Raw genomic sequence first — 55,039 nt, forward strand, 5'->3', positions numbered from 1 at the left:
CCCCTGACCCCCCACCCCCCTTCAACGGGACCGACACAGCCCACCCCTCCAGCAGGCCAGACCCACCCGGCCGGCTCCCCCACCTCTCCGGCGGGGGCTGCGCGGCCCGCCGCTTCTGCCGCGCCTCCGGTGGATCAGGCGCGGCCCGGCAGCTCCACCACGCCTTCGGCGGGCACCGCGCGGCCCGCTGCCCCTCCGGTGGGCCAGGTGCACCCGGGCAGCTCCGCCCCGTCTTCGGCGGGGGTCGCAGGTTCCGACGCTCCCCGGGTGGAGTCCGAGCAGCCCGTCCCCTCCACCGCCCCTCCGGCGGAGGTGGAGCAGCCTGCCGTCTCCGTCGCGCCTCGGGAGCAGCGGTTGGGGGAGGGTGGGTCGTTGGCGCGGTGGGCGTTGGGGGCGGCTGAGGCTGTTGGGGATGCGGTGCTGGTGAGCGGGGCGATGGACGGGGTGGTGCTGGAGGCGGCCGGGGAGGGGCGGCTACGGGAGGCGTACGGGACGGCCAGGGAGCGGCTCGTGCTGCGGGCGGCGATGGACCCGTACGATCCGCGTTCGGGCATCGAGATCGTCGACTCCCTGCACACGGCCTCGGTCTACGCCGTGGCCGTGGGCGACCTGCCTGGGGCGTTGGAGATCGCGGGGGAGGCGATGCGGGATGACGTCACCGGCGGTCATCCGGCGTTGGCGAGGAGCCGGCTCATCGCGCCGCTGGTGTTGACCGGGGCGTTCCGGGAGGCGCTGGCCCTGGGCGTGGAGATGTGGGAGAGCCAGGCGCGGATGGAGACGCCGCCGGGCCGGTGGATGGCTCCGGCGTTGGCTTGGATGGGGTTGGCCTGCGATCTGCTGGGGGACTCGGCGGGGGCGCTGGGGTGGCGTGGCCGGGCGGAGGCGGTCGGCGGGACGAGGCTGGTGGCGTTGTTCGCGTTCAGCGACGCGCGTACGGCCACGGATCGGATCGCCGACGGCGAGGGCGCTGATCGGGTGGGTGGGGCGCTGGCTGAGGTGGATCTCGGCGGGCGGGCCGGGGGGATGTTCGCCGGGTACGCCGTGGCGGCGCGGGCGGAGCTGGCCGTGGTGGCGGGCCGGGCGGACGCGGCGGAGTGGCTGGCGGCCGCGGAGCCGGTGGGGCGGGAGAACGCCTGGGCGGCGGCCTGCCTGGCACGGGCCGAGGGCCGGCTGGCGGCCCGCTCGGCCGGAGCGTCCGGATCCGGGGGTCAGGGTGGGCCCGGTGGGTCTGGGGCGGGGGTGGAGGCGTTGGAGCGGGCGGTGGCTGGGTGGGAGAGTGTCGGGGCGCAGTACGAGCGGGCGCGGACGTTGCTTCTGGTGCCGGGCCGGGAGGCCGAGGGCAGGGACGAGCTGGCCGCAATGGGCGTTATGTTGACCGATCGTTCTCGAAAGGCATAGGGTCTGGGCATGGCGAGGGCGAAGGAGTTCGATCCGGAGGTCGCGTTGCGGCGCGCGCAGGAGCTGTTCTGGGAGCGCGGCTACGAGGCGACGTCGATGGCGGATCTGGTCGAGCACCTGGGTGTCGCGCGGGCGAGCATCTACGCCACGTTCGGCGGCAAGCACGAGCTCTACCTCAAGGCCCTGGGCCGCTATCTGCGGACGCAGGACCCGAACATCACCGACGCCCTGTCGCAGCCCGGCCCGGTGCTGCCGGCGCTGCGGGAGCTGATCTGGTCGTACGCGGAGGACTCGGCCGAGGGCCACCTGGGCTGCATGGTGGTCAACACGGCCGTGGAGCTGGCGGCGCGCGATCCGGAGGCGGGGCGGTTCGTGGAGTCGAGCTGGCGGCATCTGGAGTCGACGCTGACGTCGGCGCTGGTGCGGGCCAGGGCGCAGGGCGAGCTGCCGGCCGACCGGGACCCGCAGGCGCTGGCCAGGCTGCTGCTGGTGCTTCTGCAGGGGATGCGCGTGCTGGGCCGCACCGAGGGCAACGGTGACCGGTTGCGTGACGCGGCCCGCCAGGCTCTGGTCCTGCTTGGGTGATGAACCCATGCTCATTTTAAAAACCGATCATTCTGATAGGAATAGACATCATGACGCGATTCGACGGCAAGATCGTTCTCATCACCGGCGGCGCCGGGGCCATCGCCGGAGTCACGGCGCGGGCGTTCGCGGCGGAGGGCGCCACGGTGGTGCTCGCCGGGCGTGACGCGGCCAGGCTGACCGAGGCGGCCAAGCGCGTCCAGGCCGAGGGCGGCCGGGCCGACTGGGTGACCGCCGACGTGACCAGCGCCGACGACGCCGCCCGCATGGTCGCCACCACCGTCGAGCGCCACGGCGGCCTGGACGTGGCCTTCAACAACGCGGGAGTGCTCGGTGCGGTGGGCCCGCTCGCCGACGTGGACCCCGCCGCGTGGTCGTCGCTCATGGACGCCAACGTGACGGGGGTGTTCCTGTCGATGAAGGCCGAGATCGCGCACATGCGGGCGCACGGCGGCGGCGCGATCGTCAACATGGCCTCCAACATCGGCGCTCACCGCAGGCTGCCCGGCCTGGGCGCGTACGCCGTGTCGAAGGCCGCCGTGAGCGCGCTCAGCCGGGCCGCCGCGCTGGACCACGCCGCCGACGGCGTCCGGGTCAACGCGATCAGCCCCGGCCCGATCGACACCCCGATGAGCATGCGGCCGGGCGAGACCGCCGAGGACCGCGACGCCCGGATGGCCGCGCAGCTCCCGATCGGCCGGGTCGGCCGGACGGAGGAGATCGCCGCGGCGGTGCTGTGGCTGGCCGCGCCCGAGTCGGCCTTCGTGCTGGGCCACGACCTGGTCGCCGACGGCGGCGCGAGCGCCTGACCAGGAGAAGGACGCCTCGCCTAGGCGAAGAACAGCGGAACGGCGGCGTCCCTGGCCAGCAGGAAGCCGGCGATGGCCAGGGTCCAGCTCACCATCGAGGCCGAGTGCTTGGCCAGCCATGCCCGCAGCCGCTCCAGCTTCGGCTCCAGCCACTCCCCGGCCGCCGTGCGCAGGGCGAGCAGCACCAGCGTCGGCACGATCATGACCAGCACGTACGCGCCGAGCAGCGGCACCCACACGCCCGGCGGCAGCTCGGCGGTGGTCATGATCCCGACGGCGGCGAGGTAGGGCAGCATGGTGGCCACCTCCAGCAGCCCGGCGGTCAGCGCCAGCATCACCATCGTGCGCGGCCCGCCGGCCCGGGGCTCGAAGCGGCGCTCCGGCTTGCCGAGCTTGGCCCGGCGTTTCGGGTCGAACCGGAAGCTCAGCGCGAACAGCCCCACCCCGAGCGCGAACTGCACCCAGCGGGCCGCCTGGCTCTCCAGCGCCTGCCCGAAGTTGTCCACAACTGTGGACAGGCCGAGCATGAGCCCGACGCCCACCAGGAAGTAGAAGCCGACCACGGTCACCAGGTAGATCAGCAGCCGTGACGTCCGCGTGGTCAGCAGCAGGTAGACCGGGATGCCCAGGGTGCCGAAGCTGGTGCTGTCGACCAGTGCCAGCGCGGCCAGGGTGAGCATCAGTCCGATCGTCATCCCCCGATCCTCCCGCCTGGCGCGACCGGCCACATCCTGCGCCCGACCGACCCGGGCGTACATCCTTCGGCCGACCCGCGACGTACGGCGAAGCGGGACGGATACGTACAGACGCGTAGGCGAAAGGGGTCGCGAGACCGATGTCCCGGACCCCGCCCCGGACCTAGCCTCGAAGCCTCCTACCAGGAAGGATCCGGTCGAGATGAGTGCCAAGGGTCTGGGGCTTCCGCTGGTAGCCGTCGTCGGGCTGGCCGCGCTCGGCGTGCCCCGGGTGGTCGCGCACGACCTGCGGCTTGTCGGCCCGTCCGTCAACGCGCTGCTGGTGTTCGTGCCGATCGCCGTCTGGCTGGCGGTCGTGCTGTGGAAACGCGTGCCCAACGCGTTCATGACGCTGCTGGCGATCGGCGCGGCCTATGGTGTGCTGCTGGGACTCACCCACCAGGTGCTGTGGGCCGAGTCGTTCGGCGGTGACCCGCCCTCGCTCGGCGGCAACCTGGCGGGCGCGCTGTCACCGGCGGTCGAGGGGCTGCTGCTGCGGGCGTTCGCGTTCGGCAGCAGCCTGATGACCGGGCTGGCGGTGGGGGCCGCGGTGGGCGCGGTCGGCTGGGTGCTGTCGCGGCTGGTGCCGGGGCTGCGGCCGGGTGACGACTAGGGCGGAGGAGGCGGTGACGATCCGGGGCGAGCGACGGCAGCAGGCGGCCGACCTGGGGCTGGCCATGGTGGTGCTCGTCGTGGTCGGCACCGCGATCAGCGCCAACGTGGGCTCGGCGGGGGCGGAGCCGCCCGTGGCCGCCTACGGGTTCGGGCTGCTGCTGAGCGGGTTGATGTTCGTGCGCCGTCGCTGGCCGGTGGCGACGCTCGTCGTCACGGCCGCCGCCCTGCTGGTCTACTACCTGCTGTCCTATCCGCCCGTCGGGCTGGCCGTGCCGGTGGCGGCGGCCCTCTATTCGGCGGCCGAGCAGGGCAAGCTCCGGTGGGCCGTCGGCACGGCCGTCGCGCTGCTGGTCATCTCCACGACCGCGCGCACCGCCCACGGCGACGACCCCGCCTATCTGTACGGGTTCGAGCTCGCCACGTCGGTGGGCCTGATGGCCGCGGTGATCGCGCTGGGCGACACCGTGCGGTCACGGCGCGGCTGGCGGGCCGAGCTCGACAAGCAGGCCCGTGCGGCGCGGGCCGAACGCGAGCGGGAGGCCGCCCGCCGGGTCGGCGAGGAGCGGCTGCGGATCGCCCGCGACCTGCACGACCTGCTGGGCCACACGATCTCCGTCATCTCGCTGCACACCGACGTGGCCCGCGAGGCGCTGCGCGACGACCCCGACGCCGCCGAACGCTCGCTGGCGGTGGTCCGCGACGCCTGCGGCGACGTGGTCGCCGAGCTGCGCGCCTCGCTGCGGGCGCTGCGCGAGCCGCCGCTCGCCGACCAGGGCCGGCTGGCTCCGGTGCCGGGGCTCGGCCGGCTGGACGAGCTGGCGCGGCCGGCGCGCGAGGCCGGGCTGGAGGTCGGGGTCAGCGTGCGCGGCACGCCGGTGCCGCTGCCCGCCGTCGCCGACGCGACCGCCTACCGCGTGGTCCAGGAGGCGCTGGTCAACGTGCTCAAGCACGCCGAGGCCCACCGGGTGGAGATCGAGCTCGCGTACGGGGAGGAGGCCCTGGTCGTCAGGGTGGCCGACGACGGCAAGGGCGGCCCCGGCGAGGGCAAGGGGGGATTCGACGACGGCAAAGGGGCGCCAGGCGAGGGCGAAGGGCTGGACGGCGGGTGGGGGATCATGGGGATGCGCGAGCGGGTGGGGCTGCTGGGCGGCACCCTGCGGGTGAGCTCGCGGCCGTCGGAGGGGTTCGAGGTGGAGGCGCGCGTGCCTTACGGGGACCGGACGTGATCCGCGTCGTCCTGGTCGACGACCAGCACCTGGTGCGCGAGGGGCTGCGTGCCCTGCTCGACCGGGCGGGCGACATCACCGTGGTCGGTCACGCCAGCACCGGGCCCGAGGGCGTCGCGGTGACCGTCCGGGAGAAGCCGGACGTGGTGCTCATGGACATCCGCATGCCCGGCGGCGACGGGCTGGAGGCGACCAGGCGCATCATCACCGACCCTGAGCTGCGCCGGGTCCAGGTGATCGTGCTGACCACGTTCGACACCGACGAGAACGTGCTCGACGCCGTGCGCGCGGGCGCGGCCGGGTTCCTGCTGAAGGACAGCACGCCGGAGCAGTTGCGCGAGGCGGTGCGGGTGGTCGCGGCGGGTGAGGCGCTGCTGTCGCCGGGCGTGACCCGGAGGGTGATGCGCGCGGCGGCGGCCGGCAGCCCGCCGCTGGAGACCGGCCGCCTCGACGCGCTCACCGAGCGGGAGCGCGAGGTGCTGGCCGAGGTGGGCCGGGGCCGCTCCAACGACGACATCGCCCGGGTGCTGTCGATGAGCCCGGCCACCGCCCGGACGCACGTCAGCCGCCTGCTGGGCAAGCTCGCGGCCCGCGACCGGTCGCAGCTCGTGGTGATCGCGTACGAGACCGGGCTGGTCGTGCCCGGCCGGGATTAGCCCGTCGAGGTGGGCCGGGCGAAAGGTTATGATCACGCACATCGCCCCCTGGACCTCCGAAGGAGCCCGCCAGTGCCCGAGAACGAGCAGGAGCGCGCGCCACAAGGGATCGACATCAACAGACCGAGCGTCTCCCGCGTCTACGATTTCATGCTCGGCGGCAAGGACAACTACGAGATCGACCGCCACGTGGCGCAACTGGCGCTGAAGGTCGCGCCCGACGCCCCCGAGGCCGCCCGGTCCAACCGGCAGTTCCTGCGGCGCACGGTCCGCCATCTGGCGGGCGAGGCCGGCATCCGCCAGTTTCTCGACATCGGCTCCGGGCTGCCGACCCAGGGCAACGTGCACGAGGTCGCCCAGGCGATCACGCCCGGCGCCCGCATCGTCTACGTGGACCACGACCCGATCGTGCTCGTGCACGGCCGGGCGCTGCTGGCCGTGGACGCCAGCACGACCGTGATCGAGGCCGACATCCGTGAGCCCGAGGCCATCCTGGCGCACCCCGACGTCCGGGGGCTGATCGACTTCACCCGGCCGGTGGGGCTGCTGCTGTTCGGCATCCTGCACCATCTGGCCGACGACGAGGACCCGGGCGGCATCGTCGCCCGGCTGATGGCGGCCCTGGCGCCGGGCAGCCACCTCGCGATCTCCCACTTCCACAATCCGGGCCGGGCCCACCCCGAGGTGGCGGAGCAGGCGCGCTCGGCCGAGAAGATCTTCAACGAGACGCTCGGCACCGGCCGGTGGCGCACCAGGGAGGAGATCCTCGCCTACTTCGACGGCCTCGAACTGCTGGAGCCCGGCCTGGTCCCGCTGCCGGAATGGCGGCCCGACAGGCGGGACGAACAGGCCGAGCTCGGCATCACGTACCACACCTTCGTCGGCGCGGTGGCGCGCAAGCCGTGACCGCGGTCAGGGGCGCTTGCCCATCGCCTGGCGGATGACGTCGCGCGCCCGGTCCATCATCGCGACCGGCGTGCCCATGAGCAGGTTCTTGGTCGCCGACTCGGTGCCGGGGTGCGGGTGCGTCGGCGCCATCGCCTCGGCGGCCCGGAGCCCGGCGCCCAGCGCGCGCCGCTCGGCCTCGCTGGTGCGGGCGCGGAACTCGGCGAACTCGTAGCGCTCCTCGCTGCGCGCGTGCGCCTCGACGGCGGCGCGCAGCACCAGCAGGTTCTCCATGAAGTCGGGCGCGTCCGGCCCGGCCTTGTCCATCTGCTGGAGGAGCTTCTTGGCCTGGTTCTCCTCGGCCAGGCGATCGTCGACGATGCCGTCACCGCCGTCGATCTTGCGGCGGGCGTACGGGTGGACGATCTCCTCCTCGGCCGTCTCGTGCACGGCCAGCAGCCGCACCAGGCGGGTGAACGCCTCGCCACGCTGCCCGGCGGGGGCCTGCTCGACCTCGTCGAACAGGTTTCTGATCATCCCGTGCTGGGCCAGCAGCAGTTCGATGACGTCGGTCTCGGTATCGGTCGCCATGAGTGGATCTCCTCTCGAATACGGCGGCTGCCTACCCTCGGACGCGCTGGTCACGCCTCGCCTTGCCAACCGCAGGCCGTCCCCAGGCGTGGCGGGGAGATTGTCCGAAATGCCCCCGGGTAGGTCGCGCCCATGACCTTCGACCCACTCCAAGAGCGGGGCATCCCGCTCGACAAGCAGCTACGCAACTGGCGCGAGCTGAACGTCATGCCCATCGACCCCGACCACGCCGACCCGTACACCCGGTGCCGGATCATCGCGATGAACGGGATCGAGGTGGAGGCGATCCTCTTCAGCCACCAGCTCGCCCGGCACTGCCCCGACCTGGAGCTCAAGCAGCAGCTCGCCCGGGTCCGCTACATCGAGGCGCAGCAGCAGAAGGCGGTCAACTGGCTGCTGCCGGGAGTCTCCTCGGTCCTGGAGACCACGCTCGCCTACGAGCAGGTGGCCGTCGACCTGACGGCCTGGGTGGCCCGCATGGAGCCCGACCCGTATCTGAAGCAGGCCTACCAGTTCGGCGTCCTGGAGGACTTCGACCACCTCTACCGGTACGCCAACCTGTACGAGATGATCGAGCACCGCAAGGCGGAGAAGATCGTCGACGACCTCACCGAGGTGATGCCGGGCCGCCCGACGTACCTGCACCACCGCGACCCCGTCGACAACGTACGCGAGCCGTACGACAAGAGCAGCACCGAGCCGATCTCCAAGCTGCACGCGCTGACCATCATGGCCGCCGAGCAGCAGACCATGAACTTCTACATGAACGTCGGCCCCACCTACATGGAGCCGATCGCCCGCCAGCTCTACCAGGAGATCGGGCTCATCGAGGAGGAGCACGTCACCCACTACGAGTCGCTGGTCGACCCGGGCGAGAGCTGGTGGGAGATGCTGCTCAACCACGAGTACAACGAGTGCTACCTCTACCACTCGTTCATGGAGACCGAGTCCGACCCCAAGGTGAAGGCCATCTGGGAGCTGCACCTGAACATGGAGCTGGAGCACCTGCGGCTGGCCGCCGAGCTGTTCAAGAAGCACGACGGCCGCGACCCCGAGCAGGTGGTGGCCCCGGCGCTGCCGACGCCGGTCACGTTCGAGCCGAACAAGGCGTACCTGCGCGAGCTGATCGCCACGCAGATCGACTACACGACGCTGGGCACCGGCTACGTGCAGGAGGCCCACGAGCGGTTCGAGAAGATGCAGGACGCGATCATGGGCGGTGAGAAGCCGCCGTCGGAGCGGGTCATCGAGGAGAACCGCAGCAAGTCGGGCGAGGAGTACCGGCTGGAGACCGAGGGCCCGCACCCGGTGGAGAGCCTGCGCCTGGGCCGCTGAGGTTGGGCGGCCGGGGCCGGGGTAGTCCCGTTGCCATGGCTGCCGACGTCATCACCCTCATCACCGCTGATCACCGGCGGGTGGAAGCACTGCTCGACCGGCTCAAGGCGGAGCGGGGCGAGCGCCGGGACACCGTGGCCGAGCTGCACGTTCTTCTCACCGCGCACGCTCGCGCCGAGGAGGATCGGGTCTATCCCGGCATCGACGCCCATCACGGGCTGGAAGCACACAAGGAGGCCGAGGTCCTGCTCGACGCGCTGCGGCGCGCCGAGGCGGGCTCGGCCGGGTTCGTGGAGACGCTGGAGCTGCTGGCCGAGTCGATCGTCCCGCACATGCGGGAGGAGGAGACGACGATGCTGCCGCTGCTGGCCAGGACGGCAGGCGACAAGCGGTTGAAACGGATCGGCGCCGCCTTCGCCGAGCGCAGGCAGCAGCTCCTGCGCGCCCTGGCGGCGGCCAAACCTTTGGAACAGGCCGGTCAGTAGCCCCGGGTCACCCACACGGCGAGCTGAGTGCGGTCGCGCAGGGAGAGTTTGCGCAGGCAGCTGGAGATGTGGTTCCTGGCCGTGCCTTCGGAGATGTCCAGCCGCCGGGCGATCTCCCGGTTGGTCGCGCCGAGGCCGACCAGCCGGGCCACCTCCAGCTCGCGCCCGGTGAGCGGCCCGGTGAGTGGTCCGGTGAGTGGCCCGGTGAGCGGCCCGGTGAGCGGCCCGGTGAGTGGCGCCGCGGCGGGCGGCTCGTCCTGCCGCAGCGCGGCGACCAGCCGCGCGGCCGCGGGCCCGCCGAGCACGGTCTCCCCGGCGGCGACCCGTCGCACGGCGCCGACGAGCTCGTCAGGCGGCGTGTCCTTGAGCAGGTAGCCGCGGGCGCCGGCGCGCAGCCCGCCGAAGATGTACGCGTCGTCGTCGAACGTGGTCAGCATGATCGCCGCGATGCCGGGGAAATCCGTGCGCAGCCGCCCCACCAGCTCGACCCCGTCCATCACGGGCATCCGGGCGTCGACGAGCGCGACGTGCGGACGCTCGTCCGCGGCCGTCCCGGCGAGCAGTTCGAGGGCGTCGAGGCCGTTGCGGGCCGTTCCGGCGACGGCGATGCCGGGCTCGATCTCCAGCAGCTTGCGCAACCCTTCGCGCATGAGGATCTGGTCGTCGACCAGCAGGACGCGGATCACGCGGGCACCGTCGCGGTCAGCGCGAATCCGTCGCCGGGCCGGTTGTCGATCTGCAGGACGCCGCCGATCCCGGCCAGCCGCTCCTCCAGCCCGCGCAGGCCGAAGCCCTCCGCCACGCGCGCCGGGTCGGCGCCGTCGCCGTCGTCCGCGATCGTCACCGTGACCTCCCGGGGCGCGCAGCCGAGCGCGACCTCGACGCGGCGGGCCCGCGCGTGCCGCAGCACGTTCGTCAGCCCCTCCTGCAGCACCCGGTAGCAGACCAGCTCGTGCCCCTCGGCCACGGCGGGCCACTCGCCGTCCACGGTGAACGCCACCTCCAGGTCGGCCGACCGGAACGAGGCGGCCAGCAGCTCCATCGCCGCCGCGCCGGTGCGGCCCTCCATGCGCAGCGGCTTGAGCGCGCGGACCCATCGGCGGGTGTCGTTCAGCGCGTCGAGGGTCAGCTCCTGCGCCTGGCGCACCTCGTCCCACGCCGAGGCGGGCCGGGCGGTGCGGAACCGCAGGGCGTTGGCCAAGCTCATGTTGATGACCGTGAGGTGGTGGCCGACGCTGTCGTGCATGTCGCGGGCCATCCTGGCGCGCTCGTCGGCGACGGCCAGGTCACGCGCCTGCTCGGCGTGGCGGCGCAGCGCGGCGTGCGCCTCCTCCAGCTCCACCAGCAGGCGCCGGGTCCGTACGGCCTGCCGGTGCGCCTCCAGCAACGCCATCATGACCAGGACGATCACCAGGCAGAGGAACATCGCGAGCAGCCCGTTGACCACGGCCATGAACAGCGTCTGCGCCGGGTTGACCAGGCCGGCCCCGAAGTGCAGCAGCCCGGTCAGGACCGGGTAGAGCGCCGCGCCGCGCATGCCGAACACGACGAGCGCGTTGCCCACGGCCAGGCACGAGATGAGCAGCGTGGTGATGCTGCCCGCGGACATCATGAGCAGGCTCGCGCCCAGGAACAGCACGGTGACGGCCTTGCGCCGGGCGGGCGCCGAGGCCCGCCACGGCAGGAAGAACCACAGCACGCACGCGGCGAGCAGGGCGGCGCCGCCGATCCAGAACAGTGCCGAGATCAGCGGCTGTGCCGCCAGGCCGGGCCGGATGTCGGGGTGCAGGGTCGCCAGGTAGATGAGCGCGCTGAGCAGCGCGGCGCCCCAGAAGGTGATCTCCAGCGCCACCGGGGCCCGGTCGCCGTCGAACTCCGTCCAGCCCCGCATGCTCGCAGCATACGGCGGGCCGCGCGGGGCGGGCAGATGACATCCGGCACATGACAAAAAGCGGATGTTCCGACCGTAGGCCGCGGACCTACGGTCGGTGCCATGAACTTCCCCAGGACAGGAGCCGTCATCGCCACGCTCTCCTTGGCCGCCATGCTGGCCGTGAGCTGGGCGCTGTGGGACGCGCTGCCGGAGCTGATCACGACCAGGGAGGCCACGCCCGACCGGGCCGGGGTCCGGGTGCCGCGACTCCTGGCCGCCGGGGCGCTCCCGGCCGCGCTGGTGCTCGTCGTGGCAGCCCTGGGCGCGGGCGTCGTGGTGGGGCGGCGGGCCCCGGCGGTCCTGAACACGCTGTTCACGCTCACGCCGTCGCGGGCCGCGCTGAGCGTGGTGCTCGGCACGCTGCCGCCGTTCCTGCTGGTCCTTCACACGGGACTGCTCGTCTGGACCGCCGGGTACGCGGTCCCGATCGAGCAGATCATGGCCGCCTCCCTCGGCCTGCTGCTGGTCGCGCTGGGCCGGGCGCTGCCGAGGGTCACTCCGGACCTGCCGGAGGCGCCGGCCCGCGAGTGGAAGCGCGCGCAACGGCCGGGCGGGCTGGCGACGACGCTGGTCGGCGTCGCGTGTGCGGCGGCGGCCTGGGTCCTGCCGCCGCTGCCGGTCGCGGTCGCGGCCGTGCTCCTGGTGGCCGTGGTCCACCTGGTGATGGCCCTGGTCACGGTGGCCCGGCTGCGTTAGGCGGGCGCGCGGATGATCCCGTCGCGGATCAGCCGGTCGACGGCCTCGGCGACCGCCTCCAGCGGCGTGTAGCGGGGGCGGAAGCCGAGCAGGCGCTCGGCCTTGGCCATCGAGCAGTGCGGGCTGTGCGCGATGTGGTCGTAGGTGATCTCGGCGTCCGGCTCCGGCACGGTCTCCCGCCACCGCTCCCACGGCAGGAACGCCAGCCGCGCCTCCTGCCCGAACCAGCCGGCCACCGCCTCGGCGTAGCCGCGCAGCGTGAGCGCGGAGGAGGCCACGCAGTGGAAGCTCTCCCCGACGGCGGCCGAGCGGGCGGCCAGCGCGGCCGTGAACTGCCGGGCCACGTCGTCGGCGTGCACGTGCTGGACGGTCTCCAGCCCCAGGTTGGGCAGCGTCAGCACGTCGCCGTCGGCCAGCGTCTGGAACGCGGCGGGATCGACGTTGCCCGCCGGGGTGACCGGCACCCAGCCGGGCCCGGTGATGTGCCCGGGGTGCAGCACGGTGACCGGCAGCCCGCTCTCGTGCAGCAGGTAGGACTCGACGGCCGCCTTCTTGATCCCGTAGTCGCCGAACGGCCGCCGGGGCCGGTCCTCCGTCGTCGGCACCTGCTCGCTGGGCCCGTGCACCCAGATCGTGCCGCAGTGCAGGAAGTGCCGCACCCGCCCGGCCAGGGCCTCGGCGAGCTGCCGGGCGCTGGACTCCTCGAAGCAGATCAGGTCGATGACGGCGTCGCCGCCCAGGCCGGCGATCCGCGCGCCGAACGTCCCGGCCGCCTCCTCCGCCTCCCGGTCGGCGACCACCGTGGTGACCTTCCGCCAGGCGCCGTGCGGGGTGTAGGGGCCCCGCCGGCCGCGGCTGACGGCCACCACGTCATGTCCCGCCTCGACGAGCCGGGGGATCAGGTAGGTGCCGATGTGCCCGCTGGCGCCGATCACCACAGTGCGCATGGGGACCAGCCTAGATGCGCGGCTCGTCGGCCGCCTGGAGGTAGGTGAGCACCGCCAGGACCCGCCGGTTGCCGTCCTCCGCCTGGAGGCCGAGCTTGGCGAAGATGTTGCCGATGTGCTTGACCACCGCGCCCTCGGTGACGTGCAGCCCGGCGGCGATGTGGCTGTTGCTCTCCCCGGCGGCCATGCGGCCCAGCACCTCGCGCTCGCGCTCGCTCAGCGTGTCGATGGCGCGCGGGCGGTTGGCGGCCATCAGGTGGCCGATGACCTTGGGGTCGATGACGATCCCGCCGCCCGCGACGACGTCGAGCGAGTGCATGAAGTCGGTCACGCGCCCCACGCGGTCCTTCAGCAGATAGCCGACGCCGCCCCGGGGCTCGGCGATGAGCTTGGCCGCGTAGGCGTCGCCGAGATACTGCGACAGCACCAGGACGCCGATGCCCGGATGGGCGGCGCGGATCTCCAGGGCGGCGCGCAGCCCGTCGTCGAGGTTGCGCGGCGGCATCCGCACGTCGGTGATCACCACGTCGGGGCGGTGCTCGGCGACGGCCCGCAGCAGCTCGTCGGCGTCCTCGACGGCGCTGACGACCTCGTGGCCGAAGCGCTGGAGCAGGGCGACCAGCCCTTCCCTCATCAGGGCCGCGTCCTCGGCGATCACCACACGCATGATCCCATTGTCGCTCATCGAGGGCGGGGGATGTCGGCGACGATCCTCGTGGGGCCGCCGGGCGGGCTGTCCACGACGAGGTCGCCGGAGAGCATCGCGGCCCGCTCGTACATGCCGACGATCCCGGTCCCGCGCGCCGAGCTGGCGCCGCCGAGGCCGTCGTCGGTGACGGTCAGCACGATGCGGTCGCCGGGAGCGGCCAGCGTGACGTGGATCCGGTCGGGCATGGCGTGCTTGACGGCGTTGGCGACGGCCTCGCTGGCGATGTAGTAGAGCGACGACTCGACCGGCAGCGGGAGCCGTCCGACACCGTCGGCCTCGACCGTGGCGGGCACCGGCATGCGGTGCCCCAGCTCGCGCAGCGCGGCCCCGAGCCCGTCGTCGATCAGCGTGCGGGGGCGCAGCCCGTGCACGACGTCGCGCAGGGTGTCGAGGGCCAGCTCGTTCTCGCGCCTGACGGCCTCCAGCGACTCCAGCGCGGCGTCCTGCCTGGGCCCGGCGGGGATGGACTCGCGCAGCTCCAGTTCGAGCATGCCGAGGCGCATCGCGGCGGTGGCCAGGTGCTGCTGGGTGCCGTCGTGCAGGTCGCGCTCGATGCGCTGCCGCTCGCCCTCGAACCGCTCCAGCTCGGCGATGTTGGCCCTGGCCAGCGACGTCACCTGCGACTGAAGCTCGTCCATCCGGGGGGAGAGCAGCATTGTGGCCAGGAAGCTCTGCCCGCAGGCGAGCAGGGTCGAGACGTACGGCAGCGCCACGGTGGCGAGGAGGCTGGCGGCGAGCGCGAGCGTGAGCTCCAGCGGCTCGGGCCGCGTCTGCCATTCGATCGCGGTGAACACGACGAGCGCCACGACCACCCAGAGCACCGACAGGGCGGCCGCCACGGCGAGGAACACGACGGACAGCAGCCCGGTCGCGAGCTGCACCACCGCGAAGGCCACCTCCCGCCAGAACATCGGCTGCTGGAGCCTGGCGAGCCCGCCCGGGCCCGGCGGCCGGGGGATGGCCTCGAACCCGGCCAGCCGCACCATCCGGCGTTCGATCCTGGCCATGTACGCGGCCCAGAACGGGAACAGCAGCGGCAGGCTCACGGCCACGACCCCCGGCGCCCACAGCAGGGCGTGGACGAGGGTGTAGACCAGGCCACGCCACGGCCAGCGCGACGTCAGGAACCTGAAGGGGGAGCCGCGGAGCGCGGACCAGGCGTTGGACATGTCGTGCAGCCTATGGAGAACGGACATCTCCGGTCAGTGAGGGCATGAGGAGCGTTCAGGTGGACTTTCCCCTACCCCAAAACCCCACAAAGAGGATCATCCATATGCAAACATGATCTCGCTTCGTTCCCGATGAAAGGACGTACCACGTGCGTAAGAAGGCCCTCGCCCTGGCAGCCATGCTCGGCGCCGGCACGGTCCTCCTGCACCCGGCGCCGGCGATGGCCGCCGCCTACACCCCCGAGGCCGCGTGCGCCGAGCAGTCCGGACGGGGCGGCTGGACGCATGTGAGCGACAACAAGCGTGCGGTGAAGCACCGCGGCTCGACGTGGGGTCACGTCTATCTGATGTGGAACCGCGCCAGCCAGCAGAACTGCGTCGCCATGATCAAGACCAGGTACGCCGGCAAGTCCACCTACACCCAGGCGATCCTCAAGGTGCAGGGCGGCGGCGCGTACCGTGACCCGGGCACGCTGACGGCCAGGACGTACAAGTACTACGCCGCCGCCATCGGCTACGGCAAGGGCCAGTGCGTCGACTTCGAGGGCAAGACGACCAACGGCACGCGGAACTACGCCACCGCCGTCGGAAAGCGCGGCAGGCTCGCCAACTGCGGCTGACCTCCGCCGCGGGCATCCTGCGTGTACGCTGCGCGGATGCTGAAGCTGGACCGGTTGGTGAACGTGCTGGGAGGCTACGGCGCGCGGCTGCGGCTGGCGCCCGCCTCCCGGGGCGTCGAGCTGCGCAGCGTCGTCGTCCACGATCCGGCCGACGACCGGCCGGCCGGCGGTGACGTGTACCTGGCGGTGGGCGTGGAGTCGACCGCCGAGGCGATCCGGCTGGCCCGTGCCGCCAGAGCCGTCGTGGTGCTGGTCCGCGAGGGCGTCCCGGGCGACGACGAGGCGCTGACCGGCGCCCGCGACGCCGGGATGGCCGTGCTCGCCGTCGACCCCGAGGTGTCCTGGAGCCAGCTCCTCGGCGTGGTGTACGGCCTGGTCCTGGAGGGACGCGAGACCGAGGCGGGCCGCGGCCCGACCGACCTGTTCGCCTTCGCCGACACGCTGGCCGGCGAGCTGGGCAACCCGGTGACGATCGAGGACCAGATGTCGCGGGTGCTGGCCTACTCGGGCTCCCAGCAGAGCTCCGACCCCGTCCGGCTGGAGACGATCCTGGGCCGCCGGGTGCCCGACTCGATGCGGCGGCTGCTGGCGCGCAAAGGGGTCTTCCGCCACCTGGCGACCTCCGACGAGCCGGTGTTCGTGGCGCCGTCACCGGAGCACGGGCTGCGCGGCCGGATGGTGGTGGCCGTGCGGGCCGGGCGCGAGCTGCTGGGGTCGATCTGGGTGGAGTGCGAGCGTCCGCTGGAGGGCGTGCCGCTGACCGTGCTGGCCGACGGCGCCCGGGCCGTCGCGCTGCACCTGCTGCGCTCGCGGGTGAGCGCCGACCTGGAGCGGCAGGTGGAGTCCGACCTGGTCATCCAGTTGCTGGAGGGCACCGCCGACGCCCCGGCGCTGATCAGCCGGCTGGGGCTGCCCGGCGGCCAGTTCCGGGTGATCGCGTTGCAGGCGCACGTCGGCGACGAGGCGCACGCCGCGATCCTGATGGCGTTCGAGCGGGCCACGACCGGGTTCGGCTGGTCGCGGCCGGGGCGCAGCGCGCTGTTCGGCAACACGCTCTACACGGTGCTGCCCAGCGGCGGCGAGCCGACGCCCGCCCGCGACTGGGTGGCCGCGATCGCGCACGTGCTGCCGCGCCGGGTCACGCTGATGGCCGGGGTCGGCGGCCCGGCCGTGCCCGCGCAGCTGCCCGCCAGCAGGCAGGAGGCGGACGAGAGCCTGGCCCTGCGCGCCGCCCGGCCCGACGGCGACCTGGCCGTGGTCTACGACGAGTCGTGGGACGCGATCCTGCTCCAGCGGCTGCGCGCGGCGGCGTCGGCGGGCCGCACCCCGGCGCGCGGCCCCGTCGCCGAGCTGACCAGGCACGACGCCGAGCATGGCACCCGCTACATCGAGACGCTGCGCGCCTGGCTGGAGGCGCAGGGCGATCTGGCCGTGGCCGCCACCCGGCTCGGCGTGCACCCGAACACCGTGCGCTACCGGTTCAGGAAGATGACCGCGATCACCGATCTGGGCCTCGACCAGCCGGAGAAGCGACTGGCGATGATCATCGCGTTGGCCGCCGCGTCGCCCTAGCCGGGCCGCGTTGTCCTGGCCGGACAAACGACGGCCCCCCGGTTGTCGCACGCAGATGAACCGTTCTCGCGTCCTACGGGCGATCCTGCAGGTGTAACGCGACAGAGCGGAGAGGGTGGCAATGCGTATCGACGGCGGGCCGCGAACGGCAGTGGTGATCGGCGCCGGTGTGGTGGGCCTGTCCACCGCCTGGTTCCTGCAGGAGCGCGGCGTCGAGGTGACCGTGGTCGACCGTGACGGGGTCGCGGCCGGTTCCTCCTGGGGCAACGCGGGCTGGCTGTCGCCCGGCCTGGCCATCCCGCTCAACGAGCCCGGCGTGCTCCGCTACGGCCTGCGCTCCCTGCTCGACCGGGACGCGCCGCTGCACGTGCCGACGACGCCCGACGTGGGGCTGTGGGCGTTCCTGACCCGGTTCGCGCTGCACTGCAACTGGAAGGACTGGGGCCGAGCCGTCCGGGCCAACCTCCCGTTCAACGAGGAGTGCCTGGAGGCGTTCGACGTCCTCACCGCCAGCGGCGTCGAGGCCCCCACCGTCGAGGCGCCGATCATGGCCGCCTTCCGCACCCCGAAGCAGGCCGTCTCGCTGCTGCACGAGCTGCGCCGCATCAACGACTCCGGGCTGGAGATCCGCTACGCCGCCTTCGAGGGCGCCGAGCTGCGCAAGCAGGCTCCGCAGCTCTCCGTGCAGGCCGAGGCGGGCATCCGGCTCGACGGGCAGCGTTACGTCGACCCGGGCGCGTTCACCCACGCGCTGGCCGACGCCGTCACCGCGCGCGGCGGCGTCATCCGCGACGGCTTCACCGTGACCGGCGTGGACCAGGAGGGCGGCAAGCAGGTCGTGCGCGCCGCCAACGGCGACAGCGTCAAGGCCGACGCCGTCGTGCTCGCCACCGGCGCCTGGCTGAACCGGCTCGCCAAGGAGTGGGGCGTGCGGACCCAGGTACGCGCCGGGCGCGGCTACTCCTTCACCGTGCCGACGGACGAGCCGGTGCGCGGCCCGATCTACCTGCCCGCCGTGCGCGTCGCCTGCACCCCGTACCAGGGCAAGCTGCGCGTCGCGGGCACGATGGAGTTCCGCGACCCGGACGCCCCGCTCTTCCAGCGCCGCGTGGACGCGATCATCGCCTCCGCCAAGCCGCTGCTGACCGGCGTGCACTGGGAGGAGCGCACCGACACGTGGGTGGGCCCGCGTCCCGTCACCCCCGACGGCATGCCGCTGATCGGCGCCACCCGGGTGCCCGGCATCTACGTCGCGGGCGGCCACGGCATGTGGGGCCTGACCCACGGCCCGGCCACCGGCCGCATGCTCGCCGAGCAGATCACCACGGGCAAGCAGCCCGAGGCGCTGCGGGCGTTTGACCCGACTCGCTGACTTCCTGTCACATTGCGGGCCTCTTGCGTCTCTAATGGGAGTAGGCATTCCCGAGAGCGAGAGGCCCAACATGTTAGAGGTGATCGGCGCGGGGTTCCCGCGCACCGGGACGAGCTCGATGAAGGCCGCGCTGGAGCGGCTGGGGTTCGGGCCCTGCTTCCACATGTTCGACGTCATGACCAAGCCGGGCATCGCCGAGCGCTGGGCGCCGCTGGCCGGCGGCGGCGAGCCCGACTGGGCCCGGGTGTTCGACGGCTACCGCTCCTCCCAGGACTGGCCGGCCTCCCACTTCTACCGCTCCCAGGCCGAGGCGTTCCCCGACGCCAAGGTCGTCCTGACCGTACGCGACCCGCACGCCTGGTACGTGAGCATGGGCACGCTCATGGCCGAGGGCCCCGGCCGCGAGCTGCCGCCCGACCTGCCCGAGGCCGCCGCGGCGGTGTTCGGCAGGATGGACCTGATCACTCCGCTCCTCACCGAGATCGGGCGGGACGTGTTCGGCCTCGACGACTGGACCTTCACCGACGGCATGCCGGAGGAGAAGGTCGCGTTGGCCGCCTTCGAGCGGCACGTGGACAAGGTCCGGGCGAGCCTGCCGGCGGACCGGCTGCTGGTGTTCGACGTGCGCGAGGGCTGGGAGCCGCTGTGCCGCTTCCTCCGCCGTGACGTCCCCGACGAGCCGTTCCCGCACCTCAACGACGCCAAGGCGATGGCCGCCACGCTCGACAGGCTGGTGCGGGAGGGCGTCATCGAGCCGCGCTAGGCGGCCGGCCGGTCGCCGAGCGGGCGGCGGCGCAGAGCCGGGTCCGTGAGCGACGGAGGGCGCCACGCCCCGTCCGGCTGGTACAGGTTCACGCCGGGCGGGACGATCTCGTCGATGCGGTCCAGCGCCGCGTCGTCGAGGACGAGCGAGGCGCCCTTCAGGCTCGCTTCGAGCTGGGCCGGCGTGCGCGGCCCGATGATCACGGACGTGACGGCGGGATGCGCCAGCGGGAACGCCGTGGCCAGCTCCGGCAGCGTGCAGCCGAGGTCGTCGGCCAGCTCGATCAGCCGCTCGACGGCGTCCAGCTTGACCTGGTTCTCCGGGATCGCCGGGTCGAACCGGGCCGGGGTGATGCGGGCCCGGCCGCTGGACAGGTCGATCGGCCCGCCCTTGCGGATCCGGCCCGTCAGGAACCCCGACGCCAGCGGGCTCCACGTCAGCACGCCCATTCCGTACCTCTGGCACGTCGGCAGCACCGACGCCTCCACGCCGCGCGCCAGCAGCGAGTACGGCGGCTGCTCGGTGCGGAAGCGCGGCAGCCCGCGCCGCTCGGCCACGTGGTGCGACTCGGCGATCTGCTCCGCCGGGAACGTCGAGCAGCCGAACGCCCGGATCTTCCCCTCCCGCACCAGGTCGCCGAGCACGCCCAGCGTCTCCTCGACGTCGGTCGTGTGGTCCGGCCGGTGCACCTGGTACAGGTCTATCCAGTCGGTGCGCAGCCGCCGCAGGCTGTCCTCGACCGCCATGACGATCCACCGCCGCGAGTTGCCGCTCCGGTTGCGCCCCTCGCCCATCGGGAAGTGCACCTTCGTGGCCAGGACCACCTCGTCGCGCCGCCCGGCCAGCGCCTTGCCGACGATCTCCTCCGACTCGCCCGCCGAGTACATGTCGGCCGTGTCGACGAAGTTGACGCCCGCGTCGAGCGCCGTGTGGATGATCCTGGCGCACTCGTCGTGGTCCCGGTTGGCCACGAAGCCGAACATCATCGTCCCCAGGCAGTGCGTGCTCACCTCGATGCCGGTGCCGCCGAGAGCGCGGTAACGCATGGTCCCTCCAAGAGTCCGGTACGTGGTCCGCACGCTAGGAGTTAGAGTCGGCTCTAGGTCAAACTGGACACCATGCTGACCATCTCGCAGGTCGCCGAGCGCACCGGCCTGAGCGTGCACGCCCTGCGCTTCTACGAGCAAGAGGGCATCCTGGCCCACCCCGTCGAGCGTGACGCCGGAGGCCGCCGCGTCTACACCGAGGACCACGTCGACTGGCTCGGCATGTGCGTGCTCCTGCGCGCCTCCGGCATGCCGCTGCCCGACATCCGCCGCTACACCGAGCTGGTCCGCCAGGGCCCCGGCACCGAGGACGAGCGCCTGGAGCTGATGCGCGCCCACCAGGAGCGGGTGAGCGGCCAGATCGAGGAGCTCACCCGCTGCCTGGACCTCATCACGTTCAAGGTCGGCGTGTACGAGGACCGCGTCGCCGACTCGCCCGGCCGGGCGTGCGGCGTCTCACGGCTGTGATCACCAGTTGGCCGGCAGCTCCGGCGTCGTGGCGGGCAGCGCGCGGCCCGGCGGGTGGATGACGTACACCACGCCGCCGCTGCTGGAGCTGCGCAGCCACACGTTCTCGAAGTCGGCCCGCGGGTAGACCCGGCGCACCGCGTCGTTGCTGGGCGAGGCCGGGTCGTTGGCGATCACGTCGCCGTTCTCGGTGAAGCCGACGACCACCATGATGTGCCCGTCCGTCCCGTACCCGGCGCCGGGCAGCTCGCCCTTCTTGAACGACTGCGAGGTGATCACCGGGATGCCCGCGCCGACCAGCTTCTCCAGCTCCGTCAGCGTCCGCAGCCGCGTCACGAACCCGTCCACGCCGTAGCGGCCCGCGTAGGCGACGTTGAACGGCCAGTTGCCCGCGCCCTGGTAGGCGTGGTCGTAGGTGTAGCGCGCCGCGTGGTCGACCTCCGGGTTCGGGTCCGACGGGTCCACCCAGGCGGTGTCCTGCGCGCTCGGCCACCGGCCCCAGTAGCCCAGCACCATCGTGGTCGAGGACGGGCTGCACCACGCCTGGCCGCCGCCGTCCCACTCCGGGTAGTGGCCCGAGTGGATGCTCTGCGAGCGGCGCGGCACGTCCAGCTCCGTGCCCCACGCGCCGCCGCCGGGGCTCACCGGGACCCTCTTGCGCTCCGGGACGTGCGAGGCCATCGCGCCCAGCGTGCGCACCCGTGGCGTCACCGCCGAGCCCGGCGTCCGGTAGAGGGTGACGCGGAGCTGGTAGGCGTCGATCAGCCGGCCGTCGGCGGCCACCAGCGTGTCGACGGCCACGTTCGCGTCGGCGTCGCCCTGGCCGGGCACCGACGTGCGGCGGATGTCGCCCTCGCCGTAGGCCCAGCGGCCCAGCACGTACCACTTCGTCAGCCCGGCGGCGTGCCGGGCGCGTGCCTCGACCTGCATCCAGCTCCCGGCCGGGATGTCGGCCGTCCAGGAGGCGATCAGCTCGGTCGCGCCGAAGCCCGTCTGCCGTTCGGGCCCGGTCCAGCGGGCGTACTCCCAGGTCCGGGTGCCGAGGGCGTCGGTGTAGGAGGCGGTGCCCGCGACGCTCGCGAACGACAGCCCGTCGCCGGCGGTGGTGCCCTCCGCGGTGCCGCCGGCGAAGTCGGCCCGCTGGTAGACGACGTCGGCCTGGCCCGCCGCGGGCTTCGCCGCGGCGACGGCCTGGCCCGTGGGCGCGGTGAGCGCCGTGGCCAGCACGACGGTGGAGAGGAACGCGGTCAACGTACGCATGTACCCACCTTCACGGACGGCGTTCGAACCGGCAGACAGTAAGCACGGCGGGTATGGGAACGCATCGGCAAATGTACGTAACTAGCGCTTGGGGCCCTTGCCGTGGTCGGTCTTCTTCCTGGCCTGACCGGGGGGCTGGTCGGGCCGTTGCCGGTCGGACGAGTTCGCGGCCCGGCGGGGGCGCGCATGGGACGTCTCGCCGGCCTGGGTCGTTGTGTCCGGCTGCGTGGTCCTGCTCTGGGGCGTCGCTTCCGACGGGGTGGCCGGTTCCGATGGGCTCGCTTCCGACGGGGTCGGTTCCGAAGTGGTCGCTTCCGACCGGGTCGTCTGCGGGCGCGTTGTCTCCGGCGCCGGCTCGGCCGTGGCGGTGACCGTCGCGGTCGCCGTGGCCGTGGCTGTGGCGGTCGCGGTGGTGGTGGGGTGCGGGGCGGGCACGGGCGGGCCCGCCACGGGGGTGGCGCTCCACGACGTGGCGGCCACGACGATCCCGGCCAGCGCCAGCAGCCCCGCCGTCTCCCGCCGCCGCCCACCGGCGCACCAGCGCCGCCCGCGGCCGGTCCGCTGTGCGGCGGCCCCGCCCGTCGTCCGGTCGGGCGGCGCGGGCTCGGACTTGCCCAGCAGGGCGGTCAGCTGCGCGTGCGCCTCGGCGGCGCCGGTGCGGCGTTCGGGGTCCTTCTCCAGCAGCCCGCCGATCAGCGGCGCCAGCTCACCGGCCCGCTCGAACGGGTCCGGGCGGGTGCTCACGACCGCGCTCAGCGTGGCCAGCTCGCTGCTGTGCCGGTACGGCGCCCGGCCCTCCACCGCCGCGTACAGCGTCGCCCCCAGCGACCACAGGTCGCTCAGCGCCGTGGCCGGCCCGCCGCCGGCCCGCTCGGGCGCGATGTAGGCGGGCGTGCCCACGACCACGCCGGGCCGGCCCGACGGCTCGCCGTCCAGCGTCGTCGCCAGCCCGAAGTCCGTCAGGATCGCGTGGCCTTCGGAGGTGAGCAGGATGTTGCCCGGCTTCACGTCCCGGTGCAGCACCCCCGAGGCGTGGGCGTAGCGGAGCGCGGCCAGCACCTCCAGCCCGATGCGCGTCACGGTCGGCACGGCCAGCGGGCCCCGGTCGGCGATCATCCGGGCCAGGCTGCTCGACGGCACGTACTGCATGACGATCCACGGCCGCTCGCCGGCCAGCACCACGTCGTGGACGGCGGCGATGTTCGGGTGCGTCAGCTTGGCGGCGATGCGCGCCTCCCGCATCGTGTCGGCCGCCCGCTGCCCGGCGGCGGTCACCTCCTTGATCGCGACCTCACGGTCGAGGAGCTCGTCGCGGGCCCGCCACACGGCGCCCATGCCGCCCTCTCCCAGCTTCGAGAGCAACCGGTAGCGCCCGCCCAGTAACCACCCTTCCAAGGACATGTCACTGGCTTACCCGATCAACGGACATCACGCAACGCATTCGTACGAGTACTGGAAGGTCGTACGAAGCTGTGGAAAGGTAGGTGAAATGGCTCCAAGGATCGCGACGGCCAGCCGGGTGGAGCTGCCCGAGCTGCTCGACTTCCTCCGTCCCCGGCACCACGGCCTGCTGTCGACCACCCGCGCCGACGGCCGCCCGCAGCTCTCGCCCGTCACCTGCGGGGTCGACGGTGACGGCCGGATCGTGATCTCCACCTATCCGGATCGCGCCAAGGCCGTCAACGCGCGCCGCGACGACCGCGTGTCGATCTGCGTGCTGTCGGACGACTGGGACGGCCCGTACGTGCAGGTCGACGGCCGGGCCGAGGTGCTCGACATGCCGGAGGCGCTGGAGGGCCTGGTCGAGTACTTCAGGTGCATCTCTGGCGAGCATCCCGACTGGGACGAGTACCGCGAGGCCATGCGCCGCCAGGACAAGTCACTGATCCGCGTGCGCATCGAGCGCTGGGGCCCGATCGCGACCGGCGGCTTCCCGGCGCGGCTCAGCCCGCCCGCTCCCTGAGGTAGTCCCGCAGGACGACCGCCTGGTTGTGCTCGGTGTCCTTGGCGCCGTAGAGCAGCGTCACCCGGCCCTTCGCGGCGGCGTCGAGCAGCGGCCGGACGGCGTCGTCGCGCCCGGCCAGCTCCTCGCGGTAGCGCTCGGCGAACTCGGCGAACCGCTCGGGCCGGTGCCCGAACCACTTGCGCAGCTCGGTCGAGGGCGCCGCGTCCCGCGCCCAGCCGTCGAGCCGGAGGTCGTCCTTGCGCACCCCGCGCGGCCACATCCGGTCCACCAGGAACACCGCGCCCTCGGCCGGCTCGTGGTCGTAGACGCGCTGGATCTCGATCGGTCCCATGCTCTGGATGATGCCCCTGAGCCCGGGGACCGTACGTGTCCGCCATGCCGTGGGGAGGTTTTCCGGCACCGGGCTCGGATAGGAGGCAGGCCCGGATCAAGCGACAGACAGGGGGCCGACATGGGCGCCGACGACAAGATCTCGAACAAGGCCGAAGAGCTGAAGGGCAGGGCCAAGGAGGGCGTGGGCCGGGCGACCGACGACGAACGCCTCGAGGCCGAGGGCCGCGCCGACCGCAGCAAGGGCAAGGTCAAGCAGGCGGGCGAGAAGGCGAAGGACGCCGCCCGCAACGTCAAGGACGCCTTCAAGCACTGAGGCACAGCACCGCCTCAAGCGCTGGGGCACTGCTTCAAGCACGCGCGATGCACCTGGGGCCGGGGAGGGCCCGCCGTACCAAGGCGAAACACCTCCCCGGCCCCTTCCGTGTGCTTGACGTTCTTGACGGGTCCGCGGGCCGGGTTCCACGGTGACGCTCAGGCGCTCCACAAGGTCGCGCCGGCAGGCCGGACCGTTTCCCCGCAAAGGCTGGATTCACCGCATTTTCCTTCCGCGCATTTGATCACCTAGCCCATTTCCGCCCATTTACCGCAACAAAAAGGAACGGGTGGGACCGGTCAAGTCTTCTTTGGCCGAAGTGATTGGGGTGATTTACGGGTATATCAGGACTAGTGTCCCTTTAGGGCACTAGAAACAGGGGGAGGAGAAATGACTCTCATTCAGAGTGGTTACCGGTCCCACTGCTACCGTCGCCGCTGCTGTCGGCGCCGCCGTTACTACGGTGGCTGCCGTCGTAGGCGGTGGTGGTGGTAAGAGAACGCCGTGAGAGTCGGCGGGCCGACCGCCGTCTCTCATTCTCTTTTCCTAGGCGGGGAGACCGTCCGGCGCTCGCGCCGGCGGTCTCCCTCCGCCGCACCTTCCGTGAATTCTGGCCCAACACCCGCGGCCTGCGCTGGTTGCTCGCCGCGGGCGTCGTTTTCGCCGCGGTCGCCGCGCTCTGCGAAGTCGCGGCGATCGGCCTGTTCGGCCGGATCACCGATGAAGTGCTCACCACCCGCGACCTCGGCGCGTTCTGGGGGCCTGCGCTCACCTGGCTCGGCCTCGCCGCCGTCGCCGGCGTCGCCTCGCTCACCGGCACGTACGCCACCGCCGTCGGCGCCGAACGTTTCCTGCTGAGCCTGCGCGACCGGGTGTTCACCCACATCCAGACGCTCTCGCCCGACTACGGGGAGAACCGCCGCCTCGGCGACCTCATGGCCAGGCTCACGGACGACATCGAGGCCATCGAAGAGCTGATGGGATCGGGCCTGGTCAAGCTGTTCACCACGGCCGCCAGCGTTGTCTTCTTCGCCGGCGCCGCCTTCTACGTCCGCTGGGACCTGGCCCTGATCACGATGGCGCTGGTCCCCGCCTTCCTCGTGGTGTCGAAGATGTTCGCCTCCCGCTTCAGGGTGGCCTCGGCGCGCGAGCGCTCCAGCAACGGCGAGATGAACAGCGTCATCGAGGAGGGGCTGGCCAACCAGGCGCTCGTCCAGTCCTACAACCGCCAGTCCGCCGAGTCGGCCCGGCTGCACGCGACCGGCCGAGGCTGGCTGCGCGCCAACCTGTCGCAGGCGTGGCTCGCCGGCCTGTACGGTCCCGCCGTCCAGGTGCTGGAGACCGTCTGCCTCATCGTCATCCTGGGCGTCGGCGCGTGGGAGATCGCCGCCGGACGGCTCACGCTGGGCGGCCTGCTGGCCTTCGCCGCGTACCTGGCCATGCTCTACCCGGCCGTGCAGAGCCTCGGCGAGATCGCGCTCACCGTGTCGGAGGCTGCGGCCGGCTCCGACCGCGTCATGGAGGTGCTCAGGACCAGGCCCGCCGTCGAGGACGCCCCCGGCGCCCGGCCGCTGCCCGGCCGCGCCGCCGGCCGCGTCGGCTTCGAGCACGTCGGCTTCCGCTATCCCGGCCGCAGACGGCCCGCCCTCCAGAACCTGTCGTTCACCGCCGAACCAGGCGAGCTCGTCGTGCTCACCGGACCCAGCGGCGCGGGCAAGTCGACGCTGGCCAAGCTGCTGCTGCGGTTCTACGACCCCGACACCGGCCGCGTGCTGCTCGACGGCCACGACATCCGCGAGCTCACCAGGGCGTCTCTGCGCGACAACATCACGATCCTGCACCAGGAGACGCTGCTGTTCTCGGGGACCGTACGCGACAACATCGCCTACGGCCGGCCGGACGCCACCCACGACGAGGTCATCCGCGCCGCCGAGCTCGCCGGGGTGCACGACTTCGTCAGGACCCTGCCCCGGGGGTACGACTCCCAGGTCGGGCAGCGGGGCAGACTGCTGTCCGGGGGGCAGCGGCAGCGCGTGGCCATCGCCAGGGCGATCCTGCGCGACGCCCCCGTGCTCGTCCTCGACGAGCCGATGACCGGCCTCGACCAGGCCACGGCCACGCGCATCATGGAGCCGCTGCGGCGGCTCATGGCCGGACGGACCACCATCCTCATCACCCACGACCTGCGTCACCTGCCACAGGACGCACGCGTGATCGAGCTGGAGCCGGCCGGCCGGGAGAGCCGGATCCGCCTGAAGCGGCTCGGGGCTCAGCGGGAGAGCCCGAGGCTGTTGAGCAGCCCGGTGACGCCGATGTTGTCCAGCAGCGAGGACGAAGCTGACGGTGCCGACGGCGTCGACGGTGCCGCCGGTGCCGAGGACGAGCGCGGCGCGGTCGTCGTCGCCGACGAGGTCGGACGGTTCCACGGGCCGGTCCACGGGCCGGTCCACGGGCCGTAGGGCTGCTGCCACTGCGGACGGTAGGAGTGCGGCCAGTTCGAACGGTAGGAGTCGGCCCAGTGCGGGTGGTAGGCGCCGTACCGGCGGTTGTACTCCTCGCACCACGGCGCCGTGATCAGGCCCCGGACGTGCCCGTTCACGTTGACCGTGCCGACCGGGCCGTTGCGCCTGGCGGTGGCGTCCGCGTTCGAGTTCGAGTCGAAGACCTGGCCCATCAGCGCGTGGACGTAGCCGTTGATCTCGGCCCACTCCTCGGCGGTCGGCTGCCTGTCGTAGCTGATCCGTACGCCGTCACGGCCGTACTCGTCGTCGGTCAGGTACTGGACCAGCTCGTCGTCGCCGATCACGTCGCGCAGCGGCGAGTGCGGCAGGTACGTGGCGTTCGCGCACCACTCCCTGAGCCGGTCGTCGTAGTCGTCGGCCGCGGCCGGCGCGGCCATCAACGTGACGCCGGTGGCCGTCGCTGCGAGTGCGGTGATGACGTGCTTGTACATGGGTGCCCCCTGCGGGTGGTGATCTGATCATCCGCAGTGGTCAGTACCCATAGTGAGCTTTCAACTACTCCATGGTTGGATCTGGCCGTCTTTACCCGGACTGCCGTCGTCCGAGCGGAACGCGTACTCTGCTGCCCATGCGTGAACGGGTCATCGACGGCCGCTTCGAGCTGCGCGAACGGCTCGGCGGCGGCGGCATGGGTCTGGTGTGGCGGGCCTGGGACACCGCCCTGCACCGCGACGTCGCGCTCAAGGAAGTGCGGCCGCCCGACCCGGCCATGGACGAGCACGACCCGGCCCTGGCCCGCGAGCTGCGCGCCCGCGTGCTGCGCGAGGCCCGCGCCCTGGCTCGGCTCAACCACCCGCACGTCGCCACCATCCACCACATCGTCGACGAGGGCACGGACACGTACCCGTGGCTCGTCATGGAGCTCGTCACCGGCGGCTCGCTCCAGGACCGGCTCGTCCACGGCCCGATGCCCCCCGCGGAGGTCGCGCGGCTCGGCCGCGAGGTGCTGTCGGCGCTGCGCGCCGCCCACGCCGTCGGCATCCAGCACCGCGACGTCAAGCCCGCCAACGTCCTGCTCCGCTCCGACGGGCGCTCCGTCCTGACGGACTTCGGCATCGCCGCCGTACGCGAGGCGCCCAGCCTGACGGCCACCGGGTCGTTCATCGGCTCACCCGAATACATGGCGCCCGAGCGCATCAACGGGCACGAGGGCGACCCGGCCTCCGACCTGTGGTCGCTCGGCATGATGCTGTACGTGGCGGTCGAGGGGCGGCATCCGTTGCGCCGCGCCACCACGCTGGCGACGCTCGCGGCGGTGCTCAACCAGGAGGTGCCGCCGCCGGAACGGGCCGGGGCGCTCGGGCCCGCCCTGATGGCGCTGCTCAACCGCGACCCGTCGGCCCGCCCCGGCCCCGAGACCCTCGACCACCTCCTGACCGTCGCCACCGACGCCCCCTCGGCCCACGGGGGCGGGCCCTACGGCCACCAGCCCGCGGGCAGCTCGCCGACGCATCCGCCCGGGCCCTTCGGGGGCTCGCCGTACCCGCCTCCCCGGGGAGCGGTGACGCATCCCCCCGGCCGGCCCTACGGCGGCCCGCCGGCCCCCGCGCCCTACGGGATGCCGACCCAGGGACGGACCGCGGGGAAGCGGAAGACCGGCAGGATCGTCGGCGCGATCTCGGCCGCCGCCGTCGTGGCCGTCGCCGCCGTCGTCTGGACGCAGCTCCCCTCCTCGACCGGCAGCCCCCAGCAGCGGCCCGAAGACGCCGCCACCCTCGCCGCCCCCGCCCGCACCCCCACCGAGGACCCTACGCCGGAGGCGGAGACCACCACCCCCACTCCCCGCGCCGTCAACCTGCACACCGAGACGGGCATGCGTGACCTGATCAAGGCCATGAAGCCCGTCATCGGCGGTACCAAGGTCTACGGCCTCACCGTCTACCCCACCTACGCCTCCGCCGAGGCCCCCGCGAAGGCCCGCAAGGGCGCCTACGACCGCTACTTCTACCGCGACGGCGTCGTCACCAAGCAGGAGGGCTTCGGCCACACCACGAAGTCCCCCGCCGTGGACCTGGAATCGTTCGACTGGAGCGTCCTGCCCGCCCTGTTCCGCAAGGCGCCGAAGGCCCTGAACGTCCCCAAACCCACCTCCCGCTACCTCATCGTCGACACCGACTTCCCGTTCACCGGCGCCACCCGGCAGGTCCTGCTCGTCTACCTGAGCGACGAGTACGACGGCGGCTACCTGGTCGCCGACCGCAAGGGCAAGATCCTCAAGACGAACCCCGCAGGATAACCCCGTTTGACGGCTACGGGCTTGAGGGAAGTAACGCCATTTCTCTTTCCTCAAGCCCATGCCAAGCGAGTCTCATTCCCGAACAGTTAACCTCCGACTGATCGAGCGGCCACCGCGCGGGCCCGCTGACGCGACGTAATCCGGCGCTACAGGGAAGGGCTACCAGTCGCAGTTCGCTTCCGGCACTCTCAGACGCTGTCCTACGTGAAGATTGTTGAGGTCAACGCCCGGGTTCAGGGCGGCGAGCGTAGAGTAGGAGATCCCGAGTTTGCCGGCGATCCCTCTCGCCGTATCTCCGCGCTTGACGAAGTAGTAGCAGGCCAGAACCGTTGCCTCGGCCCCTTCCTGCGTGACGCTCGTGGCCGCCGCAGGTGTCGCCATGACAGCAGGAGTGGTGAGCAGGGCCGCCACGGTGGAAATGGCAAGCGCTGTCTTCCAGGTCATCTTGACTCCCTCGGATTGGAAAGATCTTGATGGCTTGTTGATTCTAGGAGGCGCCCATAACTGCAACAAGGGTTGATCTTCTGGTGGGACGCGGCTGGGAGAGCGGCCGAGCGTGAAACGTTCATGAGAAGTCGCTGGTTGTCGCCGAGGGAAGGGCTCATTCGTTGACGGTCGGCCGGGAGCGTGGGATCAATCAGGGAAAGCGCTTACCCGAAGGGAGCGGACGTGTTACGTCAACTCTTGCGCCGCCTGTCCGTGGCCGCCACCGCCGTGGTGACGGCACTGACGGGCGCCCTGGCCGTGCTGCCACCGCCGGCCCAGGCCGCCACCGTCGACACCGGCGCCTGGTACGTCCTGGTGAACCGGCACAGCGGCAAGGCCCTGGACCTGTACGACTTCGCCGCCGCCGACGGCGCCCCGATCGTGCAGTGGGCGCGCAACGACGGCAACCAGCAGCAGTGGCGGTTCGTCAGCTCCGGCGACGGCTACTACCGGCTCAAGTCCCGGCACAGCGGCAAGGTGCTCGACGTCTACGAGTGGAACGCCGAAGGCGGCGCGCAGATCGTCCAGTGGGCCGATCTGAACGGCTGGAACCAGCAGTTCCGCCTGGCCGACTCCGACGGCGGGCACGTACGCCTGATCAACCGCCACAGCGGCAAGGCCCTGGAGGCGTGGGAGTGGGCCACCAGCGACGGCGCCCGCGTCTCCCAGTGGGACGACCTGAACGGCGCCAACCAGCAGTGGCGGCTCGTCAAGCTCGGCTCCGGCGACAGCGGAGGCGGCGACGGCAGCGGCGCGTGGCCGTCCGACACCGGCAGCGTCCACCAGACGGAGACGCGCGAGGTCGGCACGTTCTTCGACGGCGGCATGAAGCGCTACTACGGCATCGGCGACGGCGGGCAGGGCGAGAGCCAGGACCCGATGTTCGTGGTGGCGAACGGCGGCACCATCCAGAACGTGATCATCGACGCCCCGGCCGGCGACGGCATCCACTGCGAGGGCTCGTGCACGATCCGCAACGTGTGGTGGAACGACGTGGGCGAGGACGCCGCCACGTTCAAGAGCTCCAGCTCCTCGGCGCGCTACCTGGTCGAGGGCGGCGGCGCGAAGTCGGGCTCCGACAAGGTGTTCCAGCACAACGGCGCGGGAACCGTGACGATCCGCGACTTCCAGGTGCACAGCTCGGGCAAGCTCTATCGGGCGTGCGGCAACTGCTCCAGCTCCTACCAGCGGCACGTGGTCATGGACGGCGTCACCGCCCGGTCCACGAAGGTGCTGGCCGGGATCAACACCAACTGGGGTGACACGGCCAGGTTCAGCCGGATCACGGTGTACGGGAGCGCGACGATCTGCGAGAAGTATCGGGGCGTTCCGAAGGGGAGCGAGCCCGAGAAGATCGGCTCCGGTGCGGACGGGGTCAGCTGCCTCTACTCCTCCTCCGACATCACCTACAGATAGCTCCCGGTACGCGCCGGGAGAGGCGTCCTTTCCCGGCGCGTTGCGTTAGCGGTAACACGTAGCGGAATTCCCTACTGTCTCTGTGGGATACTGAGCGCATGGGCTCGGACACGACCCGCGCGCGCACACCCCTCGACGCCGCCGTCGAGGCGGCACGGTGGATCCGGTCGGCCGCCGTCGACGACGGCCGGGGGCGGCGGCACTGGGCGGCCAACCCCGACCCGGGCGGCCGGGCGGCCGTCCCCGCCGAGCCCGCGTCCCTCTACGCGGGGGCGGCGGGCATCGTGCTCTTCTTCCTCGAGCTGGCCGACGCCACCGGTGACGAGACGTACCTGGAGGACGCCCGCGCCGGGGCCCGCTACCTGGCGGCCGGGTGGCGTGACCAGCCGGATCTGACCCTCTACCACGGCCTGGCGGGCACGGTGGTGGCGCTCGCCGAGGCCGGCTGGGCGCTGGGCGACGGCGGGTTCGAGGAGGAGGCCGCGGCTGCCGCCGCCCGCATCGCCGCCGCCGCCCGCCCGCTGCCGGGCGGGCCCGGCTGGACCGGCGACCCGGCGCAGCGGGGTGACGGCGGCATCGTGCTCGCCCTGCTCCGCGCGGCCACCGCGCTCGGCGTGCGCGCCTGCGAGGACGTGGCGCTGGAGGCGGGCGCCCGCATCGCCGGCCTCGCCGTCCCCGGCCACCGCTTCGGCGCCCCACCCTCTCCGCCCCCACCCTCTCCGCCCCCTCCACCTTCGCCCGCTCGCCCGCCGCACAATGAGCCGCCCCGCTCGCCGCAGTCCGCTGAAGGGACGCCGCCAGGGCGCCCCGGCGAGGCCCCCACGCCCCACGACGCCCACACTCCCGACGAGCCCTTGAGGCGCGCCGACCCCGGTGAACCGCCGGCCTCCTCCGAGCGCGCCGACCCCCGTGAGGCGCCCCCGCCCGCGGGGAGGCCCGTTGACGATCGGACGGGGGAGTCCGAGGGCGGGGATCGGGCGGCGTTGCCGGAGGACGCGGTGGCGCCCGGGTTCCTGGCGGGGACGGCGGGGACGGCGTTCTTGCTGGCCAGGCTGTACGGGGCCACCGGGGACATGCGGTTCCTGGAGGCGGCGCGGCGCGGGGCCGGGTTCGTGCGGGAGGTGAGCGTGGTGGCGGGGCGGTGCGCGGTGGTGCCGCATCACGTGCCGCAGGCGAGGGAGCTGCACTATCTGGGGTTCTGTTCGGGCTCGGCGGGGGTGGCCCGGATGTTCCACGAGCTTCACCGGGTGGGGGGCGATCCGGGGGATCTCGACTGGGTGGAGCGGCTGGCGCACGGCGTGGTCGAGAGCGAGGTGCCGCAGCGGCGTACGCCGGGGTTCTGGAACGCGGCATGCCAGTGCTGCGGCGCGGCCGGGCTGCTTGAGCTGTTCGTGGGGCTGTGGGCGGCTTCGGGGCGGCAGGCGTACCTGGATCACGCGCAGGCGCTCGCCGAGCATCTGATCGGGACCGCCGACGGGTCGGGTGGCCGGGGGCTGCGCTGGTATCAGGCGTACCGGCGGCTGCGGCCGGGCGAGCTGACGGCCGACACGGGCTACATGGTGGGCGCGGCGGGCATCGGCGCCGCCCTGCTGCACCTGGACGCGGCGCTGCGTCCGAGGGAGGGACGCCGGGTGATCCTGCTGCCCGACAACCCGTTCCCGCCTGCGCGTCTTCAATTCCTATAAAACGAGTAGGAAATGTTGACTTAACGGACGCCGCGACGTACGTTTCCGGTATGAGCCAGGGACTCAACCTGACCAGGCGCCCGCACGTGGACTTCGGTCACGTCGCCAGCGCGCAGTGTCGTTGATCACGACCCAGCCACGCCTTTCTCCCCGTGAGGACATTCTCGTGATCGATCTTGACCCTTTTCCCGGCGACATCCACTGGTACGACCTCCCCGACGACGAAGCGGACCCGGAGGAGGACCGATGACGGAAACGCTGCCCGGTCCCGTCGTCGACGCCGACCGCTTCCGCCAGGCCCTCGCCGTGCACGCCGCCGGCGTCGTGGTGATCACCGCGCAGAACGCGGGCGTTCCCGTCGGGCTGACGGCCACCTCCTTCTCCTCCGTCAGCCTCGAACCACCCCTCGTCTCCTTCTACGTGGACCGTTCCTCGACCACCTGGCCCGCCCTGCGCGCGGCCGGTCACTTCGCCGTCAACGTGCTGGCCGGTGACCAGGCCGACGTGGCGTCCCGGTTCGCCCGCAAGGGCGTCGACCGCTTCGCCGAGCCCACCCGCTGGCGGCCCGGCCCGCTGGGCGCGCCGCTGCTGCTCGACGTGTCCGCCCATCTGGTGTGCCTGCCGTACGAGATCCGCGACGTGGGGGATCACGTGCTGGTCGTGGGCCTGGTGGCGGAGGCCGGGGTGCGGTCCGCCGCCCGCCCCCTGCTCTACCACCAGGGCCGGTTTGGCCGCTTCACCGCCCACCCCTGAGGAAGCCCCCGTGACCACTGACACCGTGCCCACTCACACCGTGCCCACCGTTGTGCCCACCGCAGGAGCCACTGTGACCACGCAAGCGCCGGCCTTCGCGAGCCCCGCCGACCACGCCACCTACGGCCACTACGCCCGCACGCCCGCCTACCCCTTCCGCGGGCGCGTCACCGCCGACGGTTCGAGCGGCTTCCGCGCCGAACCCGGCCGCTACCACGTCTACGCCGCCTGGACCTGCCCGTACGCCCAGCGCGTCGCCATCGTCCGCAAGCTCAAGGGCCTGGAGGACGTCGTCACCCTGTCGTACGTGGACGACGAGCGCGACGGCCGGGGCTGGGCGTTCCGCGCCCACCGCGGCCCCGACCCGGTCAACGGGTTCACGCTGCTCGGGCAGGCGTACGAGGCGACGCGGCCCGGCTATGACGGCCACCTGTCGGTCCCGGTCCTGTGGGACCGCCTGACCGGCCGGATCGTGAGCAACCACTTCCCCGACATCACGATCGACCTCGGCACGCAGTTCGACGCCTGGGCCCGCGCCGGGGCCGACCTGTACCCGGTGCGCCTGCGTCCGCGCATCGACGAGCTGAACGCCTGGATCTACGCGGAGGTCAACACCGGCGCCTCCCGGGCCGCGCTGGAGCGGCTGGACGCGCTGCTGGGCGAGCACCGGTTCCTGACGGGCGACACGATCACCGAGGCCGACGTGCGGCTGTGGGTGTCGCTGGCCCGGCTGGAGGTGTTCGACCTGAGCGAGTTCGAGCACCTGTGGGGTTACGCCCGCGACCTGTACCGGCGTCCGGCGTTCGCGGAGACGATCGAGGGTCTGCCCGACTCCTGGCACCAGCCGCACCGGCGGGACCGGTGAGCCGGCCGCGCCGCCGCGTGCACCTGGCCGCGCACTTCCCCGGCGTCAACAACACCACGGTCTGGTCCGATCCGCGTTCGGGCAGCCAGATCGACTTCTCCTCCTTCACCCATCTGGCGGCGACGGCCGAGCGCGGCCTGTTCGACTTCTTCTTCCTCGCGGAGGGGTTACGGCTGCGCGAGCTCAAGGGCCGCATCCATGACCTGGACGTGGTCGGCAGGCCCGAATCGCTGACCGTGCTCAGCGCGCTGGCGGCGGCCACGTCCCGGCTCGGCCTGGCGGCCACCGTCAACACCACCTTCAACGAGCCGTACGAGCTGGCCAGGCGGCTGGCCACCCTCGACCACCTGAGCGAGGGCCGGGCCGGGTGGAACGTGGTGACCACGTCCGACGCGTTCACCGGCGAGAACTTCCGCCGCGGCGGCTACCTCGACCACGCCGACCGTTACGCGCGGGCCGCGGAGTTCGTCCGGCTGGCGCGGGCGCTGTGGGACTCCTGGCAGCCGGACGCGTTCGTCGCCGACCGGGAGTCGGGGCGGTTCGTCCGGCCGGGCGGCATCGGCACGGTCATCCACCGGGGCGAGCACTTCGACGTGGCGGGCCGGTTCACGCTGCCGCGCAGCCCGCAGGGCCATCCGGTGATCATCCAGGCGGGCGATTCGGAGCAGGGCCGGGAGTTCGCCGCGGCCACGGCGGACGTGATCTTCAGCAGGCACGGCACGCTGGACGACGGCAAGGCGTTCTACGCCGACGTCAAGGGCCGCCTGGCCCGCCACGGCCGGGCGCCGCACGAGCTGAAGATCATGCCGGCGGCCACGTACGCGCTCGGCGACACCGAGGAGGACGCCGCCGAGAACGCGGCGGTGATCCGCAGCCGGCAGGTGGGCCCGCAGACCGCGATCGCGTTCCTGGAGCAGGTGTGGGGGCGCGACATGTCGGCCTACGACCCGGACGGGCCGCTGCCGGACGTGGAGCCGGACCTGACGGGGGAGGTGGCGCAGGGCCGGGTGCGGCTCGCCGACCGCGCCGCAGTGGCCGCGAAGTGGCGGGCGCTCGCCCAGGAGAAGGGGCTGACCATCCGCGAGCTGGTCATCGAGGTGACCGGCCGCCAGACGTTCGTCGGCACCCCGGCGAGCGTGGCCAGGCAGATCGACGAACACGTGCAGGCGGGCGCGGCGGACGGGTTCATCCTGGTGCCGCACCTGACGCCCGGGGGCCTGGACGACTTCGTCGACCGGGTGGTGCCGCTGCTTCAGGAGCGCGGCGTCTTCCGTACCGAGTACACCGGCGCCACGCTGCGCGAACACCTGGAGCTGTCATGACGTTGCACCTGGCCGTCGCCCTGGACGGCGCGGGCTGGCATCCGGCCGCGTGGCGGGAGCCCACCGCCAGGCCGGAGACGATCTTCTCGGCCCGTTACTGGGCGGCGCAGGTCGCCGAGGCCGAGCGCGGGCTGCTCGACTTCGTCACCATCGAGGACTCGCTGGGCCTGCAGTCGCTGCTGGCCGACGGGGACGACGACGAGACCGGGCAGGTGCGGGGCAGGTTCGACGCCGTCCTGCTGGCGGCCCGGATCGCGCCGCTGACCAGGTGGATCGGGCTCGTCCCCACGGCCACGACCACGCACACCGAGCCGTTCCACGTGGCCACCGGCATCGCCACGCTGGATCACGTCAGCGGCGGCCGAGCCGGGTGGCAGGCGCGGATCTCGGCGCGCGGCAGCGACGCGCGGCACTTCGGCCGCCGCGCGTTCCCGCCGCTCGACGGGCTGGACGCGGACTCGCCCCACGTCCGGGACCTGTTCGCCGAGGCCGCCGACGCGGTGGAGGTGGCGCGCCGGCTGTGGGACAGCTGGGAGGACGACGCGGAGATCCGCGACGTGCCGACCGGCCGGTTCGTCGACCGCGACAAACTCCACCACATCGACTTCACCGGGCGCTTCTTCACCGTGAAGGGCCCGTCGATCACGCCGCGCCCGCCGCAGGGCCAGCCCGTGGTCACCGCGCTGGCACACGCGCGGCTGCCGTACGAGTTCGCGGCGCGGGCGGCCGACGTCGTGTACGTGACGCCGCGCTCGACCGAGCAGGCGCGGGACGTCGTCCGGGAGATCAGGGGCCTGTCGGGCGAGGTCAAGGTGTTCGCCGATCTGCTCGTGTTCGTCGGCGACGACGCCGCCGCGCGCAAGGCCCGGCTGGACGAGCTGGCCGGGGCCGAGCTGACCTCCGACGCGGCGATCTTCACCGGCACCGCGGGGGAGCTGGCCGACCTGCTGCTCGACTGGCGGCGGGCCGGGATCGAGGGGTTCCGGCTGCGCCCGGCGGTGGTGCCGGACGACCTGAAGCAGATCACCCGGCGGCTGACGGCCGAGCTGCGCGCGCGGGGCGCGTTCCGGTCCGGGTACGAGGCGGGCACACTGCGCGGCCTGCTGGGGCTGGCCCGCCCGGCCAGCCGATACGCGGAGGCATCATGAAATTTCTGGCTATCACATTGATTGCGCACCACGACGACCGCTCACCCACCGAGCGCCTCCGCGAGGTCGTCGAGAACGCGGTGCTGGCGGAGCAACTGGGCTTCGACGGGTTCGGCGTGGGCGAGCGGCACGAGCGGCCGTTCCTGTCGTCGTCGCCGCCCGTGGTGCTGGCCAACATCGCGGCCAGGACGGCCACGATCCGCCTGTTCACCGCCGTGACCACGCTCAGCCTGCTCGACCCCGTCCGCGCGTACGAGGACTACGCCACGCTCGACCACCTGTCGGACGGCAGGCTGGAGCTGATCATCGGCAAGGGCAACGGGACCGCGCAGGCGCAGCTCTTCCACGTCACCCCCGAGGACCAGTGGGAGCGCAACCGGGAGGGCTACGAGCTGTTCCGCCGCCTGTGGCGGGAGGACAAGGTCACCTGGGAGGGCCGGTTCCGGCCGCCGCTCACCGACGCCGAGGTGCTGCCCCGGCCGCTCCAGCGGCCGATCAGGGTGTGGCACGGCAGCGCCACCAGCAAGGAGTCCGTGGAGCTGGCCGCCCGTTACGGCGACCCGCTGTTCTCGGCCAACGTCACCAACCCCATCGAGCCGTACGCCGAGCTGATCGATCACTACCGCGAGCGGTGGGCGCACCACGGGCACGACCCGGCGGACGCGCTCGTCGGCGCGGGCACCGCGGGCTTCTACACGGCCCGCACCTCGCAGGAGGCGATCGCCACCTACCGGCCGATCTACGACGCGAGGATCGCCCTGCTGGCGGAGCTCGGCGTCCGGCCGGTGTTCCCGACGCTGGAGGACGCCATCGAGCGCGGCTCCATCCTGGTCGGCAGCCCGCAGCAGATCGTGGACAAGGTGCTGCGCTATCACAAGCGGTTCGGCCACGAGGTGATGCACCTGCACGCCGACGCCGACGGCCTCACCCCCCGCCGGCACCGGGACGCGCTGGAGCTGTTCCAGGCGGAGATCGCGCCCGCGCTGCGCGAGGCGGTCCCCAGCCGGCCGTTCCCCGGAAGGACGTCATGACCCTCTCCATCCTCGACCTCGCCCCCATCACGTCCGGCCACAGCGCCGCCGACGCGCTGGGCAACACGCTCGACCTGGCCCGCCGGGCCGAGGAGTTCGGCTACCGCCGCTACTGGGTGGCCGAGCACCACCTGGCCCCCGGCGTGGCCAGCTCCGCGCCTTCCGTGCTCATCGCGCTGATCGCCGCCGCCACCCGGACCATCCGGGTGGGCTCGGGGGCGGTCCAGCTCGGGCACCGCACGCCGCTGTCGGTCGTCGAGGAGTTCGGCCTCGTCGACGCCCTCCACCCGGGCCGCCTCGACCTGGGCCTCGGCCGCTCGGGCAGACCCGCCCCGGGCCAGGCGCCGGCTCGGGCGCCCGAGCCCCCGCCGGGCCCCCGGACGGTCGACGGGCTGCTGATCCCCGCGCCGTTCGACTGGTCGCGGCTCGCCGGGCATCCCCGGCTCGTCTTCCACGAGTCGCTGCTGCGCCAGCCCGGAGCCGAGACGCCGGACTTCGCCGAGCAGGTCGACGACGTGCTCGCCTTCCTCGGCGGCACCCACCAGGCTCGCGCGGTGCCCGGGGAGGGGGCCGACGTGGCCGTGTGGATCCTCGGCAGCAGCGGCGGCCAGAGCGCCAGGGTCGCCGGTGAGCGCGGCCTGCCGTTCGCCGCGAACTACCACGTCAGCCCGGCCAGCGTGCTGGAGGCCGTCCAGGCGTACCGGGAGGCGTTCAAGCCGTCGGCCACGCTGGCGGAGCCGTACGTGATCGTCTCCGCCGACGCCGTCGTGGCCTCGACCACGGAGAAGGCCCGCGAGCTGGCGGCCCCGTACGGGCTGTGGGTGCGCGGCATCAGGACCGGGGCCGGCGCGCAGCCGTACGCGACGCCGCGGGAGGCCGCCGCGTACGAGTGGAGCGAGGCCGACCGTGACCTGGTCCGCGACCGTACCGACACGCAGTTCACCGGCACGCCGGGCGAGGTCGCGGAGCGGCTGCGGGTGCTGCGGCGGGTGACCGGGGCCGACGAGCTGCTGGTCACCACCATCACCCACGACCACGCCGACCGGGTGCGCTCCTACGAGCTGCTCGCCGACGCCTGGGAGCGACAGTGAAGCGGCTGACGCCCCTGCTGCTCGCGCTGGCGCTGGCCGCCTGCGGCACACAGACGGCCCCGCAGGGCGAGCAGGCCGCCTCGCTGACGTGGGCGATCGAGACCCAGCCGATCACGCTCAACCCGCACCAGTGGTCGCAGAACAAGGCCAGGCTGCTGGTGTTCAACCAGTTCGACGCGCTCGTCTCGCGCGGGAAGGACGGCTCGTTCCAGCCTTGGCCGGCCAGGTCGTGGAAGGTGTCGGACGACGGCCTGACCTACACCTTCGAGCTGCGTGACGATGTGAAGTTCCACGACGGGACGGCGTTCGACGCGGCGGCCGTCAAGGCCAACCTGGACCAGTTCCGCGTGCCGGACTACAACCCGGCCGTGGCGTCCATCCAGCTCGGCGCGCTGGACGAGGTGGAGGCGGTGGCCTCGCACACGCTGAAGGTGAAGCTGAAGGAGCCGGACGGCCTCTTCCTGGACTTCCTCGCCTCGCCGTACGGCGGCCAGGTGTCGCCCAGGTCGCTGAAGACCGCCAAGGACCTGAAGTTCGGCGGCCCCGACCTGGTCGGGACCGGGCCGTTCATCCTGGAGCGGTACGTGCAGGGCCAGGAGATCCGCTACCGGCGCAACCCCGCCTACGCCTGGGCGCCTCCCGGAGCCGGGCACCAGGGGCCGGCGTACCTGTCGGAGGTCGTCTACCGGTTCCTGCCCGAGGCGGCGGTCCGGGTCGGCGCGCTCACCTCCGGCCAGGTGCAGGTCATCGAGGGGGTCCCGGCCACCGAGGTGAAGTTGATCAAGAGCGATCCCGGCCTGGCCCTCCAGACCGCGCTCAACTCCGGCACGTCGTTCTCCTACTACTTCAACGTCACCCACCCGCCCTTCGACGACCAGCGCGTCCGCGAGGCGTTCCGGGAGGCGGTGGACGTGGACGCCGTGCTCAAGGCCGTCTACCAGGGCACCGCCACGCGGGCGTGGAGCGTCGTCGGCGCGGCGAGCCCGTTCTACGACGCCTCGCTCGAACGCTCCTTCGGCGGCGACACGGCCAAGGCCAACGCGCTGCTCGACGCGGCGGGCTGGACGGAACGCGACGCCCAGGGCTACCGGGTCAAGGACGGGAAGCGGCTGAGCGTGCGCAGCGTGTCGTCGGCCCCGTTCGTCAGGGACCGCCGCGACGTCCTTGCGCAGGCGATCCAGGCCCAGGTCAAGCAGAGCGCCGGGATCGACTTCCAGGTGAAGATCGTCGACCAGGGCACCGCGCAGCAGGCGGTGGCGGACGGCGCGTACGAGATCTTCGAGAACTCGCGCGGCGACTCCGACGTGGGCGCGGCGCTCAACCTGATCCTGCCGCGTGACGGTGCGATCAACCGGTCCGGGTACGTCGATCCGCGCGTGGACGGCTGGCTCGACCGCGCGTCGGCCACGCTCGACCAGGCCGAGCGCAAGAAGCTCTACGCCCGGGTGCAGCGGGTCGTGGTGACGGACAAGGCCGTGGTGTTCCCGATCTACGTGCCCGCCGACCAGATCGCCTCCCGGGCGGGCGTGCGGGGGCTCGGGTTCGACCCCGGCTCGGGTACGCCGCGCAGCGCCTACGACGTGCGGATCGGCACATGATCAGGAGGCTGCTCGCCGGGGTCGCCGTGATGTGGGCGGCGGCCACGGCGGCCTATCTCGCGCTGCTGCTCGCGCCGGGAGACACCGTCGACATCCTGGTCGGCGACGGCCCCGACACGCCGGAGATCCGGGCCGGGATCATCGCCGAGTGGGGCCTGGACCGGCCGGAGGTCGTCCAGTACCTGGCGTACCTGGGCCGGCTGCTCCGAGGTGATCTGGGCCGTTCGTACCAGTCGCAGCGGGGCGTCGGCGAGATCCTGGCGGGCCAGGTGTGGCCGACCGCGCAGCTCACGCTCGCCGCCGCGGCGACGGGCGTGGCGCTGGCGGGCGTCATCGCGCTCGTCACCGCGGGCCGGGGCCGCTGGTCGCGGACCGCCGCCTCGGCCGCGGAGCTGGTGTCGGTGTCGGTGCCGCCGTTCCTCGTCGGGATCGTGCTGCTGTCGGTGTTCTCGTTCACGCTCGGCTGGTTCCCCGTGTCGGGCGCGGCCGGGCCGGAGGCGCTGGTGCTGCCGGCGCTGGCGCTCGGGCTGCCGATCGCGGGCGTGCTCGGCCAGGTGCTGCGCGACGGGCTGGAACGGGCGCTGGAGCAGCCGTTCGCGGTGACCGCGCGGGCTCGCGGGCTGACCGAGCGGGCGCTGGTCGCCCGGCACGCGCTCAGGCACGCGCTGCTCCCGGTGGTGACGCTGGCCGGCTGGTTCACCGGCACCCTGCTCGGCGGCGCGGTGATCACCGAGGTGCTGTTCGGCCGGCCGGGGCTCGGGCAGGTCGCCATGCAGGCCGTCACCGGCGGCGACCTGCCGGTGGTGATGGCCGTGGTGCTGCTGTCGGCGGTCGTGTACGTGACGATCAGCACGCTGCTCGACCTGGCCTACCGGGTCATCGATCCCAGGGTGCGGGCCTGACATGCGGGTCCTCGCGCCGCTGGCGTTCCTCGTGCTGCTCGCGGCCGCCGTGGCCGTGCCCGGCCTGTTCACCGCCGTGGACCCGCTCGCCGCCGACCCGGCCGCCGCGCTGGCCCCGCCCGGCGGCGCCCACTGGCTCGGCAGCGACCACCTCGGCCGCGACGTGCTGGCCAGGGTGGTGTACGGGGCCCGTCACTCGATCAGCATCGGCGTGGCGGCCACCGGCCTGGCGGTCACCGCCGGGGTGCTGCTCGGCCTGGCCGCCGGGCTCTCGCCCCGCTGGCTGGACGAGGCCCTGGCCCGCTCCTTCGACACGCTCTCGACGCTGCCGGAGCTGCTGCTGGCCCTGCTCGTGGTGGCGATCGCCGGACCGGGCACCGGCAGCGTGATCTTCGCGATCGCCGTGGCCCAGGTGCCCACGTACGCCCGGGTCGTCCGCGCCCAGACGTTCGTGGTGCGCCGGTCCGGCTACGTCGAGCAGGCCGTCACGTTCGGCCGCTCCCGGGCGGCCATCGTGGCCGGCCACGTGCTGCCGAACGTGCTCGGCGCGATCCCGGTGCTGGCCACGATCGGGCTCGGCACGGCGGTCATCGCCACCTCCGGGCTCAGCTTCCTCGGCATGGGGCCGCAGCCGCCCGCCGCCGAATGGGGCTCGATGCTCTCCGAGGCCCGCAACTACCTGCGGGTGGCCTGGTGGCAGGCGCTCTTCCCGGGCGCGGCCATCACGCTGACCGTGATCTGCCTGACCGTCACCGGCCGGCGCATGCAACGCCGCTTCGAAGGGAGGACGCCATGACCGTGAGCGCCGCGCCGCCGCTGCTCAGGACGCTGGTGGCGGTGGAGGACCTGCGGGTGCGCTTCGGCCGGGCCGAGGTGGTGCGCGGGGTCTCGCTGGCGGTGCGGGCGGGGGAGTGCGTGGCGGTGGTGGGCGAGTCCGGCTCGGGCAAGAGCGTGACGGCGCGGTCGCTGCTCGGCCTGGCCGGACCCGGCTCCACCGTCACGGCCGGCTCGTTCCGGATCGGCGGCCGGGACGCGCTCCGGTTCGGGCAGGCCGACTGGCGGCGGCTGCGCGGCAGGTTCGCCGGGCTGGTGCTGCAGGACGCGCTCGTCTCGCTCGACCCGCTGCGCACGGTGGCCGCCGAGATCGCCGAGGTGCTGGCCGTGCACGACGTGGTGCCGCGCGCCCGCCGCCGGGATCGGGTGCTGGAGCTGCTCGCCTCGGCCGGGGTGCCCGATCCGGAGGCCCGCGCCGGGCAGCGCCCGCACGAGCTGTCGGGCGGGCTGCGCCAGCGGGTGCTGATCGCCTCCGCCATCGCCGCCGACCCCGAGCTGATCATCGCCGACGAGCCCACCACCGCGCTCGACGTCACCGTGCAGGCCCAGATCCTGCGCCTGCTCGCCGAGCGCAAGGCCGCGGGCACCGCGCTGCTGCTGATCAGCCACGACCTGGCCGTCGTCGCCTCGATCGCCGACCGCATCCTCGTGATGAAGGACGGCCGGGTCGTCGAGGAGGGCCCGGCGGACGAGGTGCTGTCGGACCCCCGGCACCCCTACACGCGCACGCTGCTGGCCGCCGTCCCGTCCGCCGCCTCGCGCGGCACCCGCCTGTCGGCTCCCGGCACGCCGGTGCCGCCCAGGCCGGTCACGGACGTCCAGGTCCTCGCCGGCACCGGCCTGACCAGGGCGTACGGGACCCGTAAGGCCGTGGACGGCGTGTCGTTCAGCCTGCGCGAGGGCGAGACCCTGGGGGTGGTCGGCGAGTCGGGGTCCGGCAAGACCACGCTCGCCCGGCTGGCCCTCGGCCTGCTCGAACCGGACGACGGCCGGGTCACGCTGCTCGGGCGGCCGTGGAGCGGCATGCCGGAACGGGCCAGGAGGCCGCTGCGGTCACGCGTCCAGCTCGTCTCCCAGGACCCGCTCGGCTCGTTCGACCCGCGCCACACCGTGGGCCGGCTCGTCGCCGAACCGCTCGGCCTGCCCCGCCGCGAACGCCGGGACCGGGTGCTCGACCTGCTGGAACGCGTCGGCCTGCCGCCGGAGCTGGCCGCCCGCCACCCGAGGGAGCTGTCCGGCGGCCAGCGCCAGCGCGTCGCCATCGCCCGCGCCCTCGGCCCCCGCCCCGACGTGCTGATCTGCGACGAGCCGGTGTCGGCGCTCGACGTGTCGGTCCAGGCCCAGGTGCTCGACCTGCTCGCCGACCTTCAGGCCGAGTACGGCACCGCCATGCTGTTCATCTCGCACGACCTGGGCGTCGTTCACCATGTCAGCCACCGCGTCCTGGTCATGAAGGACGGCCGGGCGGTCGAGGAGGGCGAGGCCGGGCAGGTGCTCACCCGGCCCGCGCACCCGTACACGCGGGCGCTGGTGGCGGCGGTGCCGAAACTCGGCTCGGCTCAGCGGAACGCCAGCCCGTCGAAGTCGCCGGAGGAGCGCCACTCGTCGATGAACCGGAAGTAGGCCACGGCTCCCTGCGGATGGCCGACCATGAGCCGGCCGGCGCGGCCCGGGTCCACGCCCTCGTTGTTGTAGTAGCCGGGCGTGCAGTCGGGCGAGCCCAGCAGGGAGCCGGCCCCGGACAGCAGCAGCTCCACCCAGGCGTCCTCGGCCTCGGCCGTGGCCTCGACCTGGGTGTGGCCGTGGTCGAGGGCGTGCTTGACGATCGTGGCGATCGTGCGGCCGGCCTCGGTGAGGTTGTGCGGGATGTTGGAGATCAGGTTCGCGCCCTGGGTGGGCTGGACGATGAAGGCGTTGGGGAAGCCGTGCACGTGGATGCCGTGCAGGGTGCGCATGCCGTCGGCCCAGTGCTCCGACAGCCGGACGCCGTCGCGCCCGGTCAGGTCGTAGCCGGCGCGGCGGGAGAACTCGGTGCCGACCTCGAACCCGGAGGCGTAGATGACGCAGTCGACCTCGTACTCCCTGCCGTTGGCGACCACCCCGGTCTCGGTGATGCGCTCGACGCCCTTGCCGTCGGTGTCGACCAGGTGGGTGCCCGGCTCGTTGTAGGCCTGCAGGTACTCGTCGTGGAAGCACGGCCGTTTGCAGAGCTGGCGGTACCAGGCCTTCAGCCGGTCGGCGGTCTGCGGGTCGGCCACGATCGCGTCGACGCGGGCCCTGATCTCGGCCATCTTCTCGAAGTCGGAGTCCTCGAACGCCTCCAGCATTCGCTCCAGCGTGCGCTCCCCGGCGGGCAGTTCGGCGATCCTGGCGCGGACGCGGCGGGCGATGTCGGTCCAGCCGTCCATCACCAGGTCCTCCTCCGCCAGGGCGCCGGTCTGGTTGGCGGTGAAGTTCTCCAGCCAGCGCTGCTGCCAGCCGGGCGTGGCGATCGAGGCGAACCATTCGGGGTCCGTCGGCCGGTTGCCGCGCACGTCGACGGACGACGGCGTCCGCTGGAACACGTACAGCTCGCCGCACGCCCTGGCCAGGTGCGGCACGCACTGCACGGCGGTCGCGCCGGTGCCGATGATCGCCACCCGCTTGCCGGCCAGCCGGTCCATCGGCGTGCCGAGCGCGTCGCCGCCGGTGTAGGCGTAGTCCCAGCGGCTGGTGTGGAACGAGTGCCCGCGGAACGACTCGATGCCGGGGATGCCGGGCAGCTTCGGCACGTGCAGCGGCCCGACGCCCATCGCCACGAACTGGGCGGTGAACGCGTCGCCCCGGTTCGTCGAGACGATCCACCGCGTCCCGTCCCAGGTCAGGTCGGTGACCTCGGTGTGGAACAGCGCGTTGTCGTACAGCCCGTACTGCTTGCCGATGCGCCGGCAGTGCTCCAGGATCTCCGGCGCGTGCGCGTACTTCTCGGTGGGGACGTGGCCGGTCTCCTCCAGCAGCGGCATGTAGACGTAGGAGGCGGTGTCGCACTGCGCGCCGGGGTAGCGGTTCCAGTACCAGGTGCCGCCGAAGTCGCCGCCCTTCTCGACGATGCGGACGTCGTCGACGCCGGCCTCCTTCAGCCGCGCCCCGGTGACGAGCCCGGCGAACCCGCCGCCGATGAACGCGACCGTCACGTGGTCGCGCCGCGGCTCGCGCGCGGTCATCGGGGTGTACGGGTCGTCCAGGTAGTGGCTGAGCTGACCGGTGAGCCGTAGGTACTGGTCGTTGCCGTCGGGCCGGAGGCGTTTGTCGCGCTCCTCCAGATACCTACGGCGAATGGCCTCTTTGTCCATGAACGCTCCTTCGGCGGCGATTCCAGAATGGCATTCGGAAATCGCCTGGACAAGGGCCGCTCAGGCCAGCGCGTCGCGCGTCCACGAGCCGAGCACCAGGAGCGTCTTGGTGCCCGTCACGTCCCCCGCCCGGCGCAGCCGGTCGATGACCTGCTGCAGATGGCCGAGGTCGCGCACCCGGACGTGGATCAGCGCGTCGGGGTCGCCCGCGATCGTGAACACCGCCTGCACCTCCGGCACGTCCGTCGCCGTGCGGACGATCTCGCTGACCGGCGTCGTCCCCGGATACCGCAGCTCGGTGAACGCCTCGATGCCCCAGCCCAGCTTGGAGTAGTCGATCTGCACGCTGAACCCGGTGATCACGCCGAGCTCCCGCAGCCGGTCCACCCGCCGCTTCACCGCGGCCACCGACAGGCCGATCCGCTCGGCCATCTCCGAGAACGTCCGCCGGCCGTCCTCCCGCAGCAGCCGCAGCACCTGATGATCGATCTCGTCCACGACTGACATGCGCCAACCTCCTCCTGTGCGCAAAGAACATATGCATCCAGCGGCTTCCACTCCAACTATTTGCGTCTTCGGGCGGGTTTCTCCCCTGATACTTGCGCTCACCAGGGATGCGTTGCTGTGCTTGGGGTCCCCCACCGCACGACCGCCTGGAGGAACGCGTGAGTGTGTCCCTCGACGACAGATACGCCGCCGAGAGCGGCCGGGTGCTGATCTCCGGCATCCAGGCCCTGGTCCGCCTCACCCTGGAGCAGCGCCGCCTCGACACCGGACGCGGCCTCGACACCCGCGTCTTCGTCTCCGGCTACCAGGGCTCCCCGCTCGCCGGGGTCGACCTGGAGATGGCCCGCGCCCGGCGCTTCCTCGACGAGGCGGGCGTGGTGTTCCAGCCGGGCCTCAACGAGGAGCTGGCCGCCACCGCCGTCGCCGGCACCCAGCTCCTGCGCGAGCTCCCCGGCCGCCGCCACGCCGGGGTCACCGGCTTCTGGTACGGCAAGAACCCCGGCCTGGACCGGGCCGCCGACGCCATCCGGCACGGGAACGTGGCCGGCACCGCCGCGCTCGGCGGAGCCGTGGCCTGGATCGGCGACGACCCGGGCAGCAAGTCCTCCACCGTGCCCAGCTCGTGCGAGCCGATGTGCCAGAGCCTCGCCATGCCGCTGCTCGCCCCCGGCACCGTCGCCGAGATCATCGAGTTCGGCCTGCACGCCGTCGCGCTGTCGCGGGCCACCGGCCTGTGGACCGGCCTGAAGATCCTCGCCGACGTGGCCGACGCCTCCGCCACCGTGGACCTCGACAGCCTGCGCGCCGGCATCCCCGCCCCCGCACGCGCCGACGCCGGGCCGCCGCCGATCCTCGTCGGCCCCGCCTCGCTCGACGCCGAGCACGACATGCTCACCCGGCGGCTCGACCTGGCCCGCGCCTACGCCAAGGCGACCGGGCTGAACCGGGTCACCGCCTCCTCCTCGCGCGCCACGCTCGGCATCGTCGCCTCCGGCACCTCCTACCAGGTGGTGCTGCGCGCGCTGGCCGACCTCGGCGTGGGCGAGCAGGACCTCGAAGCGCTCGGCGTCCGGCTCGTCCGGCTCGGGATGCCGTACCCGCTGGAGGCCGCCGAGCTCGTCGCCATGACCGCCGACCTGGAGCGGGTGCTCGTGGTCGAGGACAAGGTGCCGTTCATCGAGGGCCAGCTCAAGCAGGCGCTGTACGGCGGCGAACGCACCCCGGTCGTCGTCGGGCGCACCGACGAGACCGGCCGCGAGCTGCTCACCGCGCGCGGCACCCTCGGCGCGGAGGCCGTCGCCTCGGCCGTCGCCGCGTGCCTCGGCCCCGACCGGCTGCCGCGGGCCACCGCGGCCCCCGCCGCGGCTCCTCCCAAGCGGCGGCCCCTGCTGCCCGTCGTGGCGGCGCGGACGCCGTACTTCTGCTCCGGCTGCCCGCACAACACCTCCACCCGCGCCTCCGACGACACGCTGGTCGGCGTCGGCATCGGCTGCCACGCGATGATCGCGCTGGACGGCAACGGGCGCGGCCACCAGGTCGGCATCACCCAGATGGGCGGCGAGGGCGCCCAGTGGATCGGCCTGGCGCCGTTCACCGAGGACCGCCACTTCGTCCAGAACCTCGGCGACGGCACCTTCCACCACTCCGGCTCCCTCGCCATCAGGGCCGCCGTCGCCGCCGGAGTGACGATCACGTACAAACTCCTCTACAACGACGCCGTCGCCATGACCGGCGGCCAGCGCGCCGAGGGCCGCCTGGACGTGCCCGCGCTGACGCGGGCGCTCGCCGTCGAAGGGGTACGGCGCGTCGTCGTCACCACCCCCGAGCCCGAGACGTACAGGAACATCACGCTCGACCCGATCGCCACCGTCAGGCACCGCGACGACCTACCGGACGTGGAACGGGAGCTCGCCGCGCTCGACGGGGTGACCGTGCTGATCCACGACGACCGGTGCGCGGCCGAGGAACGGCGGCTGCGCAAGCGCGGCAAACTGCCCGTCGCCGTCGAGAAGGTCGTCGTCAACGAGCGCGTCTGCGAAGGATGCGGCGACTGCGGGGAGGTGTCCACCTGCCTGTCGGTTCAGCCGGTGGAGACCGAGTTCGGGCGCAAGACGCGCATCCACCAGCCGTCCTGCAACTCCGACCTGAGCTGCCTCAAGGGCGACTGCCCGTCGTTCCTGCTGGTCAAGCCGGGAACCAAGCGCGCACGCCCGGTGCCGCAGCCACCCGCCACGCTGCCCGAGCCCGTGACGCGGTTCGCCGGCCGGTCCGTGCTGATCAGGATGCCCGGCATCGGCGGCACCGGCGTCGTCACCGTCTCGCAGATCCTGCAGATGGCCGCCCACCTCGACGGCCTGCACGCCGCCGGGCTGGAGCAGACCGGCCTCGCGCAGAAGGGCGGGCCGGTCGTCAGCGACGTCCGCATCTCCCCGCACCCGATCACCGGCTCCGTACGCGCCGCGAACGGCACCGCCGACGTGCTGATCGGCTTCGACCTGCTCGGCGCCGCCGCCGACGCCAACCTGGCCGTCGCCACGCCCGACCGCACCATCGCCGTGATCAACACCACCGTCGTGCCCACCGCCGCCATGGTCACCGGCCGAGACCGGCTCGGCTCCGCCGACGGCGCGCTCGCCCGCGTCGAATCCGCCACCCGGCAGGCCGACAACCTGTACGTGGACGCGCACGGCCTGTCCGAATCCCTCTTCGACGACCACATGCCCGCCAACATGGTGCTCATCGGCGCCGCCTACCAGCACGGCTGCATCCCCGTCTCGGCCGACGCCATCGAACAGGCCATCCGGCTCAACAAGGCCGCCGTCGAGCAGAACCTGGCCGCCTTCCGCTGGGGCCGCGCCACGGTCGTCGATCCCCCCACCGCCCCCGACGCCGCCGAACCGAGCCTCGACGAGGTGCTGGCCGTCCGCGTCGCCGACCTGACCGGCTACCAGAACGCCACCTACGCCCGCACGTACGCCGACGAGGTCCGCCGCCTGACCGCCCGCGCCGTCGAACGCGCCGGCGAGGAGGCCGGCGCCCGCATCGGCCTCGCCTACGCCCGCGGCCTGCACAAACTCATGGCCTACAAGGACGAGTACGAGGTCGCCCGCCTCCACCTCGACCCCGCCGAACGGGCCAGACGCGAACAGGAGTACGGCCCCGACGCCGTCGTCTCCGTGCTCCTCCACCCGCCGCTGCTGCGCGCCCTCGGCATGAAGCGCAAGATCCGCCTGACGCGCACCGCCGCCCCCGTCTTCCACGGCCTGCGCGCCGCCCGCCTGCTGCGCGGCACCGCCCTCGACGTCTTCGGCTACGCCCGCGTCCGCCGGGTCGAACGGGAGCTGGTCACCGAATACCGTGATCTCATGCGAGACGCGCTCACCCGGCTCACCCCCGCCACCGCCGACGCCGTCGCCGAACTGGCCGCGTTGCCGGAGGTCATCCGCGGGTACGAGGACATCAAGCTCGCCCGCGTCGCCGAGTTCCGCGAGCGGGCGGCCAAGGCACTCGCCCAGCTGCCCGCCCCGGCCGTCTCGTCCTCGCCGACCGCCTCCACCCGGGAGATGCCGTGACCGTTGACCGCCTGCTGCCGGACCAGGACGCCCGCGACCTCATCGACCTCACCCGCGACATCGCCGACAAGGAGCTCACCCGCCGCGTCGACGAACACGAGCGCGCCGAGACCTACCCCGAAGGGCTGTTCGCGACCCTCGGCGAGGCCGGGCTGCTCGGCCTGCCCTACCCCGAGGAGTACGGCGGCGGCGGCCAGCCGTACGAGGTCTACCTCCAGGTCATCGAGGAGCTCGCCGCCCGCTGGGCCGCCGTCGCCGTCGCCACCAGCGTCCACACGCTGGCCTGCTTCCCCGTCTTCACCTACGGCACGCCCGAACAGCGCGAACGCTGGCTCCCCGAGATGCTCGCCGGGCGGCTCATCGGCGGCTACAGCCTGTCGGAGCCCCAGGCCGGCTCCGACGCCGGCGCCCTCACCTGCCGCGCCGACCGCGTCGAAGGCGGCTACCGCGTCACCGGCAACAAAGCCTGGATCACCCACGGCGGCATCGCCGACTTCTACGCCCTCTTCGCCCGCACCAGCGACCGCAGCATCTCCTGCTTCCTCGCCCCCGGCGCCGCCGACGGACTCACGTTCGGCCGCCCCGAGGAGAAAATGGGCCTGCACGCCATCCCCACCACCAGCGCCCACTGGGACGGCGCCTTCCTGGAGGACGACCGCCTCCTCGGCGAGGAAGGACAGGGGCTGCAGATCGCCTTCAGCGCCCTCGACTCCGGCCGCCTCGGCATCGCCGCCTGCGCCACCGGCCTCGCCCAGGCCGCCCTCGACGAGGCCGTCGCCTACGCCAAGGAACGCCAGACCTTCGGCAAGAAGATCATCGACCACCAGGGGCTCGGCTTCCTGCTCGCCGACATGGCCGCCGGGGTCGACTGCGCCCGCGCCGCCTACCTGGACGCCGCCCGCCGCCGCGACGCCGGCCTCCCGTACAGCCGCCAGGCCTCGGTGGCCAAGCTGGTGGCCACCGACACGGCGATGAAGGTGACGACGGACGCGGTCCAGGTCTTCGGCGGGTACGGGTACACGCGTGAGTTCCGGGTCGAGCGATACATGCGCGAGGCCAAGATCATGCAAATCTTCGAGGGGACGAACCAGATCCAGCGGCTGGTGATCAGCAGGCACTTGGCCAAGTAGAGGGCTGACGTGCGAGAACTCCGCAGTCGGTCGTCGATGGCCTTGCGGGCTCGGTCGTGGGAGCCGGGCATCATGTGGGCGTAGACGCGGAGGGCCGGCGTGGCCGAGGTATTCGGCGAGTTCTCGGACTGAGACGCCGCCTGCCAGCATGACGCTGCCGTAGTAGTGGCAGAGCTGGTGTAGCGCCTGCGCTGTCGAGGGTCCTTGTCCGGAGGTGGGATGAAGGGCAGATTGTGCGTGCTTGGCCGGCCTCTACTTCGCGTGTACGGTCACCGCTGCTCGCGACGCGTGAAAGAGCAAGCGCAGTATGAAGGTGTCCAAGGTGAACATGTCGGTGCCGTCCCAGTCGAACTGCCCGACCTGCCCTGGTGGGACCTCAGGGTTGGCGGCAACACAGTCATGGCCCTCTTGGTCCTCGATCCATTCGACGAGGCGGACGTCTTCGAACCGGAAGAGCACGACAGGCGTCTTCGACAGTTCAGGTGGAGTCCACTCCGGGTCATAGACGAACTCCAGTTCCAACGTCGGCGGCCTGCCGGGCCTGTAGGTCAGGCGCCTGAAGTCGGTGTCGTGAAGGTAGACATGGGCACCGTCCTTGGTCCAGAACTCGTACGGTCCCCCTCGGGACGTGATGCCACGGTCCTTGTCCTTGGACACGCCGGCGAACTCGGTCACTGACATGAGGAACATAGTCCTACGGAACGGAACGATCGCGTAGGCCCCAGCAAAGTGGTGACAGCTACATCCCCTCACAGGGACTCACTACGACCACCGTTCACCACCCTCTGACCACGGTCTCCGCTGAAAGCGGACGGTCGGGCTGGATGCCGAGGAAGTCATCTCCGCATGAAGGGGGCGTCGTAGGCAGGCGGTCGGCCGTTCATCAACTCGGTCAGGTCTTCATCAGTGAGTTCAAGCTCGAAGGCGTTGCCTGCTTGCCGCGGATCCCAGCCGTGACCGAGCGCCGTGCGTATGGTCGCCGTCACGAGCGCCGGCCGTATGGCCATCGTGCGTTCTCCCCACCACGCGTCCGGCCGTGAGCAGGGCAGCGACACCAGGAGCACGCGACCCGAGCCGTCGACCAATTGCACCGCGAACGTCATCGGGCCCCAGCTGTTCCCCTGGCAGTACGTGGGCTTACGACGGACGCGCCATCGGAATGAAGTGCCGTCGACGCTGATGAGCCGCGAGCCCTTCTTCGGGATCGCCATGAAGCAATCTCCTGCCCTGTTCCGTGGGATGGCCAAGAACAGAGAGAAACGACGGAAGCCGGTCGCAACCGTAACTCCTGCTCAGGCCCTTGGTCGACAGGTTCCCACAGGTGGGTGGACGGAGCGTCGGAGATCACGGAAATCGTCGAAGGTGCGAGAACCAAGCCTGCCGGTGTTGAGAAATGCCGCTCTATTGTCGGGAGTAGGGCGCGACCCCACATAGGTAGACCGACTGCTCCAGCAGTTCTGGCGTCACCTTGACCCCGGGTCAGGTACTCGGCCATCGCGAAGAACGACTCACTGCTGTGGTCGTCGTCGAATCCGACGTGCCGCCCGATCTCGCTGAATTCCTCTTCCCATGTGTTGTAGGACTCGATGTCGGAGAAGCTTGGCTCCAAGGCCAGGCGCTCCTGGCCGTCTTCCATCCAGAGGAAGTCTTCCTGTCCGTTGACATTGCGGAAATGAGACACCAGCCGGGTGCCCGCTGACAATCGTCCGGCGACGCCGGGCATGACGCCCATGAAGCCGTTGGGTTCGACGACGAACGCCCAGTCGTCGACGAGTGTGACCCCGAAGAAGTGGCTATATCCGGTGCGGGGTCTACCGAGGTCGGAAAACGCTGCCTTGATCAGGCCCTTGAGCCCCACGGGCGGAAAGCGTTCGGCACCGGTCCGGGCCAGGACCTGCTCAGGTGTCAGCCCACGGACGAGGGTGAAACAGTATGCCTCCCGGAGGTCGGTGTACGCGTCGTACACGAATCGGTTGTAGGTGAACCAGGCATAGTCAGCGGCAGTCGCGATCACGCCGACATGCTGCCAGTCGGTAATGACAGAACCGGTCACCGGTGGCTACCCGTCGTGCCGTGGAGGATCAGAAAGTGAGCTCGCCGGTGCGGAGCAGCACCCATGCTTCTTCGTGCCATTCGGAGCGGTCGCCTGCCGGCGGCAATTCGACACCCGCGCATCCGGCAGGGGCGGCGAACTGCTGCCGGAGCTGTTCCATGAGCTGTTCAGCCAGCCTGAGCGTTTGCGGCAGGTCGTCCGGGGCGTCGACGCTGAGACCGAGGACGGTCGCTCCGTCACGGGTGAACGTGATGCTCGCCTGGTAGTGGTCACGGGCCTTGAGATAGAGCGTGGAAACGTCGTCCGCGCCGCCTTGGGTGTGAGCTCGGATGAGGGTGTGGAGCCGCTCGTCATCATCGGCCGCTTTGACGTAGCTCTCGATGCATCGCCCCTGGACCTCGGAGCTGCACTCTGGCAGCCAGACGTAGACGTCGAGACACGGCGGCATGAGCCCAGCGTAGAGGCCGGAAATTGGGGACTTATTGTCCCAATTGACCAATGCGGTAAGTAATGCTTGCCCCCTGTCGTGATCCACTGCAAGCTGACCAAGGCGTCACTTCCCATCGGACCTCCTCAGGCAGAAGGGGACCACCGCATGAAGTTACGGCACGTGATCATCGCCTCGACCCTCGCTCTCCCGACCGCTCTCACCCTCGCCCTGGCCACGGCCCCGGCGCAGGCCGTGACGTGTTCCCGGGGCTGGGGAACTGACCTGCACTCCGCCTGGATCGACTGTGACAACGGGAACACGACAGGAACCTTCCGGCTGAAGGTGCAGGTCTGCGCCAGCACCGGATGCGCCTGGCGCTACGGCCCGTGGAAGTACTACCAGGGCGGCGGCGCGTCGACCTACTCCGACATGGGCACGTGGGTGAACACGAGCAGCATCACCTACGAGCCCGGCCCGGCCGGCGGCTTCGCGCCCGTCGACTGACCGGCCGTGGTGATCCGACTCGGGGCTGCGTGCGGCGCGGGGAAGGGTCACCACGAGGCTTCGGCCAGGAACTCCGACAAACACGGCGGGCGGTGGGCGGGGTCGGGTCAGTATGATCGCGGCAGACTGTCTCGCATACCCCCCCCAGGTAGGACCTTCTGTGCGATACGTGCCGCCTCCTCCGCCTGTCATCGGGCCGCAGGACTGGTCGTTCATGTGTGGGCTGCTGGCTGTCAGGACGGCGGACGAGCTGGCGTCGCGGCCGTTCGTGCCGAGTCCGGCGCGGCTGGAGCCGGGGGAGCGGGCGCTGCTCGTGGCTCCGGCGCAGCGGCACCTGTGGAAGCCGCAGAGCCCGGTCGCGTACCGGCGGAGCAACATGTTCGCCTTCGGGTCGCTGTCGTTCGTGATCGCGGCGCATGCGGTCAACGAGGCGGCCAACGCGCTGCGGAAGAGCAAGGCGGTGGCGGAGGCGCAGGGGCAGTGGGCGGTCGACGGGGCGGGGCCGTTGACCGTTACCACGCAGGGCGCCCATTTCACGCATCCCGATATGTGGGCGCATTTCGCGTGGGGGCGGGCCGAGTTCTGCGACATGGACGCCGCCGACCTGTTCCAGATTCACATGGTCGACGACGTGACGGGGAACCGGATCGGGTTGCGGTTCCGGACCATCTGGGCGCCGTTGGTGTTCGTGCTCACGGCGTTGTCGTCCCAGCCCGGGCATCCGCGGCTGCATGACCGGTCGTGGGTGCCGCCGCATGTCGCGCACATCCATCCGGAGATCCCCGCGCTGGTGGCCGACGCGGCGCTCAGGCTGGCCACGGGGCAGGGGGCGTTCCTGGAGCGGAATCGGTATCGGGGGCTGCACGGGTAGAGGATGCCGGGGTCGCCGAGGGTTCGGCGGTGAGGTGGGAGTGCAGGGAGTCGAGCATGGCGTGCCAGCCGGTGCGGTAGTCGGCCGCCGGCTCGCGGCGCACCGGGCGGTGCAGCAGCACGAGGCGGGTGCCGTCGCCGTCGGGGGCGAGCTCCCAGCGCACCCGTGACTCGGGTTCGCCCGGCCAGAGCCAGGTGTGCTCGACGAGCCGGCCTGGCTCGACCGCGAGGACCGCGCCCTCCGCCCGGCCCTCGTCGCCGAAGTC

At 72.2% G+C, this 55,039-nt stretch carries 54 protein-coding genes (1 of these 54 cut by a window edge); 35 read left to right on the forward strand and 19 right to left on the reverse strand.

Features of this window, described 5'->3' with window-relative positions:
• The first annotated feature begins 423 nt into the window (after nucleotides 1–423).
• From KME80_RS24525 to KME80_RS24535, 3 genes are read left to right on the forward strand one after another with little or no spacing between them, the layout of a single operon-like run.
• The gene (locus KME80_RS24525; protein ID WP_219508481.1) at nucleotides 424–1,398 is read left to right on the forward strand and encodes a hypothetical protein; all 975 of its coding nucleotides are present in this window, start codon (nucleotides 424–426) and stop codon (nucleotides 1,396–1,398) included.
• 9 nt (nucleotides 1,399–1,407) lie between these two features.
• Entirely contained in the window at nucleotides 1,408–1,983 is a 576-nt protein-coding gene (locus KME80_RS24530; RefSeq protein WP_219508482.1) for a TetR/AcrR family transcriptional regulator, read from the forward strand.
• Nucleotides 1,984–2,033: 50 nt separating this feature from the next.
• Nucleotides 2,034–2,792 carry an SDR family NAD(P)-dependent oxidoreductase gene (locus KME80_RS24535; RefSeq protein WP_219508483.1) on the forward strand — a complete coding sequence of 253 codons (759 nt, stop codon included), beginning with the start codon at nucleotides 2,034–2,036 and terminating at the stop codon, nucleotides 2,790–2,792.
• Nucleotides 2,793–2,812: 20 nt separating this feature from the next.
• On the opposite strand, the gene KME80_RS24540 is transcribed toward KME80_RS24535, so the two are convergent.
• On the reverse strand, nucleotides 2,813–3,487 hold the full coding sequence (locus tag KME80_RS24540) for a GAP family protein (protein ID WP_219508484.1): 675 nt from the start codon (nucleotides 3,485–3,487) through the stop codon (nucleotides 2,813–2,815).
• 202 nt (nucleotides 3,488–3,689) lie between these two features.
• Here KME80_RS24540 and KME80_RS24545 point away from each other — a divergent pair, with 202 nt between their 5' ends.
• From KME80_RS24545 to KME80_RS24560, 4 genes are all read left to right on the forward strand, one after another.
• Entirely contained in the window at nucleotides 3,690–4,139 is a 450-nt protein-coding gene (locus KME80_RS24545) for a hypothetical protein (RefSeq protein ID WP_219508485.1), read from the forward strand.
• Nucleotides 4,129–5,367 carry a sensor histidine kinase gene (locus KME80_RS52820; protein ID WP_219508486.1) on the forward strand — a complete coding sequence of 413 codons (1,239 nt, stop codon included), beginning with the start codon at nucleotides 4,129–4,131 and terminating at the stop codon, nucleotides 5,365–5,367. Before KME80_RS24545 ends, KME80_RS52820 begins: the two co-directional genes overlap by 11 nt.
• Entirely contained in the window at nucleotides 5,364–6,023 is a 660-nt protein-coding gene (locus KME80_RS24555) for a response regulator (RefSeq protein WP_219508487.1), read from the forward strand. Before KME80_RS52820 ends, KME80_RS24555 begins: the two co-directional genes overlap by 4 nt.
• A gap of 72 nt (nucleotides 6,024–6,095) precedes the next feature.
• Nucleotides 6,096–6,929, forward strand: coding sequence for an SAM-dependent methyltransferase (locus KME80_RS24560; protein ID WP_219508488.1), 834 nt, complete (start codon nucleotides 6,096–6,098; stop codon nucleotides 6,927–6,929).
• Between the two features lie 6 nt (nucleotides 6,930–6,935).
• On the opposite strand, the gene KME80_RS24565 is transcribed toward KME80_RS24560, so the two are convergent.
• Nucleotides 6,936–7,499: a hemerythrin domain-containing protein gene (locus KME80_RS24565; RefSeq protein WP_219508489.1), complete on the reverse strand. Its 564-nt coding sequence runs from the start codon at nucleotides 7,497–7,499 to the stop codon at nucleotides 6,936–6,938.
• Between the two features lie 132 nt (nucleotides 7,500–7,631).
• Here KME80_RS24565 and KME80_RS24570 point away from each other — a divergent pair, with 132 nt between their 5' ends.
• A complete protein-coding gene (locus KME80_RS24570; protein ID WP_219508490.1) occupies nucleotides 7,632–8,834 on the forward strand; it encodes a hypothetical protein in 1,203 nt (400 codons plus the stop codon).
• 35 nt (nucleotides 8,835–8,869) lie between these two features.
• Nucleotides 8,870–9,319, forward strand: a complete 450-nt coding sequence (locus KME80_RS24575) for a hemerythrin domain-containing protein (protein ID WP_219508491.1) — start codon at nucleotides 8,870–8,872, stop codon at nucleotides 9,317–9,319.
• On the opposite strand, the gene KME80_RS50630 is transcribed toward KME80_RS24575, so the two are convergent.
• The gene (locus tag KME80_RS50630; protein ID WP_246645742.1) at nucleotides 9,313–9,969 is read right to left on the reverse strand and encodes a response regulator; all 657 of its coding nucleotides are present in this window, start codon (nucleotides 9,967–9,969) and stop codon (nucleotides 9,313–9,315) included. The two genes, KME80_RS24575 and KME80_RS50630, sit on opposite strands and share 7 nt — an antisense overlap.
• Before the next feature lie 32 nt (nucleotides 9,970–10,001).
• Nucleotides 10,002–11,210 carry a sensor histidine kinase gene (locus KME80_RS50635; protein ID WP_246645723.1) on the reverse strand — a complete coding sequence of 403 codons (1,209 nt, stop codon included), beginning with the start codon at nucleotides 11,208–11,210 and terminating at the stop codon, nucleotides 10,002–10,004.
• 102 nt (nucleotides 11,211–11,312) lie between these two features.
• Between KME80_RS50635 and KME80_RS24585 the strand changes: the two genes are divergently transcribed.
• Nucleotides 11,313–11,948, forward strand: a complete 636-nt coding sequence (locus tag KME80_RS24585) for a hypothetical protein (protein ID WP_219508493.1) — start codon at nucleotides 11,313–11,315, stop codon at nucleotides 11,946–11,948.
• On the opposite strand, the gene KME80_RS24590 is transcribed toward KME80_RS24585, so the two are convergent.
• From KME80_RS24590 to KME80_RS24600, 3 genes are read right to left on the reverse strand one after another with little or no spacing between them, the layout of a single operon-like run.
• Nucleotides 11,945–12,895 (reverse strand): NAD-dependent epimerase/dehydratase family protein, encoded by a 951-nt coding sequence (locus KME80_RS24590; protein ID WP_246645726.1) that lies wholly within the window; start codon nucleotides 12,893–12,895, stop codon nucleotides 11,945–11,947. The two genes, KME80_RS24585 and KME80_RS24590, sit on opposite strands and share 4 nt — an antisense overlap.
• A gap of 10 nt (nucleotides 12,896–12,905) precedes the next feature.
• A complete protein-coding gene (locus tag KME80_RS24595; protein WP_219508494.1) occupies nucleotides 12,906–13,562 on the reverse strand; it encodes a response regulator transcription factor in 657 nt (218 codons plus the stop codon).
• A gap of 14 nt (nucleotides 13,563–13,576) precedes the next feature.
• The gene (locus KME80_RS24600; RefSeq protein ID WP_219508495.1) at nucleotides 13,577–14,773 is read right to left on the reverse strand and encodes a sensor histidine kinase; all 1,197 of its coding nucleotides are present in this window, start codon (nucleotides 14,771–14,773) and stop codon (nucleotides 13,577–13,579) included.
• Nucleotides 14,774–14,922: 149 nt separating this feature from the next.
• Between KME80_RS24600 and KME80_RS24605 the strand changes: the two genes are divergently transcribed.
• From KME80_RS24605 to KME80_RS24620, 4 genes are all read left to right on the forward strand, one after another.
• Nucleotides 14,923–15,393 carry a hypothetical protein gene (locus KME80_RS24605; protein WP_219508496.1) on the forward strand — a complete coding sequence of 157 codons (471 nt, stop codon included), beginning with the start codon at nucleotides 14,923–14,925 and terminating at the stop codon, nucleotides 15,391–15,393.
• A 36-nt stretch (nucleotides 15,394–15,429) separates the two neighbouring features.
• On the forward strand, nucleotides 15,430–16,965 hold the full coding sequence (locus KME80_RS24610; protein ID WP_219508497.1) for a PucR family transcriptional regulator: 1,536 nt from the start codon (nucleotides 15,430–15,432) through the stop codon (nucleotides 16,963–16,965).
• A gap of 121 nt (nucleotides 16,966–17,086) precedes the next feature.
• Nucleotides 17,087–18,337: an NAD(P)/FAD-dependent oxidoreductase gene (locus tag KME80_RS24615; protein WP_219508498.1), complete on the forward strand. Its 1,251-nt coding sequence runs from the start codon at nucleotides 17,087–17,089 to the stop codon at nucleotides 18,335–18,337.
• Nucleotides 18,338–18,407: 70 nt separating this feature from the next.
• Nucleotides 18,408–19,100 carry a sulfotransferase family protein gene (locus KME80_RS24620; RefSeq protein WP_219508499.1) on the forward strand — a complete coding sequence of 231 codons (693 nt, stop codon included), beginning with the start codon at nucleotides 18,408–18,410 and terminating at the stop codon, nucleotides 19,098–19,100.
• On the opposite strand, the gene KME80_RS24625 is transcribed toward KME80_RS24620, so the two are convergent.
• Nucleotides 19,097–20,146 (reverse strand): aldo/keto reductase, encoded by a 1,050-nt coding sequence (locus KME80_RS24625; RefSeq protein WP_219508500.1) that lies wholly within the window; start codon nucleotides 20,144–20,146, stop codon nucleotides 19,097–19,099. The genes KME80_RS24620 and KME80_RS24625 overlap by 4 nt on opposite strands.
• A 72-nt stretch (nucleotides 20,147–20,218) precedes the next feature.
• Here KME80_RS24625 and KME80_RS24630 point away from each other — a divergent pair, with 72 nt between their 5' ends.
• Entirely contained in the window at nucleotides 20,219–20,614 is a 396-nt protein-coding gene (locus KME80_RS24630; RefSeq protein ID WP_219508501.1) for a MerR family transcriptional regulator, read from the forward strand.
• Here KME80_RS24630 and KME80_RS24635 read toward each other — a convergent pair whose 3' ends face one another.
• The gene (locus tag KME80_RS24635) at nucleotides 20,615–21,874 is read right to left on the reverse strand and encodes a C39 family peptidase (protein ID WP_219508502.1); all 1,260 of its coding nucleotides are present in this window, start codon (nucleotides 21,872–21,874) and stop codon (nucleotides 20,615–20,617) included.
• Nucleotides 21,875–21,955: 81 nt separating this feature from the next.
• Entirely contained in the window at nucleotides 21,956–23,275 is a 1,320-nt protein-coding gene (locus KME80_RS24640) for a serine/threonine-protein kinase (protein WP_219508503.1), read from the reverse strand.
• Nucleotides 23,276–23,363: 88 nt separating this feature from the next.
• On the opposite strand from KME80_RS24640, the gene KME80_RS24645 reads away from it, so the two are divergent.
• Nucleotides 23,364–23,837, forward strand: a complete 474-nt coding sequence (locus KME80_RS24645) for a PPOX class F420-dependent oxidoreductase (protein ID WP_219508504.1) — start codon at nucleotides 23,364–23,366, stop codon at nucleotides 23,835–23,837.
• On the opposite strand, the gene KME80_RS24650 is transcribed toward KME80_RS24645, so the two are convergent.
• On the reverse strand, nucleotides 23,818–24,171 hold the full coding sequence (locus KME80_RS24650) for a DUF488 domain-containing protein (RefSeq protein WP_219508505.1): 354 nt from the start codon (nucleotides 24,169–24,171) through the stop codon (nucleotides 23,818–23,820). The two genes, KME80_RS24645 and KME80_RS24650, sit on opposite strands and share 20 nt — an antisense overlap.
• Before the next feature lie 120 nt (nucleotides 24,172–24,291).
• On the opposite strand from KME80_RS24650, the gene KME80_RS24655 reads away from it, so the two are divergent.
• From KME80_RS24655 to KME80_RS24665, 3 genes are all read left to right on the forward strand, one after another.
• On the forward strand, nucleotides 24,292–24,486 hold the full coding sequence (locus KME80_RS24655) for a CsbD family protein (RefSeq protein ID WP_219508506.1): 195 nt from the start codon (nucleotides 24,292–24,294) through the stop codon (nucleotides 24,484–24,486).
• A gap of 638 nt (nucleotides 24,487–25,124) precedes the next feature.
• Entirely contained in the window at nucleotides 25,125–26,945 is a 1,821-nt protein-coding gene (locus KME80_RS24660) for an ABC transporter transmembrane domain-containing protein (RefSeq protein ID WP_246645727.1), read from the forward strand.
• A 631-nt stretch (nucleotides 26,946–27,576) separates the two neighbouring features.
• Nucleotides 27,577–29,244: a serine/threonine-protein kinase gene (locus KME80_RS24665; protein WP_219508508.1), complete on the forward strand. Its 1,668-nt coding sequence runs from the start codon at nucleotides 27,577–27,579 to the stop codon at nucleotides 29,242–29,244.
• 159 nt (nucleotides 29,245–29,403) lie between these two features.
• Here KME80_RS24665 and KME80_RS24670 read toward each other — a convergent pair whose 3' ends face one another.
• On the reverse strand, nucleotides 29,404–29,688 hold the full coding sequence (locus KME80_RS24670; protein ID WP_219508509.1) for a LysM peptidoglycan-binding domain-containing protein: 285 nt from the start codon (nucleotides 29,686–29,688) through the stop codon (nucleotides 29,404–29,406).
• 225 nt (nucleotides 29,689–29,913) lie between these two features.
• On the opposite strand from KME80_RS24670, the gene KME80_RS24675 reads away from it, so the two are divergent.
• The 12 genes from KME80_RS24675 to KME80_RS24735 all read left to right on the forward strand — a co-directional run bounded on the left by KME80_RS24675 (nucleotide 29,914) and on the right by KME80_RS24735 (nucleotide 43,998).
• On the forward strand, nucleotides 29,914–31,146 hold the full coding sequence (locus tag KME80_RS24675) for a pectate lyase (RefSeq protein ID WP_308125914.1): 1,233 nt from the start codon (nucleotides 29,914–29,916) through the stop codon (nucleotides 31,144–31,146).
• A gap of 98 nt (nucleotides 31,147–31,244) precedes the next feature.
• Nucleotides 31,245–32,831, forward strand: a complete 1,587-nt coding sequence (locus KME80_RS50640; protein WP_246645729.1) for a lanthionine synthetase LanC family protein — start codon at nucleotides 31,245–31,247, stop codon at nucleotides 32,829–32,831.
• Between the two features lie 246 nt (nucleotides 32,832–33,077).
• Entirely contained in the window at nucleotides 33,078–33,584 is a 507-nt protein-coding gene (locus tag KME80_RS24690) for a flavin reductase family protein (RefSeq protein WP_219508510.1), read from the forward strand.
• 73 nt (nucleotides 33,585–33,657) lie between these two features.
• On the forward strand, nucleotides 33,658–34,449 hold the full coding sequence (locus KME80_RS24695; RefSeq protein WP_219508511.1) for a glutathione S-transferase C-terminal domain-containing protein: 792 nt from the start codon (nucleotides 33,658–33,660) through the stop codon (nucleotides 34,447–34,449).
• On the forward strand, nucleotides 34,446–35,771 hold the full coding sequence (locus KME80_RS24700; RefSeq protein WP_308125915.1) for an NtaA/DmoA family FMN-dependent monooxygenase: 1,326 nt from the start codon (nucleotides 34,446–34,448) through the stop codon (nucleotides 35,769–35,771). Before KME80_RS24695 ends, KME80_RS24700 begins: the two co-directional genes overlap by 4 nt.
• Nucleotides 35,768–36,919 carry an LLM class flavin-dependent oxidoreductase gene (locus KME80_RS24705; RefSeq protein ID WP_219508512.1) on the forward strand — a complete coding sequence of 384 codons (1,152 nt, stop codon included), beginning with the start codon at nucleotides 35,768–35,770 and terminating at the stop codon, nucleotides 36,917–36,919. Before KME80_RS24700 ends, KME80_RS24705 begins: the two co-directional genes overlap by 4 nt.
• Nucleotides 36,916–37,950: an LLM class flavin-dependent oxidoreductase gene (locus KME80_RS24710; RefSeq protein ID WP_219508513.1), complete on the forward strand. Its 1,035-nt coding sequence runs from the start codon at nucleotides 36,916–36,918 to the stop codon at nucleotides 37,948–37,950. The genes KME80_RS24705 and KME80_RS24710 overlap by 4 nt, the downstream gene beginning before the upstream one ends.
• Entirely contained in the window at nucleotides 37,947–39,041 is a 1,095-nt protein-coding gene (locus KME80_RS24715) for an LLM class flavin-dependent oxidoreductase (protein WP_219508514.1), read from the forward strand. Before KME80_RS24710 ends, KME80_RS24715 begins: the two co-directional genes overlap by 4 nt.
• Nucleotides 39,038–40,639, forward strand: coding sequence for an ABC transporter substrate-binding protein (locus tag KME80_RS24720; RefSeq protein ID WP_308125916.1), 1,602 nt, complete (start codon nucleotides 39,038–39,040; stop codon nucleotides 40,637–40,639). Before KME80_RS24715 ends, KME80_RS24720 begins: the two co-directional genes overlap by 4 nt.
• The gene (locus KME80_RS24725; protein ID WP_219508515.1) at nucleotides 40,636–41,541 is read left to right on the forward strand and encodes an ABC transporter permease; all 906 of its coding nucleotides are present in this window, start codon (nucleotides 40,636–40,638) and stop codon (nucleotides 41,539–41,541) included. Before KME80_RS24720 ends, KME80_RS24725 begins: the two co-directional genes overlap by 4 nt.
• A 1-nt stretch (nucleotide 41,542) precedes the next feature.
• On the forward strand, nucleotides 41,543–42,337 hold the full coding sequence (locus KME80_RS24730; protein ID WP_219508516.1) for an ABC transporter permease: 795 nt from the start codon (nucleotides 41,543–41,545) through the stop codon (nucleotides 42,335–42,337).
• Nucleotides 42,334–43,998, forward strand: a complete 1,665-nt coding sequence (locus KME80_RS24735) for a dipeptide ABC transporter ATP-binding protein (protein ID WP_219508517.1) — start codon at nucleotides 42,334–42,336, stop codon at nucleotides 43,996–43,998. Before KME80_RS24730 ends, KME80_RS24735 begins: the two co-directional genes overlap by 4 nt.
• Here KME80_RS24735 and KME80_RS24740 read toward each other — a convergent pair.
• The gene (locus KME80_RS24740) at nucleotides 43,935–45,707 is read right to left on the reverse strand and encodes a flavin-containing monooxygenase (RefSeq protein ID WP_219508518.1); all 1,773 of its coding nucleotides are present in this window, start codon (nucleotides 45,705–45,707) and stop codon (nucleotides 43,935–43,937) included. The two genes, KME80_RS24735 and KME80_RS24740, sit on opposite strands and share 64 nt — an antisense overlap.
• A gap of 60 nt (nucleotides 45,708–45,767) precedes the next feature.
• Nucleotides 45,768–46,214, reverse strand: coding sequence for an Lrp/AsnC family transcriptional regulator (locus KME80_RS24745; protein WP_219508519.1), 447 nt, complete (start codon nucleotides 46,212–46,214; stop codon nucleotides 45,768–45,770).
• A 107-nt stretch (nucleotides 46,215–46,321) separates the two neighbouring features.
• Here KME80_RS24745 and KME80_RS24750 point away from each other — a divergent pair, with 107 nt between their 5' ends.
• Nucleotides 46,322–49,786: an indolepyruvate ferredoxin oxidoreductase family protein gene (locus KME80_RS24750; protein ID WP_219508520.1), complete on the forward strand. Its 3,465-nt coding sequence runs from the start codon at nucleotides 46,322–46,324 to the stop codon at nucleotides 49,784–49,786.
• A complete protein-coding gene (locus KME80_RS24755; protein ID WP_219508521.1) occupies nucleotides 49,783–50,916 on the forward strand; it encodes an acyl-CoA dehydrogenase family protein in 1,134 nt (377 codons plus the stop codon). Before KME80_RS24750 ends, KME80_RS24755 begins: the two co-directional genes overlap by 4 nt.
• Nucleotides 50,917–51,168: 252 nt before the next feature.
• Here KME80_RS24755 and KME80_RS24760 read toward each other — a convergent pair whose 3' ends face one another.
• The 4 genes from KME80_RS24760 to KME80_RS24775 form a co-directional block, all read right to left on the reverse strand.
• The gene (locus tag KME80_RS24760) at nucleotides 51,169–51,597 is read right to left on the reverse strand and encodes a hypothetical protein (protein ID WP_219508522.1); all 429 of its coding nucleotides are present in this window, start codon (nucleotides 51,595–51,597) and stop codon (nucleotides 51,169–51,171) included.
• Nucleotides 51,598–51,752: 155 nt separating this feature from the next.
• Nucleotides 51,753–52,019 carry a hypothetical protein gene (locus tag KME80_RS24765; protein ID WP_219508523.1) on the reverse strand — a complete coding sequence of 89 codons (267 nt, stop codon included), beginning with the start codon at nucleotides 52,017–52,019 and terminating at the stop codon, nucleotides 51,753–51,755.
• On the reverse strand, nucleotides 52,016–52,969 hold the full coding sequence (locus KME80_RS24770) for a DUF6461 domain-containing protein (protein WP_219508524.1): 954 nt from the start codon (nucleotides 52,967–52,969) through the stop codon (nucleotides 52,016–52,018). The genes KME80_RS24765 and KME80_RS24770 overlap by 4 nt, the downstream gene beginning before the upstream one ends.
• A gap of 28 nt (nucleotides 52,970–52,997) precedes the next feature.
• The gene (locus KME80_RS24775) at nucleotides 52,998–53,417 is read right to left on the reverse strand and encodes a hypothetical protein (protein WP_219508525.1); all 420 of its coding nucleotides are present in this window, start codon (nucleotides 53,415–53,417) and stop codon (nucleotides 52,998–53,000) included.
• Nucleotides 53,418–53,564: 147 nt separating this feature from the next.
• Here KME80_RS24775 and KME80_RS24780 point away from each other — a divergent pair, with 147 nt between their 5' ends.
• Both KME80_RS24780 and KME80_RS24785 read left to right on the forward strand, forming a co-directional pair.
• Nucleotides 53,565–53,903 carry a hypothetical protein gene (locus KME80_RS24780; RefSeq protein ID WP_219508526.1) on the forward strand — a complete coding sequence of 113 codons (339 nt, stop codon included), beginning with the start codon at nucleotides 53,565–53,567 and terminating at the stop codon, nucleotides 53,901–53,903.
• Between the two features lie 214 nt (nucleotides 53,904–54,117).
• Nucleotides 54,118–54,774 carry a hypothetical protein gene (locus KME80_RS24785; RefSeq protein WP_219508527.1) on the forward strand — a complete coding sequence of 219 codons (657 nt, stop codon included), beginning with the start codon at nucleotides 54,118–54,120 and terminating at the stop codon, nucleotides 54,772–54,774.
• Here the strand turns inward: KME80_RS24785 and KME80_RS24790 are convergent.
• Nucleotides 54,710–55,039, reverse strand: partial view of an SRPBCC family protein gene (locus KME80_RS24790; protein ID WP_219508528.1) — the 3' portion only. Its footprint extends 204 nt past the window's final position; the window shows 330 of its 534 coding nt (coding positions 205–534); its start codon lies off the right edge, out of view; its stop codon occupies nucleotides 54,710–54,712. The two genes, KME80_RS24785 and KME80_RS24790, sit on opposite strands and share 65 nt — an antisense overlap.

It is taken from the genome of Nonomuraea ceibae (assembly GCF_019396325.1).
Lineage (GTDB): Bacteria > Actinomycetota > Actinomycetes > Streptosporangiales > Streptosporangiaceae > Nonomuraea > Nonomuraea ceibae.

What these genes read in the sequence shown, in the direction of transcription:
- KME80_RS24615 (WP_219508498.1), top strand. Translation starts at nt 17,087, where the DNA reads ATGCGTATCGACGGCGGGCCGCGAACGGCAGTGGTGATCGGCGCCGGT.
- KME80_RS24780 (WP_219508526.1), top strand. Translation starts at nt 53,565, where the DNA reads ATGAAGTTACGGCACGTGATCATCGCCTCGACCCTCGCTCTCCCGACC.
- KME80_RS24620 (WP_219508499.1), top strand. Translation starts at nt 18,408, where the DNA reads ATGTTAGAGGTGATCGGCGCGGGGTTCCCGCGCACCGGGACGAGCTCG.
- KME80_RS24540 (WP_219508484.1), bottom strand. Translation starts at nt 3,487, where the DNA reads ATGACGATCGGACTGATGCTCACCCTGGCCGCGCTGGCACTGGTCGAC.
- KME80_RS50640 (WP_246645729.1), top strand. Translation starts at nt 31,245, where the DNA reads ATGGGCTCGGACACGACCCGCGCGCGCACACCCCTCGACGCCGCCGTC.
- KME80_RS24625 (WP_219508500.1), bottom strand. Translation starts at nt 20,146, where the DNA reads ATGCGTTACCGCGCTCTCGGCGGCACCGGCATCGAGGTGAGCACGCAC.
- KME80_RS24530 (WP_219508482.1), top strand. Translation starts at nt 1,408, where the DNA reads ATGGCGAGGGCGAAGGAGTTCGATCCGGAGGTCGCGTTGCGGCGCGCG.
- KME80_RS24645 (WP_219508504.1), top strand. Translation starts at nt 23,364, where the DNA reads ATGGCTCCAAGGATCGCGACGGCCAGCCGGGTGGAGCTGCCCGAGCTG.
- KME80_RS24600 (WP_219508495.1), bottom strand. Translation starts at nt 14,773, where the DNA reads ATGTCCAACGCCTGGTCCGCGCTCCGCGGCTCCCCCTTCAGGTTCCTG.
- KME80_RS24740 (WP_219508518.1), bottom strand. Translation starts at nt 45,707, where the DNA reads ATGGACAAAGAGGCCATTCGCCGTAGGTATCTGGAGGAGCGCGACAAA.
- KME80_RS24750 (WP_219508520.1), top strand. Translation starts at nt 46,322, where the DNA reads ATGCGTTGCTGTGCTTGGGGTCCCCCACCGCACGACCGCCTGGAGGAA.
- KME80_RS24610 (WP_219508497.1), top strand. Translation starts at nt 15,430, where the DNA reads ATGCTGAAGCTGGACCGGTTGGTGAACGTGCTGGGAGGCTACGGCGCG.
- KME80_RS24735 (WP_219508517.1), top strand. Translation starts at nt 42,334, where the DNA reads ATGACCGTGAGCGCCGCGCCGCCGCTGCTCAGGACGCTGGTGGCGGTG.
- KME80_RS24760 (WP_219508522.1), bottom strand. Translation starts at nt 51,597, where the DNA reads ATGTCAGTGACCGAGTTCGCCGGCGTGTCCAAGGACAAGGACCGTGGC.
- KME80_RS24665 (WP_219508508.1), top strand. Translation starts at nt 27,577, where the DNA reads ATGCGTGAACGGGTCATCGACGGCCGCTTCGAGCTGCGCGAACGGCTC.
- KME80_RS24690 (WP_219508510.1), top strand. Translation starts at nt 33,078, where the DNA reads ATGACGGAAACGCTGCCCGGTCCCGTCGTCGACGCCGACCGCTTCCGC.
- KME80_RS24730 (WP_219508516.1), top strand. Translation starts at nt 41,543, where the DNA reads ATGCGGGTCCTCGCGCCGCTGGCGTTCCTCGTGCTGCTCGCGGCCGCC.
- KME80_RS24655 (WP_219508506.1), top strand. Translation starts at nt 24,292, where the DNA reads ATGGGCGCCGACGACAAGATCTCGAACAAGGCCGAAGAGCTGAAGGGC.
- KME80_RS24640 (WP_219508503.1), bottom strand. Translation starts at nt 23,275, where the DNA reads ATGTCCTTGGAAGGGTGGTTACTGGGCGGGCGCTACCGGTTGCTCTCG.
- KME80_RS24710 (WP_219508513.1), top strand. Translation starts at nt 36,916, where the DNA reads ATGAAATTTCTGGCTATCACATTGATTGCGCACCACGACGACCGCTCA.
- KME80_RS24575 (WP_219508491.1), top strand. Translation starts at nt 8,870, where the DNA reads ATGGCTGCCGACGTCATCACCCTCATCACCGCTGATCACCGGCGGGTG.
- KME80_RS24630 (WP_219508501.1), top strand. Translation starts at nt 20,219, where the DNA reads ATGCTGACCATCTCGCAGGTCGCCGAGCGCACCGGCCTGAGCGTGCAC.
- KME80_RS24670 (WP_219508509.1), bottom strand. Translation starts at nt 29,688, where the DNA reads ATGACCTGGAAGACAGCGCTTGCCATTTCCACCGTGGCGGCCCTGCTC.
- KME80_RS24765 (WP_219508523.1), bottom strand. Translation starts at nt 52,019, where the DNA reads ATGACGTTCGCGGTGCAATTGGTCGACGGCTCGGGTCGCGTGCTCCTG.
- KME80_RS24650 (WP_219508505.1), bottom strand. Translation starts at nt 24,171, where the DNA reads ATGGGACCGATCGAGATCCAGCGCGTCTACGACCACGAGCCGGCCGAG.
- KME80_RS24775 (WP_219508525.1), bottom strand. Translation starts at nt 53,417, where the DNA reads ATGCCGCCGTGTCTCGACGTCTACGTCTGGCTGCCAGAGTGCAGCTCC.
- KME80_RS24745 (WP_219508519.1), bottom strand. Translation starts at nt 46,214, where the DNA reads ATGTCAGTCGTGGACGAGATCGATCATCAGGTGCTGCGGCTGCTGCGG.
- KME80_RS24585 (WP_219508493.1), top strand. Translation starts at nt 11,313, where the DNA reads ATGAACTTCCCCAGGACAGGAGCCGTCATCGCCACGCTCTCCTTGGCC.
- KME80_RS24635 (WP_219508502.1), bottom strand. Translation starts at nt 21,874, where the DNA reads ATGCGTACGTTGACCGCGTTCCTCTCCACCGTCGTGCTGGCCACGGCG.
- KME80_RS50635 (WP_246645723.1), bottom strand. Translation starts at nt 11,210, where the DNA reads ATGCGGGGCTGGACGGAGTTCGACGGCGACCGGGCCCCGGTGGCGCTG.
- KME80_RS50630 (WP_246645742.1), bottom strand. Translation starts at nt 9,969, where the DNA reads ATGCGCGAAGGGTTGCGCAAGCTGCTGGAGATCGAGCCCGGCATCGCC.
- KME80_RS24535 (WP_219508483.1), top strand. Translation starts at nt 2,034, where the DNA reads ATGACGCGATTCGACGGCAAGATCGTTCTCATCACCGGCGGCGCCGGG.
- KME80_RS24785 (WP_219508527.1), top strand. Translation starts at nt 54,118, where the DNA reads ATGTGTGGGCTGCTGGCTGTCAGGACGGCGGACGAGCTGGCGTCGCGG.
- KME80_RS24570 (WP_219508490.1), top strand. Translation starts at nt 7,632, where the DNA reads ATGACCTTCGACCCACTCCAAGAGCGGGGCATCCCGCTCGACAAGCAG.
- KME80_RS24545 (WP_219508485.1), top strand. Translation starts at nt 3,690, where the DNA reads ATGAGTGCCAAGGGTCTGGGGCTTCCGCTGGTAGCCGTCGTCGGGCTG.
- KME80_RS24595 (WP_219508494.1), bottom strand. Translation starts at nt 13,562, where the DNA reads ATGCGTGTGGTGATCGCCGAGGACGCGGCCCTGATGAGGGAAGGGCTG.
- KME80_RS24565 (WP_219508489.1), bottom strand. Translation starts at nt 7,499, where the DNA reads ATGGCGACCGATACCGAGACCGACGTCATCGAACTGCTGCTGGCCCAG.
- KME80_RS24725 (WP_219508515.1), top strand. Translation starts at nt 40,636, where the DNA reads ATGATCAGGAGGCTGCTCGCCGGGGTCGCCGTGATGTGGGCGGCGGCC.
- KME80_RS24715 (WP_219508514.1), top strand. Translation starts at nt 37,947, where the DNA reads ATGACCCTCTCCATCCTCGACCTCGCCCCCATCACGTCCGGCCACAGC.
- KME80_RS24705 (WP_219508512.1), top strand. Translation starts at nt 35,768, where the DNA reads ATGACGTTGCACCTGGCCGTCGCCCTGGACGGCGCGGGCTGGCATCCG.
- KME80_RS24590 (WP_246645726.1), bottom strand. Translation starts at nt 12,895, where the DNA reads ATGCGCACTGTGGTGATCGGCGCCAGCGGGCACATCGGCACCTACCTG.